This is a genomic window from Streptosporangium sp. NPDC049376 (genome assembly GCF_044466505.1).
Taxonomy (GTDB): Bacteria; Actinomycetota; Actinomycetes; order Streptosporangiales; family Streptosporangiaceae; genus Streptosporangium.
The window spans coordinates 737650-793713 of the sequence record NZ_JBITMT010000001.1 but is presented as its reverse complement, the minus strand read 5'-3'; the positions used below and the strand labels follow the sequence as shown (position 1 = coordinate 793713).

Annotated in this window: 54 protein-coding genes and 1 tRNA gene (2 of these 55 cut by a window edge); 17 read left to right on the top strand and 38 right to left on the bottom strand. The window is 70.2% G+C overall.

The genetic code is table 11. From position 1 onward, the window contains the following. The 4 genes from ACIBVQ_RS03610 to ACIBVQ_RS03595 all read right to left on the bottom strand — a co-directional run. A protein-coding gene (locus ACIBVQ_RS03610) for a branched-chain amino acid ABC transporter permease (RefSeq protein ID WP_352009073.1) crosses the window boundary here: on the bottom strand, positions 1 to 506 show its start. 640 nt of this gene lie to the left of the window's left edge; only the first 506 of its 1146 coding nucleotides appear in the window; the start codon lies at positions 504 to 506; its stop codon lies off the left edge, out of view. Then, entirely contained in the window at positions 503 to 1471 is a 969-nt protein-coding gene (locus ACIBVQ_RS03605) for a branched-chain amino acid ABC transporter permease (RefSeq protein WP_352009072.1), read from the bottom strand. The genes ACIBVQ_RS03610 and ACIBVQ_RS03605 overlap by 4 nt, the downstream gene beginning before the upstream one ends. 160 nt (positions 1472 to 1631) lie before the next feature. Further along, entirely contained in the window at positions 1632 to 2795 is a 1164-nt protein-coding gene (locus ACIBVQ_RS03600; RefSeq protein WP_362772204.1) for a branched-chain amino acid ABC transporter substrate-binding protein, read from the bottom strand. A gap of 373 nt (positions 2796 to 3168) precedes the next feature. Beyond that, entirely contained in the window at positions 3169 to 3750 is a 582-nt protein-coding gene (locus tag ACIBVQ_RS03595) for a response regulator (RefSeq protein ID WP_352009462.1), read from the bottom strand. A gap of 129 nt (positions 3751 to 3879) precedes the next feature. Between ACIBVQ_RS03595 and ACIBVQ_RS03590 the strand changes: the two genes are divergently transcribed. The 3 genes from ACIBVQ_RS03590 (at position 3880) to ACIBVQ_RS03580 (ending at position 5410) form a co-directional block, all read left to right on the top strand. Next, a tRNA-Leu gene (locus ACIBVQ_RS03590) sits at positions 3880 to 3955 on the top strand. A 75-nt stretch (positions 3956 to 4030) separates the two neighbouring features. Then, positions 4031 to 4786 (top strand): helix-turn-helix domain-containing protein, encoded by a 756-nt coding sequence (locus ACIBVQ_RS03585; protein WP_399175349.1) that lies wholly within the window; start codon positions 4031 to 4033, stop codon positions 4784 to 4786. 81 nt (positions 4787 to 4867) lie between these two features. Further along, a complete protein-coding gene (locus tag ACIBVQ_RS03580; protein WP_399175347.1) occupies positions 4868 to 5410 on the top strand; it encodes a GNAT family N-acetyltransferase in 543 nt (180 codons plus the stop codon). A gap of 70 nt (positions 5411 to 5480) precedes the next feature. Here ACIBVQ_RS03580 and pyk read toward each other — a convergent pair whose 3' ends face one another. The 4 genes from pyk to gltB all read right to left on the bottom strand — a co-directional run bounded on the left by pyk (position 5481) and on the right by gltB (position 15299). Continuing rightward, complete coding sequence (gene pyk / locus ACIBVQ_RS03575) at positions 5481 to 6911, bottom strand: pyruvate kinase (RefSeq protein WP_352009069.1); 1431 nt, start codon at positions 6909 to 6911, stop codon at positions 5481 to 5483. A gap of 619 nt (positions 6912 to 7530) precedes the next feature. Beyond that, a complete protein-coding gene (locus ACIBVQ_RS03570) occupies positions 7531 to 9183 on the bottom strand; it encodes a S8 family peptidase (RefSeq protein ID WP_399175345.1) in 1653 nt (550 codons plus the stop codon). A 117-nt stretch (positions 9184 to 9300) separates the two neighbouring features. Beyond that, positions 9301 to 10779 carry a glutamate synthase subunit beta gene (locus ACIBVQ_RS03565; RefSeq protein WP_362771577.1) on the bottom strand — a complete coding sequence of 493 codons (1479 nt, stop codon included), beginning with the start codon at positions 10777 to 10779 and terminating at the stop codon, positions 9301 to 9303. 14 nt (positions 10780 to 10793) lie between these two features. Continuing rightward, entirely contained in the window at positions 10794 to 15299 is a 4506-nt protein-coding gene (gene gltB, locus ACIBVQ_RS03560) for a glutamate synthase large subunit (RefSeq protein WP_362916471.1), read from the bottom strand. Between the two features lie 199 nt (positions 15300 to 15498). Here gltB and ACIBVQ_RS03555 point away from each other — a divergent pair, with 199 nt between their 5' ends. Then, positions 15499 to 17031, top strand: a complete 1533-nt coding sequence (locus ACIBVQ_RS03555) for a bis-aminopropyl spermidine synthase family protein (RefSeq protein WP_399175342.1) — start codon at positions 15499 to 15501, stop codon at positions 17029 to 17031. 6 nt (positions 17032 to 17037) lie between these two features. Here ACIBVQ_RS03555 and ACIBVQ_RS03550 read toward each other — a convergent pair whose 3' ends face one another. The 14 genes from ACIBVQ_RS03550 to ppk2 form a co-directional block, all read right to left on the bottom strand. Then, positions 17038 to 17673: a hypothetical protein gene (locus ACIBVQ_RS03550; protein WP_386189947.1), complete on the bottom strand. Its 636-nt coding sequence runs from the start codon at positions 17671 to 17673 to the stop codon at positions 17038 to 17040. A gap of 26 nt (positions 17674 to 17699) precedes the next feature. Continuing rightward, positions 17700 to 18542: a hypothetical protein gene (locus ACIBVQ_RS03545; RefSeq protein WP_399175340.1), complete on the bottom strand. Its 843-nt coding sequence runs from the start codon at positions 18540 to 18542 to the stop codon at positions 17700 to 17702. Beyond that, complete coding sequence (locus ACIBVQ_RS03540; RefSeq protein WP_352009062.1) at positions 18539 to 19258, bottom strand: VIT1/CCC1 transporter family protein; 720 nt, start codon at positions 19256 to 19258, stop codon at positions 18539 to 18541. Before ACIBVQ_RS03540 ends, ACIBVQ_RS03545 begins: the two co-directional genes overlap by 4 nt. Positions 19259 to 19303: 45 nt before the next feature. Continuing rightward, positions 19304 to 20416 carry a prolipoprotein diacylglyceryl transferase gene (gene lgt, locus ACIBVQ_RS03535; RefSeq protein WP_399175338.1) on the bottom strand — a complete coding sequence of 371 codons (1113 nt, stop codon included), beginning with the start codon at positions 20414 to 20416 and terminating at the stop codon, positions 19304 to 19306. A gap of 26 nt (positions 20417 to 20442) precedes the next feature. After that, positions 20443 to 21207 (bottom strand): thioredoxin domain-containing protein, encoded by a 765-nt coding sequence (locus ACIBVQ_RS03530; RefSeq protein ID WP_352009060.1) that lies wholly within the window; start codon positions 21205 to 21207, stop codon positions 20443 to 20445. Continuing rightward, complete coding sequence (locus ACIBVQ_RS03525; RefSeq protein ID WP_399175335.1) at positions 21207 to 21713, bottom strand: DoxX family protein; 507 nt, start codon at positions 21711 to 21713, stop codon at positions 21207 to 21209. The genes ACIBVQ_RS03530 and ACIBVQ_RS03525 overlap by 1 nt, the downstream gene beginning before the upstream one ends. A 664-nt stretch (positions 21714 to 22377) precedes the next feature. Continuing rightward, positions 22378 to 23172, bottom strand: coding sequence for a tryptophan synthase subunit alpha (gene trpA / locus ACIBVQ_RS03520; protein WP_352009058.1), 795 nt, complete (start codon positions 23170 to 23172; stop codon positions 22378 to 22380). Between the two features lie 66 nt (positions 23173 to 23238). Then, positions 23239 to 24462 (bottom strand): tryptophan synthase subunit beta, encoded by a 1224-nt coding sequence (gene trpB, locus ACIBVQ_RS03515; protein ID WP_352009461.1) that lies wholly within the window; start codon positions 24460 to 24462, stop codon positions 23239 to 23241. 22 nt (positions 24463 to 24484) lie between these two features. Then, entirely contained in the window at positions 24485 to 25294 is an 810-nt protein-coding gene (gene trpC, locus ACIBVQ_RS03510) for an indole-3-glycerol phosphate synthase TrpC (protein ID WP_352009057.1), read from the bottom strand. Between the two features lie 168 nt (positions 25295 to 25462). Continuing rightward, positions 25463 to 25855: a DUF2752 domain-containing protein gene (locus ACIBVQ_RS03505; RefSeq protein ID WP_362916480.1), complete on the bottom strand. Its 393-nt coding sequence runs from the start codon at positions 25853 to 25855 to the stop codon at positions 25463 to 25465. A gap of 152 nt (positions 25856 to 26007) precedes the next feature. Further along, positions 26008 to 26391, bottom strand: a complete 384-nt coding sequence (locus tag ACIBVQ_RS03500; RefSeq protein WP_352009055.1) for a DUF4190 domain-containing protein — start codon at positions 26389 to 26391, stop codon at positions 26008 to 26010. A 104-nt stretch (positions 26392 to 26495) separates the two neighbouring features. Then, positions 26496 to 27167, bottom strand: coding sequence for a Trp biosynthesis-associated membrane protein (locus tag ACIBVQ_RS03495; RefSeq protein ID WP_399175332.1), 672 nt, complete (start codon positions 27165 to 27167; stop codon positions 26496 to 26498). Continuing rightward, entirely contained in the window at positions 27164 to 27511 is a 348-nt protein-coding gene (hisI, locus tag ACIBVQ_RS03490) for a phosphoribosyl-AMP cyclohydrolase (protein WP_352009053.1), read from the bottom strand. The genes ACIBVQ_RS03495 and hisI overlap by 4 nt, the downstream gene beginning before the upstream one ends. A 44-nt stretch (positions 27512 to 27555) precedes the next feature. Continuing rightward, positions 27556 to 28515, bottom strand: a complete 960-nt coding sequence (gene ppk2 / locus ACIBVQ_RS03485; protein WP_352009052.1) for a polyphosphate kinase 2 — start codon at positions 28513 to 28515, stop codon at positions 27556 to 27558. A 497-nt stretch (positions 28516 to 29012) separates the two neighbouring features. Between ppk2 and ACIBVQ_RS03480 the strand changes: the two genes are divergently transcribed. The 4 genes from ACIBVQ_RS03480 to ACIBVQ_RS03465 are packed head-to-tail and all read left to right on the top strand — an operon-like array spanning position 29013 to position 32784. Further along, on the top strand, positions 29013 to 30077 hold the full coding sequence (locus ACIBVQ_RS03480; RefSeq protein WP_362916488.1) for an LLM class flavin-dependent oxidoreductase: 1065 nt from the start codon (positions 29013 to 29015) through the stop codon (positions 30075 to 30077). Further along, the gene (locus ACIBVQ_RS03475; RefSeq protein ID WP_399175329.1) at positions 30074 to 30967 is read left to right on the top strand and encodes an amino acid ABC transporter permease; all 894 of its coding nucleotides are present in this window, start codon (positions 30074 to 30076) and stop codon (positions 30965 to 30967) included. Before ACIBVQ_RS03480 ends, ACIBVQ_RS03475 begins: the two co-directional genes overlap by 4 nt. Continuing rightward, the gene (locus tag ACIBVQ_RS03470) at positions 30964 to 31728 is read left to right on the top strand and encodes an amino acid ABC transporter ATP-binding protein (RefSeq protein ID WP_399175327.1); all 765 of its coding nucleotides are present in this window, start codon (positions 30964 to 30966) and stop codon (positions 31726 to 31728) included. Before ACIBVQ_RS03475 ends, ACIBVQ_RS03470 begins: the two co-directional genes overlap by 4 nt. Positions 31729 to 31773: 45 nt before the next feature. Further along, on the top strand, positions 31774 to 32784 hold the full coding sequence (locus ACIBVQ_RS03465) for an ABC transporter substrate-binding protein (RefSeq protein WP_399175325.1): 1011 nt from the start codon (positions 31774 to 31776) through the stop codon (positions 32782 to 32784). 38 nt (positions 32785 to 32822) lie between these two features. On the opposite strand, the gene ACIBVQ_RS03460 is transcribed toward ACIBVQ_RS03465, so the two are convergent. Together ACIBVQ_RS03460 and ACIBVQ_RS03455 are read right to left on the bottom strand one after the other, a co-directional pair. Further along, positions 32823 to 34595, bottom strand: coding sequence for an ABC transporter ATP-binding protein (locus tag ACIBVQ_RS03460; RefSeq protein WP_399175323.1), 1773 nt, complete (start codon positions 34593 to 34595; stop codon positions 32823 to 32825). Beyond that, positions 34592 to 36382: an ABC transporter ATP-binding protein gene (locus ACIBVQ_RS03455; RefSeq protein WP_352009046.1), complete on the bottom strand. Its 1791-nt coding sequence runs from the start codon at positions 36380 to 36382 to the stop codon at positions 34592 to 34594. Before ACIBVQ_RS03455 ends, ACIBVQ_RS03460 begins: the two co-directional genes overlap by 4 nt. 244 nt (positions 36383 to 36626) lie before the next feature. On the opposite strand from ACIBVQ_RS03455, the gene ACIBVQ_RS03450 reads away from it, so the two are divergent. Further along, positions 36627 to 37259, top strand: coding sequence for a TIGR03085 family metal-binding protein (locus tag ACIBVQ_RS03450; RefSeq protein ID WP_399175321.1), 633 nt, complete (start codon positions 36627 to 36629; stop codon positions 37257 to 37259). Between the two features lie 22 nt (positions 37260 to 37281). Here ACIBVQ_RS03450 and ACIBVQ_RS03445 read toward each other — a convergent pair whose 3' ends face one another. Both ACIBVQ_RS03445 and ACIBVQ_RS03440 read right to left on the bottom strand, forming a co-directional pair. Then, on the bottom strand, positions 37282 to 38172 hold the full coding sequence (locus ACIBVQ_RS03445) for a hypothetical protein (protein WP_352009044.1): 891 nt from the start codon (positions 38170 to 38172) through the stop codon (positions 37282 to 37284). A 525-nt stretch (positions 38173 to 38697) separates the two neighbouring features. Further along, a complete protein-coding gene (locus ACIBVQ_RS03440; RefSeq protein WP_399175319.1) occupies positions 38698 to 39429 on the bottom strand; it encodes a MerR family transcriptional regulator in 732 nt (243 codons plus the stop codon). Between the two features lie 88 nt (positions 39430 to 39517). Between ACIBVQ_RS03440 and ACIBVQ_RS03435 the strand changes: the two genes are divergently transcribed. The 3 genes from ACIBVQ_RS03435 to ACIBVQ_RS03425 all read left to right on the top strand — a co-directional run bounded on the left by ACIBVQ_RS03435 (position 39518) and on the right by ACIBVQ_RS03425 (position 42523). After that, complete coding sequence (locus tag ACIBVQ_RS03435; protein WP_399175317.1) at positions 39518 to 40495, top strand: hypothetical protein; 978 nt, start codon at positions 39518 to 39520, stop codon at positions 40493 to 40495. 332 nt (positions 40496 to 40827) lie between these two features. Continuing rightward, the gene (locus ACIBVQ_RS03430) at positions 40828 to 40989 is read left to right on the top strand and encodes a hypothetical protein (RefSeq protein WP_184714415.1); all 162 of its coding nucleotides are present in this window, start codon (positions 40828 to 40830) and stop codon (positions 40987 to 40989) included. 139 nt (positions 40990 to 41128) lie between these two features. Beyond that, complete coding sequence (locus ACIBVQ_RS03425) at positions 41129 to 42523, top strand: glutamine synthetase family protein (protein WP_399175315.1); 1395 nt, start codon at positions 41129 to 41131, stop codon at positions 42521 to 42523. A 2-nt stretch (positions 42524 to 42525) separates the two neighbouring features. Here ACIBVQ_RS03425 and ACIBVQ_RS03420 read toward each other — a convergent pair whose 3' ends face one another. Together ACIBVQ_RS03420 and ACIBVQ_RS03415 are read right to left on the bottom strand one after the other, a co-directional pair. Further along, complete coding sequence (locus tag ACIBVQ_RS03420; RefSeq protein ID WP_399175313.1) at positions 42526 to 43947, bottom strand: MFS transporter; 1422 nt, start codon at positions 43945 to 43947, stop codon at positions 42526 to 42528. Between the two features lie 76 nt (positions 43948 to 44023). After that, positions 44024 to 44512: a MarR family winged helix-turn-helix transcriptional regulator gene (locus ACIBVQ_RS03415; RefSeq protein WP_352009039.1), complete on the bottom strand. Its 489-nt coding sequence runs from the start codon at positions 44510 to 44512 to the stop codon at positions 44024 to 44026. A gap of 374 nt (positions 44513 to 44886) precedes the next feature. Between ACIBVQ_RS03415 and ACIBVQ_RS03410 the strand changes: the two genes are divergently transcribed. Further along, positions 44887 to 45357 (top strand): hypothetical protein, encoded by a 471-nt coding sequence (locus ACIBVQ_RS03410; RefSeq protein WP_352009038.1) that lies wholly within the window; start codon positions 44887 to 44889, stop codon positions 45355 to 45357. A 169-nt stretch (positions 45358 to 45526) separates the two neighbouring features. Here ACIBVQ_RS03410 and hisF read toward each other — a convergent pair whose 3' ends face one another. From hisF to hisD, 8 genes are read right to left on the bottom strand one after another with little or no spacing between them, the layout of a single operon-like run. Then, entirely contained in the window at positions 45527 to 46297 is a 771-nt protein-coding gene (hisF, locus tag ACIBVQ_RS03405; RefSeq protein ID WP_352009037.1) for an imidazole glycerol phosphate synthase subunit HisF, read from the bottom strand. After that, entirely contained in the window at positions 46294 to 47013 is a 720-nt protein-coding gene (gene priA / locus ACIBVQ_RS03400) for a bifunctional 1-(5-phosphoribosyl)-5-((5-phosphoribosylamino)methylideneamino)imidazole-4-carboxamide isomerase/phosphoribosylanthranilate isomerase PriA (protein ID WP_352009036.1), read from the bottom strand. The genes hisF and priA overlap by 4 nt, the downstream gene beginning before the upstream one ends. A 4-nt stretch (positions 47014 to 47017) precedes the next feature. After that, a complete protein-coding gene (locus tag ACIBVQ_RS03395) occupies positions 47018 to 47359 on the bottom strand; it encodes a hypothetical protein (protein WP_352009035.1) in 342 nt (113 codons plus the stop codon). A gap of 22 nt (positions 47360 to 47381) precedes the next feature. After that, on the bottom strand, positions 47382 to 48017 hold the full coding sequence (gene hisH / locus ACIBVQ_RS03390; RefSeq protein ID WP_352009034.1) for an imidazole glycerol phosphate synthase subunit HisH: 636 nt from the start codon (positions 48015 to 48017) through the stop codon (positions 47382 to 47384). Further along, complete coding sequence (locus ACIBVQ_RS03385) at positions 48008 to 48163, bottom strand: hypothetical protein (RefSeq protein ID WP_352009033.1); 156 nt, start codon at positions 48161 to 48163, stop codon at positions 48008 to 48010. The genes hisH and ACIBVQ_RS03385 overlap by 10 nt, the downstream gene beginning before the upstream one ends. Beyond that, positions 48160 to 48849: an imidazoleglycerol-phosphate dehydratase HisB gene (gene hisB, locus ACIBVQ_RS03380; protein ID WP_386189956.1), complete on the bottom strand. Its 690-nt coding sequence runs from the start codon at positions 48847 to 48849 to the stop codon at positions 48160 to 48162. The genes ACIBVQ_RS03385 and hisB overlap by 4 nt, the downstream gene beginning before the upstream one ends. Then, a complete protein-coding gene (locus ACIBVQ_RS03375) occupies positions 48777 to 49847 on the bottom strand; it encodes a histidinol-phosphate transaminase (RefSeq protein ID WP_352009031.1) in 1071 nt (356 codons plus the stop codon). Before ACIBVQ_RS03375 ends, hisB begins: the two co-directional genes overlap by 73 nt. Next, the gene (hisD, locus tag ACIBVQ_RS03370; protein ID WP_399175307.1) at positions 49837 to 51150 is read right to left on the bottom strand and encodes a histidinol dehydrogenase; all 1314 of its coding nucleotides are present in this window, start codon (positions 51148 to 51150) and stop codon (positions 49837 to 49839) included. The genes ACIBVQ_RS03375 and hisD overlap by 11 nt, the downstream gene beginning before the upstream one ends. Before the next feature lie 100 nt (positions 51151 to 51250). On the opposite strand from hisD, the gene ybaK reads away from it, so the two are divergent. After that, on the top strand, positions 51251 to 51751 hold the full coding sequence (gene ybaK / locus ACIBVQ_RS03365) for a Cys-tRNA(Pro) deacylase (protein ID WP_399175305.1): 501 nt from the start codon (positions 51251 to 51253) through the stop codon (positions 51749 to 51751). After that, positions 51751 to 53142, top strand: coding sequence for an amidase (locus ACIBVQ_RS03360; protein ID WP_399175303.1), 1392 nt, complete (start codon positions 51751 to 51753; stop codon positions 53140 to 53142). Before ybaK ends, ACIBVQ_RS03360 begins: the two co-directional genes overlap by 1 nt. Positions 53143 to 53150: 8 nt before the next feature. Here the strand turns inward: ACIBVQ_RS03360 and ACIBVQ_RS03355 are convergent, their stop codons facing one another. Together ACIBVQ_RS03355 and ACIBVQ_RS03350 are read right to left on the bottom strand one after the other, a co-directional pair. Next, entirely contained in the window at positions 53151 to 53516 is a 366-nt protein-coding gene (locus ACIBVQ_RS03355; protein ID WP_386189960.1) for a hypothetical protein, read from the bottom strand. Between the two features lie 79 nt (positions 53517 to 53595). Then, positions 53596 to 54147: a hypothetical protein gene (locus ACIBVQ_RS03350; RefSeq protein ID WP_362916514.1), complete on the bottom strand. Its 552-nt coding sequence runs from the start codon at positions 54145 to 54147 to the stop codon at positions 53596 to 53598. Between the two features lie 106 nt (positions 54148 to 54253). On the opposite strand from ACIBVQ_RS03350, the gene murA reads away from it, so the two are divergent. Continuing rightward, positions 54254 to 55570 (top strand): UDP-N-acetylglucosamine 1-carboxyvinyltransferase, encoded by a 1317-nt coding sequence (gene murA / locus ACIBVQ_RS03345; RefSeq protein WP_352009025.1) that lies wholly within the window; start codon positions 54254 to 54256, stop codon positions 55568 to 55570. A gap of 52 nt (positions 55571 to 55622) precedes the next feature. After that, on the top strand, positions 55623 to 56064 hold the start of the coding sequence (locus ACIBVQ_RS03340; protein ID WP_399175299.1) for a transglycosylase domain-containing protein. It continues 1895 nt past the right edge of the window; the window shows 442 of its 2337 coding nt (coding positions 1–442); it begins with the start codon at positions 55623 to 55625; the stop codon falls past the right edge of the window.

The window sequence follows — 56064 nt, the reverse complement described above, 5'->3', positions numbered from 1 at the left end:
CCGCCGATCGCGTCGGTGTTACGCGCCGTGATCCGGATGATCTCACCGAAGCCCAGCGTGACGATCGCCAGATAGTCGCCGCGAAGCCGCAGCGTCGGAGCGCCCAGCGTGATGCCCGACAGGGCGCACAGCCCGATGCCGACGACCAGGATCAGCCAGAAGTTCCAGCCGAGCCTGGTGCCGATCAACGCCATCGCGTAGCCGCCGACCGCGTAGAACGCGACGAACCCCAGGTCGAGCAGACCCGCCTGACCGACGACCACGTTGAGCCCGATGGCCAGCACCACATAGGTGCCGATCGGGAAGAACAGGATGCTCGCCCAGTCCGTGTAGGGCGACATGAACGAGCCGATGCTCTCCGAGGGCAGCAGCAGCGCCCCGACGATCAGGAGAACGTAGACGACCCAGCGCTGCCAGCCCGGCGTGTTCAGCCAGCGCTCGTGTACGGCGTCGCCGTACTGGCTGAGCCTGTGACGGAAATCTGCCAGTGAATTCTTCTGGTTCATGCGCGCGCCTGCTGGAGTGATTCACCGAGGATTCCGGTGGGGCGGAACATCAGGACCAAGACGAGGATGCTGAAGGAGATCACGTGCTTCCAGTCGGAGCCCGCGAAGATCGCCCCGTAGTTCTCCACGAGGCCGAGCACCACACCGCCCACCAGAGCACCGCGCAGGTTGCCGATGCCGCCCAGGACCGCCGCGGTGAACGCCTTGATCCCGAAGAGGAAGCCGATGTAGTAGTACGTGTTCTCGTACGAGATCAGATACAGCGCCCCGGCCACACCGGCCATGCCGCCGCCGATCAGGAACGTCATCCGGACGATCTTGTTGATGTCGACGCCCATGAGAACCGCCGCCTCCGGATCCTGCGCGGTGGCGCGGATACCACGGCCGATCTTCGTACGGTTGACGAGGGCGTCAAGGGCGATCATCATGCCGACCGCCGCCACGATCACCAGCACCTGGTCCGCCCGGACCGAGTGGCCGAAGATCGAGAAAAGCTCGTTCCGTTCCATCAACCGGGGAAGGCCCATCTGGATGCGGCCTTGCTGCGGGCGGTTGAAGACGTTCGGAATCACCAGGAGCGCGAACAGCTCCTGCAGGAAGATCGAGGCACCGATGGCCGAGATGAGCGCCGCGAGGCGGGAGGCCCCACGCTTGCGCAACGGCCGGTACGCGATCCGCTCCAGCGCCACCGCGGTTCCCGCGGAGGCGAGCATCCCGGCCACGACCATCAGCAGGATCACCCCGGCCAGCGCGATGCCGGTCAGAGGTGAACTTATGCCGAACACGAACGGGACGAACATCGCGCCGAAGGTCCCGATCATGAACACTTCCGAGTGCGCGAAGTTGATCAGACGCAGCACGCCGTACACCATGGTGTAGCCGAGCGCTATCAGGGCGTAGATCGAACCGAAGGCCAGGCCGTCGATTGTGGCCGGCCAGAACTGATTGATGAAGTCATTGAGCACTAGGGTTTACCACTTCTAGCGGGGGTCGCCTGCACTGCCGGTAGCACACCGCTTCCAGCAGAACCTCGTGGACTCTGGTGGAAGTACACAGAAAGCGGGACCGCGCTTCGGCGATCCCGCTCCCCGTGCGCCAACTACCTTCTCTTCTCGCGGTCCGTCCCTAGCCCAGCTTGGCCTCGGTGGCCTTGCCCAGCAGCGTGATGGCGCCGCCCTTGACCTGGTAGATGTAGATGTCCTTGGCGACGACCTCACCGTTGTCGCCGAACTTCACCTGCTTGGAGACACCGGCCAGGTCAACGGTCTTGATGAACTCGTTGATCTTGTCGGTGGTGGTGTTGCCCGCCTTGACCGCCTCGACGAAGACGGACGCGGCGTCGTAACCCTCAGAGGCGTAGATCGCCGGGTCGGCGTTGAACTTCGCCTTGTAAGAGTCGGCGAAGCTCTTCACCTTCGGGTCGGTGACATCGGGGGTGGCGATGTAGCAGGGGCAGCCGACGAGGGCGCCCTCGGCGTTCTGCGCGCCGGCGCCGTCGATGAGGCCCTTGTCCAGCGAACCGTCGCCGGAGAAGAACTTCGCGTCCTTCACGCCCTTGTCACGCAGCTGCTTGAGCAGGTTGCCGCCCGCGGCGTAGTAACCACCGAAGAAGATCGCGTCAGGCTTGGCCGCCGCGACCTTGTTCACCACCGAGGAGAAGTCGCTCTCGGCCGGGTCGAGTGAGTCGTTGGTCAGCTTCACACCCTTGGTGCCGAGCTGCGTACGGACCGCGTCGGCCAGCGGCTTGCCGTACTCCGACTTGTCGTCGATGACGAAGACGTTCTTCGCACCCGCCGCACCCGCGATGAAGTCCGCGATACCGGGACCCTGAACACCGTCGTTCGGCAGCACACGGTGCCAGAACTTCCAGCCGTTCTCCGCGAGCTTGGCGTTCGTCGCCGAGGCCGTGATGCTCGGAACACCCGCTTCTTCGAGCACCGGCGCGACCTGCGCGGACTCACCGGAGAACGCCGGGCCGATCAGGCCGGCGACCTTGTCGCTCTTGATGGCCTGCTGCGCCAGCGCGACGGCCTTGGAGGCGTCACCCTGGCTGTCGTACTTGACCAGCTCGATCTTCACAGCCGGGTTCGTCTTGTTGTACTCGTCGACGACGAGGTTCGCGCCGTTCCACGGCGGAATGACGATACCCGCGTTGGCGCCGGTCAGGTCACCCATGAAACCGATTTTGACGGTCCCGGCAGCGGAGGCGGCGGAACTGGAGCCACCGTCCGACTGCGGGGTCCCAGAGCCACTGTTACCACAAGCAGCGAGACCGAGGGTGAGCGCCACACCGGCAGCGAGCACTCCACCGAGGCGAGCAGTCTTGGGCCGCAAGGTTGCCTTCCTTTCGCCCGACCCCTCATGGGGAGCGGGTTCACAGATGCCCTCCCTGACGGAGTGGCCAGGGGGTTGTGTCGGTTAGTACAGCCAGCGGATGTCACGGGTCGATACAGGACAGGCCACCGTAACTATTTCGTTATTACACCGATTCTTTTCAGCTATAACTGACAAAAGTCATGGTCACCACGCGCATCACCACCCTCACATAGATCACTTCGAAGATGCAAAAGCCCGCGTCAGACCGGGGTCACCGGAGCCGCGCGGGCTTAACAAACAGGAAACCTTCCTAAAGGAAGGGGGGCCTCCCCACCGGGCCCACCCCTCACTCCCCCGGCGCACCCCCGGCCCCGGACACCCCGTCGACCACGATCTGCGCCACCTGACGCATGCTCAACCGGCGATCCATCGACGCCTTCTGAATCCACCGGAACGCCTGCGGCTCACTCCACCCGTGCTCCGACATCAACAGGCCCTTCGCCCGCTCGACCAGCTTGCGCGTCTCCAGCCGATCAGAGAGCGACCCCACCTCCCGCTCAAGCGCCACGATCTCCTCGTGCCTGCTGACCGCCATCTCGATCGCGGGCACCAGATCCGACTTCGTGAACGGCTTCACCAAATACGCCATGGCCCCGGCGTCCCTCGCCCGCTCCACCAGATCACGCTGGGAGAACGCCGTGAGAATCAGACACGGGGCGATCCGCCGCGACACGATCTGCTCGGCGGCCGAGATTCCGTCCAGGATGGGCATCTTCACATCCAGGATCACCAGGTCGGGCCGGTGCTCGGCGGCCAGCGCGACGGCGGCCTCCCCGTCCCCGGCCTCCGCGACGACGGCGTACCCGTCCTCCTCCAGCATCTCCTTCAGGTCGAGGCGGATCAGAGCCTCGTCTTCCGCGATCACCACTCGCCGCTGCGTACTCACGAGCAAGAGAGTACCGATGTCCGCTAGATTAGAACCACGCCGGTGCCCACAGCCGATCCAGTTCTGGGTAAGCTCACCACCGGCACACAATCCGGACAAGTCCGGAAATATGCCCTGATATCCCAACGGCAGAGGAAATGGTCTCAAACACCATCTAGTGTGGGTTCGAATCCCACTCAGGGCACCAAAGGTCAGACCCCTCGGCGCACGGCGCGTTTTTGTCGCACCCTCCTGCGAAACTCTCCGCATGTATCACCTCACTGTGCGTCAGAGAGTGCTCCGGCTGCTCGATTCCGGGCAGACCATAAGCTCGGTCAGTCGCCAGACGGGTGTTTCCCGGGCGACGGTCAGGCAGTGGCGGGACCATCCCGACCGTCCGCCCTCCCGTACGGCCTCGTGTCCCCGGTGTCAGGAGATCCTGCAGCCGCCCACACCCGGTGACGTCTACGCCTACCTTCTGGGCCTTTATCTCGGTGACGGCTGTATCAGTGCCGTCGGAGACCCCGCGAAACAGGTGTGGTCACTACGGATCATGTGCGCGGACGCCTGGCCCGGGCTCCAGGAGGAGTGCGTCCAAGCCCTCACCGTCATCAGACCGGGCAACAAGGTCCGCAGGCTCCCCCGCCAGGGATGCACAGAGATCAACTGCTTCTCCAAGCACTGGCCTCACCTGTTCCCCCAGCACGGGCCGGGAAAGAAACACGAACGCCGGATCAGTCTGGAGAGCTGGCAGCGAGAGATCGTCGAGGCCAATCCCGGCAGCCTTGCACGGGGCCTTTTCCACTCCGACGGATGCAGATCGAACAACCGGGTCCGGCGAGAGTTCGGCGGCCGGTCACAGTGGTACGAATATCCGCGTTACCTCTTCGTCAACGAATCCCGTGACATTCTCACCCTCTGTGAGGAGACCCTCGACATGCTCGGGGTCGCCTGGAGTCGTCCCAAGCCGAACACCGTTTCCGTCGCCCGCAGGGAGGCCGTCGAGAGGCTGGACGAGTTCGTCGGCCCGAAGCACTGACGGTCCGCGTGGACGACTTGCCGCTGAGGGGAGGCATCGGGAAGAGTCGGCGGTTGCGGCCCTTCGATCTGAGAGGCAGACATGACTGGTGGTGTCGTCCCGGGGGAGCTCCGCCTGAGCGGGCACGGCCTGGTGTTGCGGGAGTGGGAGGACGATGACCTGGAGACGATGGTCGGCCTGTTCGACGATCCCGAGGTGGCCTACTGGACGCCTCTGGTCTCCCCGTTCGATCTGGAGGCCGCCCGGCTCTATCTGAAGCGTGCGCGGGAGCGCCGGGCGGCGGGGCAGTCCGTCCAGCTGGCCATCACAGAAGGCTCGGGGGCGGCGCTGGGTGAGGTGCTGCTGATGTGGAGCGAGCCCGGTTCGGGGGTCGCGGAGATCGGTTACAGCGTGGGTGCGGCCCATCGGGGGCGTGGGCTGGCGGTGCGGGCGGTGCGGGTCATGACAGAGTTCGCGCGGGGCACGCTGGGGATCGACCGGTTGCTACTGGAGATCGAGAAGGAGAACACGGCGAGCGCGGCGGTGGCGGGTGCGGCGGGTTACTCCCTGACGGAGGCGCCGCCGATTCCCGGTGAGGAGAAGGGCAGGAGGTTGTTCCTGCGGACGTGGGAGTACGACGGTTGACCCGCCGTTGGCCCACGATGCCGGTACGGCGGGCGTCGGGGCGCCGGCCGTACCGGTTGGGTGCGGTTGGTCAGGCGGGGTGGGAGACGGCCGCGCCGATGGTGTGGACGCGCAGGGCGTTGGTCGAGCCCGCGGTGCCGGGAGGGGACCCGGCGACGATGACGACCTTGTCGCCCTTCTCCAGGCGGGCGTTGGCGAGCAGGGAGGCCTCGACCTGGCGGACCATGTCGTCGGTGTGGTGGACGAAGGGCACCTCGAAGGTCTCCACGCCCCAGGTGAGGGCCAGCTGGTTGCGGACGTGGGGGGCGGAGGTGAAGGCGAGCAGCGGGATGGGCGAGCGGTAGCGGGCCAGGCGGCGGGCGGTCTCGCCGGACATGGTGAAGGCGACGAGGGCCTTGGCCCCGACGATGGCGCCGACTTCGGCCGCGGCGCGGGCGATGGCGCCTCCGGTGGTCTCGGGCAGCCGGTCGAGGCTGTGCGTGGCGTGCAGGGAGGTCTTCTCCGCGGCGACCGCGATGCGGCTCATGGTCTGGACGGTCTCGATGGGGTAGTTGCCGACGGAGGTCTCGCCGGAGAGCATGACGGCGTCGGCGCCCTCCATGACGGCGTAGGCGACGTCGGAGGCCTCCGCGCGGGTCGGGCGGGGGGCGGAGATCATGGAGTCGAGCATCTGGGTGGCGACGATGACCGGCCGGGCCTTCTCGTGGCAGAGCTGGATGGCGCGTTTCTGGACGATCGGCACCTCTTCGAGGGGTAGTTCGACGCCGAGGTCGCCGCGGGCGACCATGATGCCGTCGAAGGCCTCGATGATCTCGGGGAGCCGTTCGACCGCCTGGGGCTTCTCGATCTTGGCGAGCAGCGGGAGGCGGACGGCTTCCTGTTCCATGATGTTGCGGACGACGTCGGCGTCCGAGGGGCGCCGGACGAAGGACAGGGCGATGAGGTCGAAGCCGGTGCGCAGGGCCCAGCGGAGGTCGGCCTCGTCCTTGTCGGTGAGGGCGGGGGCGCTGACGTTGACGCCGGGCAGGTTGAGGCCCTTGTTGTCGGAGATCATGCCGCCGATGATCACGCGGGTGGTCACGCGGGGGCCGTCGATGCGGGTGACCTCCAGGTGGACGCGTCCGTCGTCGACGAGGATGCTGTCACCGGGGCGGACGTCCTTGTGGAGGCCGAGGTAGGTGGTCGAGACCTGTTCGCGGTCACCGGGGACGTCCTCGGTGGTGATGGTGAAGACGTCTCCGAAACCGAGGCGGACGGGGCCCTCCTCGAACTTTCCGACGCGGATCTTGGGGCCCTGCAGGTCGGCGAGCACGCCCACACCGCGGCCGAGTTCGGCGGCGGCCTCCCTCACCCTGTCGTATACCTCTTTGTGCAGTTCCTGGCTGCCGTGGCTGAGGTTGAAACGAGCCACGTCCATGCCTGCGGCGATGAGTTCGCGGAGGCGTTCCGGGGAGGAGGTGGCGGGGCCGAGGGTACAGACGATTTTTGCGCGACGAGTCACGGGTCCCACCCTAATTGGTACAGACCACTTGGTCGTTACGTTGGCCGGAGCAGGGGTGAAAAACTCGATGACATCGTGTCACCGGTGCGGACCCGGGTGTTCCCGTTGAACGCCTGCGGGTGTCGGGGGTGTTGAGGCGGCGGCCCGGAGTCGTGGCCTGTGAACGCGGGCGCGGACCATGATGGCCGAGGGGTCTCGGTCGCGGCGGTGCCGTACGGCCGGGTGTCGGGACCGGCCGGGTACGGCGATCTTCATCCGGCCGGCGGGATGAACCCGTCGGACTTCTTCGGGGCGTCCGATTCGATCGGTGCTGGTCCTGCCGTACGTGGTCGAGGGGGGTTGCGGTCGTCGTGCCGCACCGGCGGCGGTGAGCCGTGGCGGCTCCGGCCTGGTGCCCGTGTGCGGCGACGCGGGCGGTCAGGGGCCTGACCCGCCTGCCGGTGGCGGGGGTGGGACGGAGCGGGTCCCGGCGGGGCGGTGCCGTACGTCGTCGTATGGACGGTTGCAACGCCGCGGATCTGACAGCCGGCCTCACAGGGCCGGGGCGGACGCGGCTCCGCCCCGGCCCAGGCGCCCTCGCGGGGCGTCACCGGCCCGTGTGGGTGTGACGCCCGGAACGTCAGGGGGCGATGGTCGCGGCCTTGGCTGCGTCGACGATGCCGCGGCCGTAGAAACCGTTGCGGGACTTGGAGCCCTGGCAGGTGTGGGCGGCCTCGTCGCCGAAGCCCTGGTAGACGTAGCGGCGGGGCTTGGGGCAGGAGGTGCGGGTCGCGCTGGCGTAGAGCAGCCGTTCGACGTCGGCGGGGCGCATGGTGACGCCGTCCTTGGACGGTTTGCCGAAGCGGCTGATGATCACGGCGGCGACGCCGGTGGCGTGCGGGGCGGCCATGGAGCTGCCGGCGAGGTACTGGTAGTAGGCGCAGGTTCCCGCCTTGCAGTCACGTACGACGGAGCCGCTGCGCGGCTTGCCGTCGGCGTCGATGAGGTGTTCGGCGCGGAGCACGTGTTCCGGGGCTGCCGCCAGAACGGTCCTGGTGATGTCCTGGCCGCTCTCGCCGTCGGCGGCGTCGCCGCCGGGGGCCGCCAGGTCGGTCTGTTCGAGGCCGTAGTCGGAGTAGGAGGCCTTGCGCTTGGTCGGGCCGACGGCGGAGACCGAGATGACGCCCTTGGACTCGGCGGGGACGCTGAGGCAGGAGTTGCCGATCTTACGGGTGCGCTGCGCGTCGAGGGGGTAGTCGGGGCTGATGAGGTCGGTCTTCGGGTTTCCGAGGTCGGTGGCCTCGTTGCCGATGGCGCTGATCAGGGTGACGCCGTGTGCGCGGGCGTAGTCGAGGGCGCGCTGCATGCCGGTGATGACGCCGCGCTGTTCGAGTTGTTCCGCTTTGGAGTCGCGGGGGTTGGCGGTGCAGTTGAACAGCCACGGGTCGATGTAGTAGCTCATGTTGACCACGTCGATGCCGTTGTCCGCGGCGTAGGTGAGGGCGTCGATGCTGGGTTTGAGGAAGAACATCCCGGAGTCCTGGCCCGCGCGGAGGTTGACGAGGGAGACGCCGGGGGCGACGCCTGCGACGCCCAGGCCGTTGATCGGGGAGGCGATGGTGCTGGCCACGTGGGTTCCGTGGCCGTCGTCGTCCCGGTCGACGGGGTCCTTGCAGCCCTTGAACTCGCAGGGGCCGTCAAGTTCCTTGCCGTTGGGGTCCTTGGGGATGTCGGTGACGAAGTTGCGGCTGAGGTCGCGGTTGAAGTTCGGGGCGATGTCGGGGTGTTTGCCGTCGATGCCGGTGTCGATGACGCCGACCAGCACCCGCTTGTCGCCGGGGGCGGTGGCGTGCGATCCGGTGGCGGTCGCGCCGATCATCTTCATGTCCCACTGCCGTCCGGCGAGGGGTTCGCCGCCGCTGAGGGCGATGGTCCTGATGTCGGAGACGTTGACCCCGGTCGCCGTGGCGGGGACGGAGGCGGCGTGGCCGATCCTGCGGTCGCCGGAGACTCCGGCGACGGAGGGGTCACCGGCGAGGCTCTCCACGAAGCCGGCGGCGGGACCTCTGACGACGACGTAGCCGAGTTTGGGTTCGGTGGAGAGCGGGGTTCCCCCGGCCTCCTCGATGGCCTTGACCGCTCCGGTCCGTGCGCCGTCGGCGTAGAAGACGAGGTAGTCGCGCAGCGCCCCGCCGCCAGCCGTGGCCTGGTTCGCGGGGGCGGCCGCGGTGAGACCCGCAACCACGGCGACGACGGCTGCCGCCCCGGTCAGGCGTGCGCGCCAGCGGTTCATCGATCCTCCACATCCGTTGGAGCCAGGAGAATCATCCTCAAGCCATCCGACCTGCAAAGCAAACCGATGTTCCCGGTACGGCGGGCGCAGAGCCGTACCGGGAACGCCGGGTCGTGTTCAGACCAGGGGTCTGGCGGTCGGCGGGATCGCCGTCGGCAGGGCGGTCTGGCCGGTGAGGTAGCGGTCGACGGCCGCGGCGGCGGAGCGGCCCTCGGCGATCGCCCAGACGATCAGCGACTGGCCGCGTCCCATGTCTCCGGCGACGAAGACGCCCTCGGCGGAGGTCATGTAGCCCTTGTCCCTGGCGACGTTGCCCCGGGCGTCGAAGAACTCGCCGTCGGCGGAGTCCGCGAGGTCCTGGAGCAGGCCGGCCTTCTCCGGGCCGACGAAGCCCATGGAGAGGGTGACGAGGTCTGCGGGGATCTCCCGTTCGGTGCCGGGAATCGGCTTGAAGCCGTTCGCGGGGCCCTCGACCTCGACGAGACGCAGTGCCCTGACGTTGCCGTCGGCGTCGCCGACGAACTCGGTGGTCGAGACGGCGTAGACGCGGTCGCCGCCGCCGTCGGCCAGTTCCTCGTGGGCGCTCTCCATCTTGAACAGGATGGGGAAGGTGGGCCAGGGCTGGCTACCGGGGCGCTCGGCCGGGGGCTGGGGCATGATCTCCAGCTGGGTGACGGAGGCCGCCCCCTGGCGGATCGCGGTGCCGATGCAGTCGGCTCCGGTGTCGCCGCCTCCGATGACCACGACGTGCTTGTCCTTGGCGTCGATCGCCGAGACGGTGTGGTCGCCCTCCTGGACCTTGTTGGCCAGGGGGAGGTACTCCATCGCCTGGTGGACGCCCTTGAGGTCGCGTCCGGCGACCGGCAGGTCCCGCCACAGGGTGGCGCCGCCTGCCAGGACGACGGCGTCGAACTCCGCGCGGAGCTGGGCGGCCGTGACGTCGACGCCGACGTTGACGCCGGTGCGGAACTCGGTGCCCTCGGCCCGCATCTGGGCGAGCCTGCGGTCGATGTGCCGCTTCTCCATCTTGAACTCGGGGATGCCGTAGCGCAGCAGGCCGCCGACGCGGTCGGCGCGTTCGAACACCACCACGTCGTGCCCGGCCCTGGTGAGCTGCTGGGCGGCGGCCAGGCCCGCGGGCCCCGAGCCGACGACGGCGATCTTCCTGCCGGTCCTGGCCGTGGGGGTCTGGGGGGTGACCCAGCCCTCGTCGAAGGCGCGGTCGATGATCTCGACCTCGACGCGCTTGATCGCCACCGGGTCCGAGTTGATGCCGAGCACGCAGGCGGCCTCGCAGGGCGCGGGGCACAGGCGGCCGGTGAACTCGGGGAAGTTGTTGGTGGCGTGCAGGCGTTCGACGGCCTCGCGCCAGTCGTCGCGGTAGACCAGGTCGTTCCACTCGGGGATGAGGTTGCCCAGGGGGCAGCCGTTGTGGCAGAACGGGATGCCGCAGTCCATGCAGCGGGACGCCTGCTTGGTCAGGGCGGGCCTGGGGAAGTCCTGGTAGACCTCCTTCCAGTCGCGGATGCGCACGTCGACCGGGCGGCGGGCGGGCAGCTCGCGTCCGTGAGTGAGGAAACCCTTCGGGTCAGCCATCGGTGTGTACCCCCTTATCCCTGCACCGCGGCCGTCATGACCGCCTCGTCGATGTCTCTGCCCTCGCGCCTGGCGGCCTCGGCCGCACGCAGCACCCGCTTGTAGTCGGTCGGCATGATCTTGCGGAAGCGGGCCGGGTCCCAGTCGGCCAGGAGTTCCTTGGCGACGGGCGAGCCGGTCTCCGCCAGGTGGGTCTCGACGATCTCCCGCAGCGTGTCGGCGTCGGTCTCGTCCAGGTCCTCGATCTCGACCATCTCGCGGTTGATCCGCGCGGTTTCCGGGTCGAGGAGGTAGGCGACGCCGCCGGACATGCCCGCGGCGAAGTTGCGGCCGGTGGGGCCGAGGACGACGACCCTGCCGCCCGTCATGTACTCGCAGCCGTGGTCGCCGACGCCCTCGACGACGGCGGTCGCCCCGGAGTTCCGTACGCAGAAGCGTTCGCCGACGACGCCGCGGATGTGGGCCTCGCCGGAGGTCGCTCCGTACAGGCCGACGTTTCCGGCGATGATGTGGCCGTCGAGGGGGGCCTCCTCGTGCGGCCTCACGGTGATCCGGCCGCCGGACAGGCCCTTGCCGAGGTAGTCGTTGGCGTCGCCGGTCAGGCGCAGGGTGACGCCCTTGGGCACGAAGGCGCCGAAGGAGTTGCCCGCTGAGCCGGTGAAGCGGACGTCGATGGTGTCGTCGGGCAGTCCCGCGCCGCCGTACCGCTTGGTCACCTCGTGGCCGAGCATGGTGCCGACCGTACGGTTGACGTTGCGGATGGGCAGGTCGAGCGTGACCGGGTCGCCGTTGGCCAGGGCGCCTTCGGCGAGCTGGATCAGGGTGTGGTCGAGGGCTCGTTCCAGGCCGTGGTCCTGTTCGGTGACGCGGCGCAGCGCGGTTCCCTCGGGGAGTTCCGGGCGGTGCAGGATCGGCGTGAGGTCCAGGCCTGAGGCCTTCCAGTGCTGCTCGGCGGGGGCGGTGTCCAGCAGTTCCGCGTGTCCGACGGCTTCGTCGAGGGTTCGGAAGCCGAGGGCGGCGAGGTATTCGCGGATCTCCTCGGCGATGAACTCGAAGAAGTTGACGACGAACTCGGGCTTGCCGCTGAAGCGCCTGCGCAGCTCGGGGTTCTGGGTCGCGACGCCGACCGGGCAGGTGTCCAGGTGGCACACGCGCATCATCACGCAGCCGGAGACGACCAGCGGGGCGGTGGCGAAGCCGTACTCCTCGGCGCCGAGCAGCGCGGCGATGATCACGTCACGGCCGGTCTTGAGCTGGCCGTCGACCTGCACGACGATGCGGTCGCGCAGCCCGTTGAGCAGCAGCGTCTGCTGGGTCTCGGCCAGGCCGAGCTCCCAGGGGGCGCCCGCGTGCTTGAGGGAGGTGAGCGGGGAGGCGCCGGTGCCGCCGTCGTGGCCGGAGATGAGCACGACGTCGGCGTGGGCCTTGGACACGCCCGCCGCGACCGTGCCGACGCCGACCTCCGCCACGAGCTTGACGTGCACGCGGGCGGCCGGGTTGGCGTTCTTCAGGTCGTGGATGAGCTGGGCGAGGTCCTCGATGGAGTAGATGTCGTGGTGCGGCGGCGGCGAGATGAGGCCGACGCCGGGGGTGGAGTGCCTGGTCTTGGCGATCCAGGGGTAGACCTTGTGGCCGGGCAGCTGGCCGCCCTCGCCGGGCTTGGCGCCCTGGGCCATCTTGATCTGCAGGTCGTCCGCGTTGACGAGGTACTCGGAGGTGACGCCGAAGCGGCCCGAGGCGACCTGCTTGATGGCCGAACGGCGGGCGGGGTCGTGGAGCCGGTCGGGGTCCTCGCCGCCCTCCCCGGTGTTGGACTTGGCGCCGAGGCGGTTCATCGCGACGGCGAGGGTCTCGTGCGCCTCCCTGGAGATGGAGCCGTAGGACATGGCGCCGGTCGAGAAGCGCTTGACGATCTCGCTGACCGGTTCGACCTCGTCGATCGGGACCGGTTCGCGGACTCCCTCACGGAGGGTGAACAGGCCGCGCAGGGTCATCAGCCGCTCGGCCTGGGAGTCGACGAGGGAGGTGTACTCCTTGAAGATCTCGTAGCGGCGTGAGCGGGTGGCGTGCTGCAGCTTGAAGACGGTCTCGGGGTTGAACAGGTGGGGTTCGCCCTCGCGGCGCCACTGGTACTCGCCGCCGACCTCAAGCCTGCGGTGGGCGTTCTCCGCCCTGGGGTAGGCGCGGGCGTGGCGCAGCGCGGACTCCCCGGCCAGGACGTCGAAGCCGACGCCGCCGAGGCGGGAGGTGGTGCCGGTGAAGCAGGTGCCGATGACGTTCTCGTCGAGGCCGAGCGCCTCGAAGATCTGCGCGCCGGTGTAGGAGGCGACGGTGGACACGCCCATCTTGGACATGACCTTCAGGACGCCCTTGCCGTACGCCTTGATGAGGTTGCGCACGGCCTTGTCGCGCTCGACCTTCAGGACGCCGGAGGCGATCATGTCCTCGACGGTCTCGATGGCGAGGTAGGGGTTGACGGCGCCCGCGCCGTAGCCGATGAGCAGGGCCATGTGGTGGGCCTCACGTGCCTCGCCGGTCTCGATGACCAGGCCGACCCGGGTGCGGGTCTTCTCGGCGATGAGGTGGTGGTGCACCGCGCCGGTGAGCATCAGCGACGGGATGGGCGCGAGGGCGTCGGAGGAGCCCCGGTCGGACAGCACGATGATCCGTGCGCCGCCCTCGATCGCCGCGGAGACCTCGGTGCGGATCTCCTCGATGCGGTGGAGCATGGCCTCGCCGCCGCCGTGGACCTCGTAGAGGCCGGAGACGACGTGCGGGCGGAAGCCGGGCAGCGCGCCTTCGTCGTTGATGTGGATGATCTTGGCGAGCTCGTCGTTGTCGATCACCGGGTAGGGCAGCACGAGCTGGCGGCAGGAGGAGGGCTCGGGGGCGAGCAGGTTGCCCTCGGGGCCGAGCGTGCTGGCCAGGGAGGTGACGAGTTCCTCGCGGATGGCGTCCAGCGGCGGGTTGGTGACCTGCGCGAACAGCTGGCTGAAGTAGTCGAACAGCAGCCTGGGCCGGTCGCTGAGGACGGCCACGGGGGTGTCGGTTCCCATGGAGCCGATGGGCTCGGCGCCCGTGGTCGCCATGGGCGCCAGGATGATCCGCAGCTCCTCCTCGGTGTAGCCGAAGGTCTGCTGCCGCTTGATGAGCGCCTCGTGGGTGGGGATCTCCCGCGAGCGGGCGGGCAGTTCCTCGAAGCGGACCAGGCCCGCGTGCAGCCAGTCGCCGTAGGGCAGTTCGGCGGCGAGCCGGGCCTTGATCTCGTCGTCTTCGATGATCTTTCCGCGGGCGGTGTCGACCAGGAACATCCTGCCGGGCTGCAGGCGGCCCTTGCGGACCACGTCCTGCGCGGGGATGTCGAGGACGCCCGCCTCCGAGGCGAGTACGACGAGGCCGTCGGTGGTCACCCAGAACCGGCCGGGGCGCAGGCCGTTGCGGTCGAGGACCGCGCCGACGAGGGTGCCGTCGGAGAAGGTGATCGAGGCGGGGCCGTCCCAGGCCTCCATGAGGGTGGAGTGGAACTCGTAGAAGGCCCGCCGTGCGGGGTCCATCTCGGTGTTGTTCTCCCACGCCTCGGGGATCATCATCAGCACGGCGTGGGGCAGTTCGCGTCCGGCGAGGTGGAGCAGTTCGAGCGTCTCGTCGAAGGAGGCGGTGTCGGAGCCGTCCGGGTCGCAGATCGGGAACAGCCGCGACAGGTCGCCGGGCAGGGCGGCGGTGCTCAGCATGGCCTCGCGGGCGCGCATCCAGTTGCGGTTGCCCTTTACCGTGTTGATCTCGCCGTTGTGGGCGACGTAGCGGTAGGGGTGCGCCAGCGGCCAGGAGGGGAAGGTGTTGGTCGAGAAGCGCGAGTGGACCAGCGAGATGGCGGTCTCGTAGCGCTCGTCGCTCAGGTCGGGGAAGAAAGGCTCGACCTGGCCGGGGGTGAGCATGCCCTTGTAGACGATCGTCCGTGAGCTGAGCGAGGGGAAGTAGACCTTCGTCTCGTGCTCGGCCCGCTTGCGCAGGCAGAAGGCGATCCGGTCCAGCTGGAGGCCGCTCTCACCTCCGGGGGAGGAGACGAACAGCTGCGCGAAGTGCGGCATGGTCGCACGGGCGCTGGGGCCGGGCAGTGCCCGGTCGGTCGGGACGTCGCGCCAGCCGAGGACCGTGAGGCCCTCCTCGTCCGCGATCCGCTCGATCTGCCGTACCGCGTCGTGGCGGGCTTCCGCCTCGGCGGGCAGGAAGGCGGTGCCGACCGCGTACGAGCCCGCCTCGGGGAGCGGGAAGCCCGCCTCCGCGCGGAGGAAGGTGTCGGGGATCTGCGTGAGGATGCCGGCACCGTCACCGGTGTCGGGTTCGCTTCCCTGGGCTCCCCGGTGGTCGAGGTTGCACAGGGCCGTCAGCGCCTTTGTGACGATGTCGTGGCTGCGGCGGCCCGCGACGTCGGCGACCATGGCGACGCCACAGGCGTCGTGCTCGTTCGAAGGGTGGTACAGGCCCTGGGGCTCGGGGAAACCGAGGTGGGCAGCAGGCATCGAATCCCTCCCGTCGTCTCGCTGCTCTGGATCAAGCTAGGGACGACGTTGGCCCTGCTGCGTGGTGGGTAGACATTACCGTACCCTGCCGGAAAGCTACCTACCCGGTCCGCATAGCGACCATTTAGTACAGGTTTGCCCACTTCAGTCAACATGCCCGTACGGCACGGCATTCCATCGGGCGCCCTAAGGTTGGCGCATGGACGCGATTGCGGATCTCCTCGCGCGGGCGGGAGTCGACGGCAGGAGACCGAGGGCCGTGCTGGCCGCGCTGGGCGACGGCCGCTGGTGGACCCTCGCCGATCTGGTCAGGCTGACCGCGACGTCACGGCGGACGGTCGAGTCCCTGCTGCGCGAGCTCGACCTGGAGCGCTCCGGCGACCGGTTCAGGCTCAGGGCCCTGCTGCCGGAGGCACCCGTGTCCCGTGCGCCCGCCGACCCGGTGGCCCACCTGCTGCCCGAGCAGGCCGGCCTGGTCGCCACGATGGAGAAGCTGATCACCGGCGCGCCCCGGGGGCGTCACACGCTCGACCACGTGTCGGCGACCGCGGAGACCGTGGTCAGACGGGCCCTGCTGCTTGAGGCGAGGTTCTGGCTCGACGGCGCCCGCCTGCTGTGCGTCGGCGACCACGACCTGACCTCGCTGGCCGTCGCGGCGCTGTGCCCCGGCCTTGAGGTGACCGTCGCCGACATCGACGAGCGCATCCTCGGCTACATCGCCGAGCAGGCCGGACGCCTGGGCCTGCCGGTGCGCACCCGCTGGGCCGACCTGCGCCTCGGCCTGCCCGCCTCGGCTCGCGGATGGGCCGACCTGGCGATCACCGACCCGCCCTACACGCCCGAGGGAGTCGGGCTGTTCGTCGCCCGCGCCGCCGAGGGGCTGCGCGACCGCGACCAGGGCCGTGTCCTGCTGGCCTACGGCGCCAGCGAACGCACTCCCGCCCTGGCGCTGAAGGTGCAGAACGCCCTGTCCGCCCTCAACCTCGTCAACGAGGCGATCTACCCCGACTTCAACCGCTATCTCGGCGCCGAGGCCATCGGCTCGGCCGCCGACCTGTACGTCCTGCGGCCGACCACGAAGACCTGGCCCGCCGTCGCCGCCCGCGTCGAGGGCCTCAGCGCCGCCATCTACACCCAGGGCCCCCAGGCGGTCGAGTCGGCGGCCTCATCCGCGCCTCCTCCCCCGGTCACCGGGAGTCCCGAGGTGCTGGTCGGGGACTGGCCCGCCCAGGTGCTGCCCCGCACCCCCAGGGCCCGCCTGTCGACCTGGCTCGCCAAGCCGTACGCCACCGACCCCGCCGAGGTGGCGATCGCGGTGCCCGCGGGGCTTGAGGCCGCACTGCCCCGGCTGCTGCTGGCCACCCGCGCCCGCCGGGTCCAGGTCACACTGGCCGAGCCTCCCACCGCCCTGCCCGCCGAGCTGTCGGCCGTCTACGAGCTGACCGCCGAGGGCCGGACCGTGCACGCCGTACGGCTGCCGCCCCCGCAGACCGACGAGGGCCGCGTCCTGCGGCGCGTCCTGGACAACGCCCACGGCAAGGTCGCCAACACCTGGCGGGAGGCTCTCATCTCGGTCAGAGGTGAGCTGACCAAACGGCAGGCCAGGGCACTCGTCGCGCTGAGCGCGCCGTGGGCGCAGGACGTCACCGTCCTCGAACTGCCCGCGCACCGGCTGCGGGAGCTCCAGGACGCGGTCGCGCGCTCCCTGACCGCGCCCGTGCCCGCGGACTGAGCGCGCTCAGCGCACCAGACGGTGCTGGAGCAGCAGGCTGGGGCTGTCGACGGCCACCTGCGGGTAGGTCAGGTCGGCCTTACCCGCCCCCTGCCCCGTGTTCCCGGCGGGGGCGACCCAGCTGACGGTGACGTAGTGGCCGAGGGCGCGGGCCTGTGCCCAGCCCGCGGCCCCCTGGAAGCCCTCCGGGGCACCCGGGACCGGCCGTACGAAACCGTCACGGCCCAGCACGCCGACAAGCCGGTCGGCGGCGGCGGAGTCGGCCAGGTTGAAGACGACGAACTGGCCGAGGACCCGGCCGTCACGGGTCGCGTAACGGGCGCGCAACACCTGGGTGCATCCGGCCACGGCCTCCCGTGCCCCACCCCAGACCGCCGAGGCGCAGTCGGTCAGCTGTTCGGTGCCCTGGCGCGTGAGCGTGACGCCGCCCGCGCTCACCGAACCCGTGGGAAAGACCTCCGCGACGGTCAGCGGGTCGGGATCGGCGGCCCGGGTGGCGATGGGGTCGTAGTGCGCCGTGGTCCGCTCGGCCCTGAAGGTCGCCGGGCGCTGGGTGTCCGTACCCGCCCGTGACCACAGGAACACCGCGGTCCCCGCGGCGGCGAGGGCCACGACGGCGACGGCGATGATCCACTTACGCATGACCGATGAGCCTACTGTCCGTGGGGTCACGAGGAGGACGCGGCGGGCTTCACCGCGACGACACGGCGGAAAACGGCCCTCTCCACGCCCCTGACCGCCAGGGACAGGGAGACGAAGTCGTCCTTCTCGCCGGGATCGGCGCCGTCGGCGCGGCCGATCCAGACCAGGGCCGCGTAGTGGCCCATGGCGTTGCCGCTGCCCTCGCTGTAACCGGAGGAGGAGAACGGTGCCCTGCCGCCCTGCCCCAGCGGCTGTGGCCAGCCTCCCCGGTAGCCCGCGGTCAGGGACTGGACCAGTTCGTTGGCCGCGGCGGTGTCACGCAGGTTGAACAGGGTGTACTGCGCGACGTAGCGGCCGTCCGCGCTGGTGTAGGTGCCCCGCAGCGCCTGGGTGCAGCCCGACCTGGTGAGCTGGTCGGCCAGTTCCCTCCCCCAGACCGCCGCCGAGCAGGTCGCGTCGAGTTTGGTGGCGCCCAGCTTCAGGGTGATCGCACCCTCTTTGAGGGTCCTGACGGGGAAGATCTCCTTGAGGGTGAGCGGCGCCGGGTCGGCCGTGTTCCGTTCGATGGGCGCGAACAGCTTCGGCGAGTTCCATCCCTTGTAGGTGTCGGGCCTCGGCTGGGTCACGATGGCGGCGGCGGTCGCCCGCTCGGGGACGAAGTCGTTGCCGACCGCGGAGATCACAAAGGCCAGGACGACCGCGGTGACGATCACTCCGACAACGGAACCGCCGATCACCAGCAGCCGCTGCTGGAGACGACTCAGCCCCAGCTCCCGCAGTCTGCCGCCCTCCACGGGCTGCGCCGTCCTGGAGGAGCCGCGCCGGCGCCTGCGCGACGGGGTCGGGGCCTGGGGGCTGGGCGCGTTCACAGGCCGCCCCCGCCCAGCAGGTGGCCGAGGCCGAAGGTCAGGAGCGCGGCGAGCGCGCCGACGCCGAGCTGTCGCAGCCCGCTGTACCACCAGCTGCGCGCGGTGACCCTGGAGACCAGTGCCCCCGCCCCGAACAGCGCCAGGCACGAGACGATCGCGGAACCGACCAGGCTGGTGACCCCGAGAAGGTACGGCAGCAGCGGCAGGACCGCGCCGACGCTGAAGGACAGGAACGAGGAGACCGCGGCGACCTTGGGCGAGGGAAGGTCCCCCGGGGTTACGCCGAGTTCGGCGCTGGTGTGCACCTCAAGCGCCTTGTCGGGATTGAGGGAGATCTGCCTGGCCACCTCCGCCGCCAGCTCGGGCTGGACACCGCGCGACTCGTAGAGCTGGGCGAGTTCGCGCAGTTCGGCCTCGGGGTTGCGTTCCAGCTCACGCCGCTCGACGTCGATCTCGGCGACGGCGAGCTCCCGCTGGCTGGCGACCGAGACGTACTCGCCGCCCGCCATGGAGAACGCCCCCGCCGCCAGGCCCGCGATGCCCGCCAGCACGACGACCTGGGTGCTCGTCGTGCCGCCCGCGACACCGGCGATCAGCGCGAAGTTCGACACGAGCCCGTCCATCGCCCCGAAGACGGAGGGCCGCAGCCAGCCGCCGTTGACATCCCGGTGGGCGTGGTGGATCTCGGCGCGCTCCTGGGCGCCGCCCTGACTCATCGTTCCTCTTTCTTCGCCTGGTTCCTTAGCGGGGGGAGACCCGGCTCACGCCGTGCCTTTCTCCCCTGCTGCGCGCTCGCCGTCGGCCGCGGCCGTCTCGGCCTCGTCGGCCTGGTCGGACCCGTGGGCGGGGTCGGTCTCTGCGCCCGTCTGGGCGAAGGCGGACACGAACTCCGCCTTTCCATCCTGCCCGTCCTGCCCGTCGGCCTGCTCCGAGGGGGGCGCGGAATCAGCGGGCCGGTCGTCCTCGGACTCCGCCCGCGGCCCGGTCTCGTGCTCGTCCGCCTGGTCGGCGGCGTGCGCGGGGTCGGCCGGATCGCCGGCCTCCTGGTCCTGCGTCACCCCGACGACCCGCTCCTCACCGGTCTTGTTCCTGGTGCTCCAGAACCAGATGAGTGCCGCGACGAACAGCACGATGGAGGTCCACTGGTTGAGCCGCAGGCCGAGGATGTGGTGGGCGGTGTCGATGCGCAACCCCTCGATCCAGAACCGGCCCAGGGTGTAGCCCGCGATGTAGAGCAGGAACAACCGGCCGTGCCTGAGGGCGAACCTGTGGCCCGCCCAGACCAGCACGAGGGCCAGACCCAGGTCCCACACCATCTCGTACAGGAAGGCGGGGTGGTAGGTGGAGACCCCCGGCAGCGTTCCCGGCTTGTCGGGGTCGATCTCCAGGCCCCACGGCAGGGTCGTCGGGCTGCCGAACAGCTCCTGGTTGAAGTAGTTGCCCAACCGGCCGATGGCCTGGCCGACCGCGATGGCCGGGGCCACGACATCGGCGACCGCGGACACCGAGATTCCCCGGTTGCGGCAGCCGAACCAGACGCCCAGCGCGCCCAGGGTGACGGCCCCCCAGATGCCCAGCCCCCCGTTCCAGATGTAGAGCGCCTCGATGGGCGTGTGAGGGGCGTCAGGCCCGAAGTAGAGCTGCCAGTCGGTGATGACGTGGTAGAGACGCCCGCCGACCAGGCCGAACGGCACGGCCCAGACGGCGAGGTCGACGATGGTGCCCGGCGTTCCCCCACGGGCGCGCCAGCGGCGCTCGCCGATGGCGACGGCGACGATGACGCCGAGCACGATGCACAGCGCGTAGGCCCTGATGGGGATTACACCGAGGTACCAGACCCCCTGCGAGGGGCTGGGAATCGAGGCGAGGGGCATGTCAGGTGACGTTACCGTGTCGCGGGCTACTTGGCGGCATCGAGAACGGCTTTACGGAGATCCGCGGGCTTGAACGCGACGTCGTTGCCGATCTCGGTCCCGTTGATCTTCAGCGTCGGCGTGCCGCTGAGCTTGGCGGCCTGCATGGTCCTGGTGCTGTAGTCGATCTGCTCCTGGGCCTTCTGCTGGGTGGTCACGCAGGTGGCGAAGGCCGAGCCGGTGACCCCTGCGTCTCTGCCCCAGTCGACCATGTCGTCCACCTTGAAGCCCTCGACGGTCTCGGAGGGCTGCTCCTTGAACAGCTTGTCGTGGAACTTCGACCACGGGGTCCCTCCGGGGATGCACCGGGAGGCGGCCCCGGCACGCAGGGAGTTACCCCTGGTGACGCCCTGGTTCATCTCCTGCGAGAAGATCGTGATGGGGTGGTAGACCACCTTGACCTTTCCCTCGGCGGCCAGGTTCTTGATGGTGGGCCCGCTGGTCTGCTCCATCGCCCTGCACGCGGGGCACTGGAAGTCCTCGTAGACGTCCAGGACCGGCTTCTCGACGCCCGCGACGGCCATCACGACGGAACCGTCCGGGGAGGCGGTGATCGGCGCGAGCGCCTGGGTGACCTCCTCGGGCTTGCTGCCGTTGGCGGCGTACCACCATCCGGCTCCGATCGCGCCGAGGGCGACGACCACCACGGTCGTCACCGTCGCGACGCGCTTGAGCCGCTCCTTCTGCCGCTGCTCCTCCCGCTGTGCCTTGATCCGCTCACGCACCGAGTGCTCCCGTGCGGCCTTGCCCATCAGTGATCCTCCTGTTTCCGTGGTTCCTCCTCGCCGTCCACCTCGTCGTACGACTCCCGCTCAGGGGCCAGCCCGAGCGCGGAGTCCAGCGCGAGTCGTCCCGGACCGAACCGGGCGACGAGCACGCCGAGAACGAAGAGACCGGAGTCCCGCAGGATGTCGACGAGGTAGTCGGGCTCGACCCCCGGCTTGAGCTGGCCGCCGCCGCCGAAGCAGCCGCAGTCGATCCGCAGGCCGCGCACCCACACGGAGGCGATGCCGATGACGAACGCCAGCATGAGCAGCGCGGAGATGCCGCCCACGACGCGGGTGAGCAGTCCGACAACCAGCAACACCCCAATGACGATCTCCAGGATGGGCAGGCCGTAGCCGACCACCGTGGCAAGCGAGTCTGGAAGCAGTTCGTACGCCTTGACCGACTGGACGGAAAGCACAGGCGTGCCGATCTTGCCCCAACCTGCGACAATGAGCACCCCCGCCAGCACCAACCGCGAGACGGTCGTCACCCAGGGTAGCGTCGAACTAGCTCTGCGCGACCTCGGGGGGGCCTGCTTTTCAGAAGTCACGAGCATCATCGTCTCCCATTCCGGACCTGCGTCGCGGCCGTCGCCGGCGGCTACACGCGTTCCTGAGGAACCCCATCACGTGCTGGATAAGCGTCGGGTAAGTCAATCGGCCGACCGTAACGCGCTCCGTGAGGGTCCCGAAACTCCGGTCTCCCGTTCGCCGAGTGTCCGGCCGGGCGTGGCATGGCGCGAAGGCGGGGACGGCATGGCCGCCGCCTCGGCTCCTCCGCCACTGGCACACACCCTCCAGGTTCGATGACCGTCCCGGTTTCCCCCATGTCCCTGCGCCTGTGCGATCGGCGGGCCGAGCCTGTTCGAACTGGGAAATCGTAGCCGAGGCACGGTCCTCGCGGCGTTTTCAGGTCAACGGGGGGAGCGTTCGGACTGAACCGGGAGAGAGGTCTCGCACCCCCGGGGCCGATGCGCCGCTTCCAGCGTACGCATTTCCAGGGTACGCCGCAGCCTTCCGCGCAGGTCGGCGGGCATGACGACGCCCCGGCTCCATGGGGCGGCGCCGTACGAAGAACGCGGCCGTCCTGTGTGGACGGCCGCGTCGTATGAGATTTCAGGCGTGTCCCGGGCAAGCCCGGTTTTCAGCGGCGAATCAGGCGCGCACGCCCGCCGCCAGCTCGGCTCCCAGCTCCCTGACCGCGGCCAGGCCCGAGGCCTCATCCGGGGCGTCGAGCAGGCGGCGGATGAACGCCGAGCCGACGATGACGCCGTCGGCGTAGCGGGCGACCTGGGCCGCCTGCTCGCCGGTGCCGACTCCGAGGCCGACGCAGACCGGCAGTGAGGTCTGCCTGCGGGTCCGCTCGACCAGGCCTTCGGCGGCCTCACCGACCGTGGCGCGCGCCCCGGTGACGCCCATCAGGGAGGCGGCGTAGACGAAGCCCGTGCAGCACTCGGCGACGGCCTTGATGCGTGTCTCGGGAGAGCTGGGTGCGACGAGGAAGACGGTGTCGATTCCGGCCCCCGCGCTGGCCTCCCGCCACGGCCCCGACTCCTCCGGGGTCAGGTCGGGGGTGATGGTCCCCGTCCCGCCCGCTGCGGCCAGGTCACGGGCGAACCGGTCGGCGCCGTAGCGGTCGATCGGGTTCCAGTAGGTCATGACCAGCGTGGCGGCGCCCGTCTTGGCCACCCCCTCGACCGTGCGCAGCACGTCGGCGATGCGGGTGCCGTTGATCAGCGACCGGTGCACGGCGTCCTGGATGGTCGGGCCGTCCATGAGCGGATCGGAGTACGGCAGGCCGATCTCGATCACGTCGCAGCCGGCCTCGACCATGGCGGTCGCGGCCGCGATCGCGCCGTCCTTCGTGGGGAAACCCGCGGGGAGGTATCCGATGAGGGCGGCGCGATCGTCCGCCTTAGCCTTGGCGAACACCGTCTGAAGAGTCGTCATCGTTGGTTCCGTTGTCGGTCGTGGCCTCCGTCCCCTCCGCGGGGCGGAGGGGAAGCAAGTCGGTCGTCAGAGGTTGAAGTACTTCATGGCGGTGCCCATGTCCTTGTCGCCCCGGCCTGAGAGGTTGACCAGGATGAGCGCCTCGGGGCCGAGCTCGCGGCCGAGCTTGAGGGCTCCGGCGAGCGCGTGCGAGGACTCGATGGCCGGGATGATGCCCTCGGTCCTGGCGAGCAGGGCGAAGGCGTCCATGGCCTCGGCGTCGGTGATGCCGTGGTAGGCGGCGCGTCCGGTGTCCTTGAGCCAGGCGTGCTCGGGGCCGACACCGGGGTAGTCGAGGCCCGCGGAGATCGAGTGGGACTCGATCGTCTGGCCCTCCTCGTCCTGCAGGACGTAGGTGCGCGACCCGTGCAGGACCCCGATGGAGCCCTCGGTGAGGGTGAGGGCGTGCTCGCCGGTCTCCTTGCCGCGGCCGCCGGCCTCGTAGCCGTGCAGCTGGACGTCCTGGTCCTCAAGGAAGGCGTGGAAGATGCCGATGGCGTTGGAACCGCCGCCGACGGCCGCGGCCACCGCGTCGGGCAGCCTGCCCGCGAGGTCGAGGATCTGGCGGCGGGCCTCGACGCCGATGATGCGGGCGAAGTCGCGGACGATCTCGGGGAACGGGTGCGGTCCGGCGATGGTGCCGAACAGGTAGTGCGTGTGGTCGACGTTGGCCACCCAGTCGCGGAAGGCCTCGTTGATGGCGTCCTTGAGGGTCTGGCTGCCGTTGGTCACCGGAACGACACTGGCGCCGAGCAGCTTCATGCGGGCGACGTTGAGCGCCTGGCGCTCGCAGTCGACGGCCCCCATGTAGATCACGCACTCCAGGCCCATCAGGGCCGCGGCGGTCGCCGTCGCGACGCCGTGCTGACCCGCGCCCGTCTCGGCGATCAGGCGGTTCTTGCCGAGCCGCTTGGTGAGCAGGGCCTGGCCGAGCACATTGTTGATCTTGTGGGCGCCGGTGTGGGTCAGGTCCTCGCGCTTGAGCACGATCCGGGCGCCGCCCGCGTGCTCGGAGAAGCGGGGGATCTCGGTGAGGGTGGTCGGCCTGCCCGCGTAGGTGCGCAGCAGGTGGTCGAACTCCCGCAGGAAGGCGGGGTCGTTCCTGGCCTTCTCGTACTCGGCCGCCACCTCGTCCAGCGCGGGGATGAGGGCCTCGGGGACGTAGCGCCCGCCGAAGACGCCGAACTTGCCGTCGGTGTCCGGGTCGTCGCCGTGGACGCCGTTGCCCGCGAGGTCCGCGGAGGTGAGGATGCCGTCTGTCACTGTCACGTGCTCACTGTCCCTCTGGTCGGGATGCGGGGTGGGCTCCGGCGGTGACCAGGTCGACCACGGCGGCCCTGGGGTCCTTGCCGGTCACCAGGCTCTCGCCGACAAGGACGGCGTCCGCCCCCGCCCTGGCGTAGGCGAGCAGGTCGTGGGGACCGCGCACACCCGACTCGGCGATCTTGATGATACCGTCCGGGATCTTCGGGGCGATCTTGGCGAACACCTCGCGGTCGACCTCAAGGGTCTTGAGGTTGCGCGCGTTGACACCGATGATCTTCGCTCCGGCGGCGAGCGCCCGGTCGAGCTCCTCCTCGGTGTGCACCTCGACCAGCGGGGCCAGCCCGATCGACTCGGCCCGCTCGATGAGGGAGACCAGCGCGTTCTGTTCGAGCGCGGCCACGATCAGCAGCACGAGGTCCGCGCCGTAGGCACGGGCCTCCCACAGCTGGTAGGAGGTGACGACGAAGTCCTTGCGCAGCACCGGGATGTCGACCACGGCGCGGACGGCGGCCAGGTCCTCCAGGCTGCCGCCGAAGCGGCGACGCTCGGTCAGGACGCTGATGACGTGGGCGCCACCGGACTCGTAGTCACCGGCGAGCGCGGCGGGGTCGGCGATGGCGGCCAGCGCGCCCTTCGACGGGCTCGAACGCTTCACCTCCGCGATGACCGCCACCTGGTCGCCGCCGAGAGCGGCGTAGGCGTCGCGGGGGGCGGGTGCCCGCTCCGCGCGTTCCTTGAGCTGCGCCAGCGACACCGTCTGCTGCCGGTCGGCCAGGTCCGCGCGGACTCCTTCGAGGATCTCCTCCAGTACGCTCACCTGTCCTCCTCGCGAAACTCGGAGGTCATGTCGGCGAACGCTGCCGTACGCATGGTCCGCTCACTCCACTCGCTCACGAGTAAGGCCCCTCCCGATCGATTGCCCTGTCTCGCCGATGCTATCGGCCTTGCCGTGGTCGCCCCGCCACCGGGTGACGCCTATAGGTGACTATGGGGCCAAGAATTCCCCAAAGGGAACATTCCGCACTATCCAAAAAACGATCATTAAACCAAGAAATGCCCATATATAGGCAGGATTTATAACTTTTCCGGCATCTCGTCTTCCCTGCCAGGAGAACAACGCCCAGCGCCCCCACAGCAGGACCACCACGGGGATCATGATCACGACGAACGGATTGAACCCCAGTGCGGCGGCCGGGTCACCCTGGGTGAGCGCGTGCACCGCCCGCAGCCCTCCGCAACCCGGGCAGTACAGCCCGGTGAGGGTGAGGAAGGGACAGGCGGGATAGTGCCCCGGCTCGCCGGGATCGACCAGCGCGACCAGGAGGGTTGCCGCACCCGCCGCCACGGCCAGGCCGAGCGGCGCCAGCACGGCCCGCATCCGCCGTGCTCTCGGCTCTCCCACCCTCGCGGCCCCGCCGGTCACCATCTGCCCGCCCGCACCCCTTCTCCCGCGACGACTGTCACCGGCAACGATACTCAAGGCGGCGCCGGATGACCGGCGACGCCCCGGCGGGGAACGGTCGGGAGGTCCTAGTAGCCGTAGGTGGCCGAGCCCGCCAGGACGCCTATCGCGACCAGCCAGACCACCAGCACGACGAGCCAGCAGGCGACGCCGAAGTAGGACAGGACCAGGCCCGCGATGGCCATGCCCCGCCCCTCCTCGCCGGTGCGCTTGATCTGGCCCAGCGAGATGTGACCGAGCACGATGCCCACGATCGAGGTCACGCCGCAGACGAAGAGCCCGGCGATGCCCATGATGAGAGCGGCGATGGCCATGCCGTTGTTGCCTCGGGGCGGCGGCGCTCCGTAGCCATAGGGATCGTAACCACCGCCGGGCGGCGTGCCGTACCCGCCGGGTGGCCCGTAGCCGCCCTGCGGGGGCCCGTACCCACCGGGCTGATTCCCATAGCTCATGAATTACTCCCTCTACACACGTTGCGGCGAAATCCTAGCGAAATCAGATCATCGCGGCGGCGGGCCGCCTAGTCCGTGGGCAAGTTGTGACCGTACGGCGCGGCTCAGCGCCCGTCCCGTCCTGGGTCGGCAGCGGGCTCGGCCGTGGAGTCCGTGGCGGAATCAGCGGCGGGGTCCGTGGCGGAATCAGTGGCGGGGTCGGCTGTCGGGTCGGCGCCGAGGTCGATGGCGTCCCACATGGCCCGGCCGCTGCCCGAGGCTCCGGCGCGCGTGAGGGCCTCGCTCCCCCGGGCCGCGCCCCTGCGCTCGTAGCGCTCCGACATGCCGGGCCAGTTCACGCTCCACAGCGCGGCGACCGCTCCCCCGGCGAGCAGCACCAGGCCGCCCACCCCGGCGAGCACCGGCCAGAGGAGGTGGCCGGTGGCCCGCGCCGTCTCGGCGGCCGCGGCCATGGGCGCGTGCCCGGCCGCGGCGGCGAGACCGGCGTCGGCTCCGCCGCCGGCTACCACCGCGACGATCACCCCTGCCCCGCACAGCGCCATCACGACACCGATGACCCTGCGCCACACGCCTCGCGTCGCGAGCACCGCGACCACCGCGGCCAGCGCCGCCCAGGCCGCGGGCGCCAGGGCGGGGGCGAGTTCGGCGGCGGAGACGGGCACGGCGCGCGTGCCGTAGCTCACCGTGACCCAGTCGCGGCCCGCGGCCAGCAGCACCAGGCCCGCGCCCGCCGCGCACGCGGCGACCCAGGTCCACAGCGCCCGGCCCGCTCTCACGCCGGGGTCACCGCCAACCGGTCGGCGTCGAAACAGGTCCGGTCACCGGTGTGGCAGGCGGCGCCCACCTGGTCGACCTTCAGCAGGATCGTGTCGCCGTCGCAGTCGAGGGCGACGGACCTGACGTGCTGGACGTTGCCCGAGGTCTCGCCCTTGACCCAGTAGGACCGGCGGCTGCGCGACCAGTAGGTGGCACGGCCGGTGGTGAGCGTGCGGTGCAGCGCCTCGTCGTCCATCCAGGCGAGCATGAGCACCTCGCCGGTGTCGTGCTGCTGGACCACGGCGGGCACCAGTCCGTCGGCGGTGCGCTTCAGTCGGGCCGCGATGGCCGGGTCAAGGGGCATGTGGCAATTGTGCCGCACCTGGGTGGAGGTCCCGCGTCCGGCGGTCAGCGGGTGCGGTCGTCGTCGAACAGGTCGGCCGCGTGCACGACGATCCTGGGGTCGGGCCCGCCGACGATCTCGTGGTCCTTGTTGGTGTACTCGAATCGGCTCAGGAGGTAGCGCATGGCCTCGACCCTGGCCCGCTTCTTGTCGTTGCTCTTGATCACCGTCCACGGCGCCTCCTCCGTGTCGGTGTGCAGGAACATGTCTTCCTTGGCCTGGGTGTACTCGTCCCACTTGTCCAGCGACTCCAGGTCCATCGGCGACAGCTTCCACTGCCGCACCGGGTCGACCTGGCGGATGATGAAACGGGTGCGCTGCTCGGAGCGGGAGACCGAGAACCAGAACTTCACCAGGTGGATGCCGTCGCGGACGAGCATGCGCTCGAAGGCCGGCGCCTGCTCCATGAACTCCGTGTACTCCCCCGGCGTGGCGAAGCCCATCACGCGCTCGACCCCGGCGCGGTTGTACCAGGAGCGGTCGAAGAAGACCATCTCCCCCGCGGCGGGCAGATGGGAGACGTAGCGCTGGAAGTACCACTGGGTGCTCTCACGCTCGCTCGGCTTCTCCAGGGCGACCACGGTGGCCCCGCGCGGGTTGAGGTGCTCCATGAACCGCTTGATCGTGCCGCCCTTGCCCGCCGCGTCGCGCCCCTCGAACAGGATCAGCAGCCGCCCGCCGGTGTCCTTGATCCAGTACTGCAGTTTGAGGAGCTCGATCTGGAGCAGCCGCTTGGTCCTGTCGTACTCCGAACGGTCCATCCGCTCCGGGTAGGGATACCTCTCCCGCCAGGTGTCCACCGGGGTGCCGTCCAGCCGTACGAGCACGGGGTCGTCATCGTCGTCGTCGAGGACCCGCAGGTTCGGCAGTTCGTCGAGCAGGTCGCTGCGGGACGCGGCGGAGCGCGCGTCGAGCACGGGGTACCTGCTGCCCCGCGCGGGTTCCTCACCCACCAGATCGGTCATGGACGTCCTTCCCGCTTCCCCCCCGGCGGGAGCCCGGGGCGGTGGTCCCGCGGCTCCCTTACCTCCATCTCAGCACGTTAATCCCCGACATAAGGACATCAACAGCCCATTTGACGACTTGTAGGCCACTGTTCACCCCTCCTCACTTCCCCCATGACAATAAACCCACTAAACCAGTAGGTCTTGACGGGATTTGGTTCCTGTGTTGGAGTGAGGCCATGCAGGCTGAGCTCCCACCGGCGGTCCGCGGTCACCTCGCGCCGTGCCGCGCGCTGTCCCGTTCCTGTCGCCACTGACCTCGCGCCACCGGCCCCGCCCATCCGGTGCCGCGCGCCACCACGAGCCACCGCGAGCCACCGCGAGCCACTGTGCCGCCGTCCCCGCTCCGGACGCCCCCGCCCAGACGACCTGCCAGAAAGGCCTCAGTCATGCCCGTCGAGTTCCTAGGCATAGGCGCCACGAACGACGGATCGGAGACCAGACCCCGCTCCGGGCCCGTGTTCGACAGACAGTTCACGCTACGGCTGGCGCGGGCCCACCACGAACACGGCTGGGACCGGATCCTGTTCGCCTACGGCTCGGGCTCGCCGGACCCCGCGCAGGTGGCCGCCCTCGTCGCCGGGCAGGTCGAGGGGATACAGCTCCTGCTCGCCCACCGGCCGAACGTCTCCTACCCGACGTTCGCCCTGAAGACCTTCGCCACACTCGACCAGATCAGCGGCGGCAGACTGACCGTGCACTTCATCACCGGGGGCAACGACCGCGAGCAGGCCCGCGAGGGCGACCGCCTGTCCAAGGACCGGCGCTACGGGCGCACCCGGGAGTACATCCAGATCGTCAAGAAGGGCTGGACGTCCAGGACCCCCTTCTCCCACGAGGGAGAGCACTACCACTTCGACGACTTCCTGTCCGACGTCTTCCCCGTGCAGCAGCCCCGTCCGCTGGTCTCCTTCGGCGGCTCCTCCCCCGCGGCGTACGCGGCGGGCGGCGCCGAGGCCGACATCTACTGCCTGTGGGGCGAGCCGCTGGCCCAGACCGCCGAGCAGATCGCCGCGGTCAGGAGCGCGGCGCTCGCGTCGGGACGCAGGGACCTGCCCAGGTTCCAGGTGGCCTTCCGGCCCGTCATCGCGCCGACCGAGGAGAAGGCCTGGGAGAAGGCGGCCCGCACGCTTGAGGCGATCAAGTCGCGTGGTGCCTCCTCCCGGCGGCTGCCCGCGGGCCATGCCCCGGAGAACGCGGGCTCACAACGGCTCGTCGCGATCGCCGCCGGGGGCGACAGGTACGACCGCGCGCTGTGGACCCCGACCGCCGCGGCCACCGGCGGGGCGGGCAACTCCACCGCCCTGGTCGGCACCCCGGAGACCGTGGCCCAGGCGCTGCTCGACTACTACGACCTCGGCGTGGAGATCCTGTCCGCGCGCGGCTACGACCTGCTTGAGGACGCCGTCGACTTCGGCCGTCACGTCATCCCCATCGTCCGCGAGGAGGTGGCCAAGCGGGACCGCGAGCGTGAGGCCGCCGAGTCCCGGCAGTACCCGGCGACCAGTCTGGCGGGCCGGTGAGCCGCCCCGCGGTCGAGACCCGGCCGCAGGACGACACGGACGCCGGGACGGCCGGCCCGGACGCCCCGCCCGCGCTGCGGGTCGTCACCACCAGGCATCCCGGCCGGTGGGCGGCGGCGGCCGGGGTCGGCGTGCTGCTCGCCATGGCGGCGAGCGCGCTGATCACCAACCCCGCCTGGGACTGGAACGTCGTCGGGGAGTACCTGTTCGCGCCCTCGGTGCTGCACGCCGTGCTGTTCACACTCCAGCTCACCGCGCTCGGCATCGGCATCGGCTTCCTGCTCGGCACCGTGCTCGCGATCATGCGCCTGTCGAGGAACCCGCTGCTGTCCTCGGTCGCCTGGGGCTATGTAGCGCTGTTCCGGTCGATCCCGCTCATCCTGCAACTGCTGTTCTGGTACAACCTGGCGCTGCTGTACCAGCGGATCTCCTTCGGCATTCCGTTCGGCCCCTCCTTCTTCGACATCGGGACCATGGACCTGATCAGCCCGGTCACCGCCGCCGTGCTCGGGCTCGGGCTGCACCAGGCCGCCTACTGCTCCGAGATCGTCAGGGCGGGGCTGCTCTCGGTCGACCCGGGCCAGCGCGAGGCCGCCGCCGCATTGGGCATCCCCTGGAGAAGACAGCTGTTCAGGATCATCCTTCCGCAGGCCATGCGCTCGATCGTGCCCACCGCGGGCAACGAGATCATCGGCCTGGTCAAGGGCACCTCGGTGGTCTACATCATGGCCCTGCCCGAGCTCTTCTACCAGATCCAGGTGATCTACAGCCGCAACGGCAGGGTCATCGCGCTGCTGCTGGTCGCGACCGTCTGGTACCTGATCATCACCTCCGTGCTGTCCGTCGCGCAGTACTACGTCGAACGTCACTACGCCAGGGGTCGCAGATGAGCGCCGTGATGGTCGACCTGCGGGGCGTGCACAAGAGCTTCGGCCCCCTGAAGGTCCTGCGTGGCGTCGACCTGCGGGTCGCCAGGGGCGAGGTCACCGTGATCCTCGGCCCCTCGGGCTCCGGCAAGTCGACCCTGCTGCGCACCGTCAACCACCTGGAGAAGGTGGACAGCGGATCGGTGCGCGTCGACGGTGAGCTGGTCGGCTACCGGCAGTCCGGCGACAGGCTCTACGAACTGCGCGAACGCGAGATCCTGCGGCAGCGGACCCGGATCGGGTTCGTCTTCCAGCACTTCAACCTCTTCCCGCACCTGACCGCGCTGGAGAACGTCGTCGAGGCGCCGCTGTCCGCGCAGCGAAGGCCCAGAGCCGAGGTGCACCGGCTGGCCGTACGGCTGCTCGACCGGGTCGGCCTGGCCGACAGGAAGGACGCCTACCCCGGGCAGCTGTCCGGAGGGCAGCAGCAGCGGGTCGCCATCGCCCGCGCGCTCGCCCTGGAGCCGAAGGTCATCCTCTTCGACGAGCCGACCTCCGCGCTCGACCCCGAACTGGTCGGCGAGGTGCTCGACGTGGTGAAGGACCTCGCCAGGAGCGGCACCACCATGATCGTCGTCACCCACGAGATCGGGTTCGCCCGCGAGGTGGCCGACACCGTCGTCTTCATGGACGACGGGCGCGTCGTCGAACAGGGCCCGCCCGCCCAGGTTCTCGACTCCCCCCGGAACGAACGGACCCGCTCCTTCCTCAGCAAGGTCCTCTGATCCGTGACAACCCCTCCCTGCGATTCCCAGAAAAACAGGACTGAAATGTCGTTCCTCTCCAGGCTCAAGCCCGCCCTCCTCACCGCACCGCTTCTGCTCGCCGCCGCCTGCGGCTCGACCGGGACCACCTCCGCCGCCCCCCGGAGCGACGCCAAGCCCGCCGAACAGGCCTCCGCCCCCGCGGGAACCGGCGGCTCGAAGATCAACATCTCTCCGCAGCAGAACCGGATCCGGGCGGAGAAGGTCGACGCGATCGCCGCCCAGGTGCCCGAGGCGATCCGCGCGAAGGGTGAACTGGTCGTCGGCTTCAGCGGGGAAGGCGCGCCGCCACTGACCTTCCTCGCCGACGACGACCGCACCGTCATCGGCGTGGAGACCGACATCGCCCACATCGTGGCCGACGTCCTCGGCCTGAAGGCCAGGGAGGAGGTCACCTCCTGGGAGAACCTGTTCCTCTCGGTGAAGTCCGGAAAGTACGACGTGGCCTTCAACAACGTCACGGTGACCGAGGAGCGCAAGGACATCTACGACTTCGCCACCTACCGGGTCGACCAGCTCGCCTGGCAGACGGCGAAGAGCAGCCCGATCACCTCGATCAAGCAGCCCTCGGACATCGCCGGGCGCCGGGTCGCGGTCGGCTCGGGCACCAACCAGGAGAAGATCCTGGTCGACTGGGACACGCAGAACCAGAAGGCGGGCCTGAAGCCCGCGCAGATCCAGAACTACCAGAAGTACGTCGACGCCCTGCTGTCCCTGAAGTCGGGCCGCATCGAGGCCTACTTCGGCCCCAACCCCTCCCTCTCCTACCAGGACGCCGTCGGCGGCGACACCAAGATCGTCGGCACCGTCTCGGGCGCGGGCCCCGACCTGCAGGGCCTGATCGCGGCCATGACCAAGAAGGACAACGGCCTCGTCAAACCGCTCAACGCCGCGATCAACGAACTCATCGGGAACGGCAAGTACGGCGAGGTGCTCAAGCGCTGGAACCTCTCCAACGAGGCCATCCCCGAGTCGCTGGTCAACCCGCCCGGCCTGCCCAGGCAGACGGCGAAGTGACGGCCCCGGGCGGCGCGCCGCCGCCCGGGAACCCGTGGTCAGGATCTGGCGGCCGAGACCCAGGAGGCGTGCAGGCCCGCGTAGACGCCGGGCTCGCCGACCAGCTCGGCGTGCGGGCCGCGCTGGACGATGCGGCCCCCGTCGAAGACCAGCACCTCGTCGGCGGCCTCCGCGGTGGACAGGCGGTGGGCGATGGAGACCGCGGTACGGCCCCGCGTCACCCCGTCCAGCGCGCGGGCCAGGCGTACCTCGGTCGCCGGGTCGACGGCGGAGGTGGCCTCGTCGAGCAGCAGCAGGTCGGGGTCGGCCAGGTAGGCGCGGACCAGGGCGACGAGCTGGCGCTCCCCCGCGGACAGGGACTCCCCCCGCTGACCGACCGGGGTGGCCAGGCCCTCGGGCAGTCCTTCGAGCCAGTCGGCCAGCCCCAGCTCGGTCAGGGCGAGCAGGATCTCCTCGCTCGTCGCCGAGGGACGGCCGAAGCGGATGTTCTCCTCCAGGGCGCCGTCGAACAGGAAGCCGTCCTGCGGCACCATGACGATGCGCTCGCGCAGCGAGGAGAAACGGACCCCGCGCAGGTCGTGCCCGTCGACGGTGACCCGGCCCGTGACCGGGTCCATCAGGCGGGTCAGCAGCTTGGCGAAGGTCGTCTTGCCCGAACCGGTCTCCCCCACGACCGCGATCCGCGAGCGCGGCGGGATGTCCACCGTGACGCCGGTCAGCACCGGCGCGCCACCCGGGTAGGAGAAGCCGACCTCCTCGAAGGACACGGAGATGGGTCCGCGCGGCAACTCGACGCCGTCCTCGCCGGGGTCGGCGACGTCCGGCGGCGTGTCGAGCACGCCGAGGATGCGGCGCCAGCCGGCGATGGCGTTCTGCGCCTCGTTGAGCATCTCGGTCGCGGTCTGCAGCGGCGAGACGAACAGCGTGATCAGGAACAGGAAGGCGATCAGGCGCCCCGCGGTGATGTCGCCGGCGACGCCCAGCCGTACGCCGATCAGCACGACCGCGGTCGTCGCCAGCGCCGCGACGATCTCAGTCACCGGGAAGACCGTGGCGACGATGCGCTGGGTGCGGGCCTGCGCGGCCTTGTTCGCCTCGATGGTCACATCCAGCCGCTCGGCGGTGCGGGCCTCCGAGCCGTGGGCCCTGATCACCGCCGCCCCGACGACCGACTCGCCGACCGCGGCGAGCATGTCGCCCGCGCGCTCACGCACCTGCGTGTAGGCGCCGGAGAGCCACCGCTGGAAGCGCGGCAGCACGATCATGAGCGGCAGGAAGCACAGCCAGACCGTCAGGGCGAGCTGCCAGGAGTAGACGAACATCAGCACGGTCGCGACGAGGAGCTGGCCCAGGGCGATGATGATCATCAGCCCGCCCCACTGCATGAAGACGCTGATCTGGTCCACGTCCCCGGTGACCCTGGAGACCAGGGCGCCACGCCGCTCGGAGTTCTGGGTGAGCACCGACAGGTCGTGCACGTGCCGGAAGCCGCGTGTCCTGAGGGTCGCGAGGGAGGCCTCGGTCGCCTGGTACAGACGCACGTTCATCAGGTAGGCGCACAGCGCGGTGAGCACGACGGCCGCCGCGCACAGCAGCACGGCGCCGCGGATGTAGGGCAGGTCGGGGACCGCGCCCTTCAGCCCCGTGTCGATGGTCTGCTGGACGGCGATCGGGACGATGACCTTGCCGATCGTCGCCAGCACGGCGAGCGCGAGCGTCCCGGCGATCCCCTTGCGGAACTCCGGTGTCAGCGACAGGCCGTGCCGTACGGTGGCCAGCGCCGACCTTTCGACGCCGTGGAGCGAACTCACGCGCTGACCTCTTCCTCTTTCTCGGCTTCCTCGGCGTCGAGCGCCTCGCGCTCGGCCTCCTCACGTTCGTAGGCGGTGACCAGGTTGCGGTACCCCTCGCACCTCGGCAGCAGCAGCTCGTGCGGGCCCTGGTCGGTCACCCTGCCGTGTTCGAGGTAGACGACCTCGTCGGCCAGGGCGATGGTGGCCATCCGGTAGGCGACGACGACCACGGTCGATGCCTGGGCGGTGTCCCGCAGGCCCTGCAGGATCTTGGCCTCGACCTGGGGGTCGACGCTGGAGGTCGCGTCGTCCAGGACGAGCAGCCTGGGGCGGCGGACCAGCGCGCGGGCCAGGGCCAGGCGCTGGCGCTGGCCCCCGGACAGGGAGGTGCCCCGCTCGCCGACCCTGGTGTCGAGCCCTCCGGGCAGGGCGCTGACGAAGCCGTCGGCCTGGGCCAGGCGCAGCGCCGCCCAGACCTCCTCGTCTCCCACGGGCAGGCCGAGGGTGACGTTGCCCCGCACGGTGTCGTCGAACAGGAAGGTCTGCTGCGGTACCAGTGCCACCGCCTCGCTGACCCCGCCGCGGGCCACCTCGCGCAGGTCGACCCCGTCGATGAGAACGGCCCCCCGCGCCGGGTCGACCAGGCGGACGAAGGTCTGGGCGAGCGTGGACTTGCCCGAGCCGGTCGGCCCGACCAGCGCCACCGTACGGCCGGGCGGGACGTCGAGGTCGACCTCGTGCAGCACCGCGGAGTCCCCGTAGGAGTAGCCGAGGCCCTGTACCCGCAAACCCGCGGGCTTCTCCCCGGTCAGGGTCGCCGAGCCGTACTCCATGGAGCCGGTCGTGTCGAGCACGGCCCGCACCCGCTCGTAGCCGACGACGGCGCGGGGCAGCTCGGCCAGGACCCAGCCGAGGGCGCGGATGGGGAAGGCGAGCAGGGTGAACAGGTAGGCGACCTGGACCAGCACGCCGGGGGTGATCGCCCCGCTCTCCAGGCGTCCCGCGCCGACCAGCAGCACGGCGAGCACGCCCAGGATCGGCAGTGCTTCGAGGAGGGGGTCGAACAGGCCCCGCACCCGGCCGACGGCGATGTTGGCGTCGCGCAGTTCCTCGGCTCCGGCGCGGAACCTGGCGGTCTCCTCGTCCTCACGGCCGAGGGTCTTGACGACCAGGGCCCCGTCGAAGCTCTCGTGCGCGACCTCGCTCACCTCGGCGCGCAGTTGCTGGGCCCTGGTGGCCAGCGGGCTGAGCCTGCGCTGGTAGACGAAGTTGAGCACGGCGATGGCCGGGAAGATCAGGAACCCGACCAGGGCGAGGACCGGGTCGGTGGCCACCAGCGCCACGGCCGCGGTGACCAGCATGACGACCACGCCGACGGCCATCGGCAACGGGGCGAGCGGCGCCCAGGCCGCCTCGGCGTCGGCGCTGGCGTTGGACAGCAGCTGGCCGGTCGGGTGCTTGTGGTGCCAGGCCAGGGGGAGCCTGAGGTACTGGCGGGTGACCTCCCTGCGGGAGCGCGCCTGCATCCGGTACTGCATGACGCCCGCGAAGTAGCGCCGTCCCGCGACGCCCGTCGCCTTGAGCAGCGCGACACCGAGGATGAGGAGGACGGCGGTGGTGAGCGCGCCGTCCGCGACCCGGCCCTCGGCGAGGGAGGGAAGCACGAGGTTCTGGGTGGCCCACCCGAGAGCCCACGCGGAGGCGACCGTCATGACACCGTAGACGGCGCTTGACAGGACCGCGACGGCGAAGACCCCTCTCTCGGACCGGATGGCCACCCCCAGGACGCGGAACCCTTGACGCATGACGGCGGAGGTCACCTTGCTCGCCACTCGGGGGGTGTCCTTTCGTTGAGGTTGTCACTACTTATGTGACTATCACTCTCAATCAAGCACTTATTCCCCCACGCCCATGGATCAACTGCTTTCGTAGCATCAGTGACACCTCTCCGGCGTGGAGGCCACGAGGTTCACCCGCTTCCGGCCCCGGCTTCACCAAGTGTCGGGCATATCACGCTTTGTCACGACATGGCATTGTTAGGATCGCCGGATGACGCATGCCAGCGCCGAACGCGCCGCGCTCGCCGACCTGCTCGACCGGCTCGGCCAGGACGCCCCGACCCTCTGCGAGGGCTGGACGACCTTCGACCTCGCCGCCCATCTCGTGCTGCGGGAGAGGCGCCCGGACGCCGCGGGCGGCATCGCGCTCGCCCCGCTGGCCCGCCGCACCGCCTCGGTCCAGGAGTCCCTGAAGGCCAGGTACGGCTACGCGGGCCTGACCCGGCTCGTCCGCACCGGCCCCGGAGGCGTCTACCGCCTGGTTCCCCGGCTGGACGAACTGGTCAATCCCCTCGAATTCTTCGTCCACCACGAGGACGTCCGGCGCGCCCGTCCAGACTGGGAGCCACGCGAGCTTCCCCCCGGTCTCGACGAGGTCCTCTGGAGGCGGCTGCGGATCGTGGGACGCCTGCAGCTGCGCAGGTCCCCGGTCGGCGTGGTGCTGCACCGCACCGGCGGCGGCGTCGTCCTCGGCGGCGGCCGGGCAGGCCCCCGGGTCGAGGTGCGGGGCACCGCGGGTGAGCTGACGCTGTTCTGCCTCGGCCGTCAGCGGCACGCCAGGGTCGAGACGATCGGCGGCGACGAGGCCGTCTCCCGGCTGCTGGGCGCGCCGCTGGACCTGTGACCGGCACCGGCGTGAACGCCGGTCAGCCGCACAGGCGCAGCAGCGGGCGATGCGGGTCGGAGTAGTGGTCCAGGACCCCGTCGCAGAAGCCCGCGTACGTCTCCATGAACAGGTGCGCCTTGGCCTGCCAGCTCTGCTCCGTCCCCTCGTCGATTCCGGGCATCCGGGCGAACAGCGCGCGGCTGAGCGCCCCGTGACGACGGGCCGCCCCGGCCCTGGCGTGCGCTCGCATCGGTTCGACGAAGCCGGGGGTCAGCCCCACCCGGTCACAGGCGGCCAGGAAGGGACAGCGGGCGGCGGGCCCCTCGTCCTCCGCTTCGAGACGCTCCTCGATGACGCCGATCGTGGCGACGAAGAACAGCGGGTCGGTCCGCGCCCACCAGGACAGCATCTTGATCAGGGCGGCGGTCGTCGGCAGCGGACGGGCGCGCAGCAGGTCGCCGCGCGTGGCGCCGAGGGACCTGAAGGCGTGGACCGCGACGTCGTCGTGGCGCCTTCCCCTGCGGTCGAAGTCGTCGAGCGCCCCTCTGAGGTCGGCGTTCTCCGCCAGAGCCCGTACGGCTGAGCCGAGCTCGCTCTCCCTGGAGAGCAGGAACCAGTTCTCCAGTCCGAAGCCGAAGAAGACGTTGGGGTGCAGCCGCTGCGGGCGCTCCAGGATGCGCCTCCAGAACGGGCCGGTGAGGACCAGGTCCTCAAGGAGGTGGTTGAGGAGGCCCTCAAGACGGGCCAGGGCGGCCGTACCCGGGGAGAAGGCCGGCACGGCGGCGCCCTCGTCGATCAGCCCCTGTACCACGGCGGGCTCGACGACCTCGCGTACCGCCTCACCGTCGAGGCCGGTCTCGCGTTCCAGGTCCTCGATGGTCCTGCTGCCGTCGAGACGCCTGAGCAAGTCGAGAAAATCGTCCCTGCTCATGCCCTCCGGGACTTCGACCTCCAGAACCCCCGAGGGGGTATGCAATTCCGCCTCACCCTTCTCACCGATGCGAAGGGAGGCTCGCAGACAAGGCTTTACCGGGAGGAAGTTCACAGCCAATGTCAATGTCCTTTGATGTCGGAGAACGCCCGAAGCGAGATGACACACGGGAGGAAGGCCCGTATCAAGGACACCGACCCCCCTGGTCGGTCATGACCGGTCACATCATCGGTGAGCGGCAGAAACAGCGGTCACCCCGACACAACGCCTGACCCGCACGGCACACCCCCTCAACTCCCCGTTGATCACAAAAAGCTACCCCGTCGTACATACTGACCGATTTACCAAGATGCCCCGATCAGTGTCAGACATTAAAGCCGCCACATACGCCCGTCAACCCTGACATACTCAGTTGACATGAATCTGCTTTTTCAGTTGATGCCTCTATGAGACTTACTTGAAGTGATTTTTCGTACTAAGACACCACACAGCGGGCGTTGCCCAAGTCCGCCACGCCCGGGACACTCAGGCCTCCGGCCCACCGCAGATCTCCCCTTCGGGAGCAGGCCCCTCGAAGGCGCCCCCCTGCCGCCGGACGTCCTCCCAGTCCACGTTCTCCCACTGCGCGACCTTCCAGTCGTCGCCGAACAGACGGGCCGAGACGTTGGCCTGCGCGACCCGGCGCAGCGCCGCGACCAGCGCGTCCCCGAGCGAGGTCCCGACGACGACGATCTCGATCATGCGTTCCAGGTTCGGCTCCTCGGCCATGCCCGCGACGTCGGCCCTGGCGATCGTGCCCGCCGCCTCCGCGTAGTCGTCGAGCCGGTCGAGGATGCCGTCGTAGCCGAGCCCGCGCAGGGTCAGCAGCACCCCGGCCACGCTCCGCATCGGAGAACTGTCCGGGTGATGCCGCCAGCCGTGCCGGGCGATCAGATCCTCGGCCTCGCGCATCGCCGCGGCCCATTCCTCCCCCTCCCCCGGCTCGCGCTTGGGCGTGATGCTCGTCTGGGCGTGGCCGAGACGGTCGTGCAGACCGTGCGAGGGGTCGTCGAGATGACCGAGCACGTCGCGAATCTCAGCGATCGACAGACCGGCGTAGTCGGCCATGGCCCGTACCAGCTTGATCCGCCGCACGTGCTCCTGACCGTATTTCGCCTGGTTAGGACTGGTCCGCTCCCCGCTGGGGAGCAACCCCTCCCGCAGGTAGAACTTGATCATCGGGACCGAGACACCCGTCGCCCGACTCAGGTCCGCCATCCGCACCGCAACTGCCTCCTCTTGTGATCGCACCTGAGTTTAGCTATAGATAACGGATAAATCCGTTATCTATTGAAGGATCTTCTGGATGACCCGCTGGCATCGCCCGCTCCTCCTCATGTCCGCGATCATGGCCGTCCTGTCCGTGATCTCCCTCTTCGGCGTCCTCCTCGACCACCGCACCCTGGACGGCCTGCCCATCTGGCTCAAGCCCCTGAAGTTCACCCTCTCCTTCGTCGCCTACGGGCTGACCTGGGCCTGGCTGCTGTCCCTGAGGCGTACGGCGCAGCGCGCGAGCCGGCTGCTGGGCAACGTGATGGCGATCGCGTGCGTCGTCGAGATCACGGTGATCATCAGCCAGGTCATCCGGGGGCGGCGCAGCCACTTCAACTTCTCCACCGCGCTGGACTCCTCCCTGTACGCCCTGATGGGCACGACCGTCATGCTCCTCATGCTGGTCAACCTGGCCGCGGCCTTCCTGGTGCTGCGTGAGCGCCAGGCGACCCCGGCCGACACCTGGGCGATCCGCGTCGGGCTCGTCGTCTCGGCCGCCGGTCTCGGCGTGGCCGTCCTGATGCTCCCGCCGACCTCCGCCCAGCTCGCGGACGTCACCACCACGGTCCTCGGCGCGCACGGCGTCGGCGTCCCCGACGGCGGTCCCGGCCTGTCCCTGCTCGGCTGGAGCACCACCGGCGGCGACCTGCGCGTGCCGCACTTCTTCGGCATGCACGCCCTGCAGGCCCTGCCGCTGGTGGCCCTGCTCACCCGGGGAATCCGCGACCAGGCCGTCCGGCTGCGCCTGGTCCTGACCGCCGGAGCCTCCTACACCGGCCTGGTGGCGCTGGTGACCTGGCAGGCGCTGCGCGGCCAGCCCCTGGTACGGCCCGACGCCCTCACCCTGGGCGTGGCGGGCCTGCTGCTGGCCGGTACGGCGATCGCCGTACCCCTGTGCCTGCTGCCGCTGCGTGGCGGGCGTGTGAGCCCCGCCTCGACCACACCCGCCCCCGCCCTTGAACCCGCCGAGTCCGCGGACGACGCGCGGGAGGCCGCCGCGGTCGAGGCGTAGGGCTGCCAGGGGTCTTCAGGGGCCTCAACACGAGGGAGAGGTTCCACGGCCGGCGCGAAGGGCCGGTTCGCTGGTCACACCCCCTGCCCGGGTGTCAACGATCTTCACGGCGCCCTAACGCTAGCGGTATATCTGGCATTCGGGATTGGACAGAACCGCTTCGCCACCGCACCATTGCGGAGGTGACTCATGCCAATCTCACGATCTGGCCATGGATTCCCACCGCTCAACAGGTATGATCATCAAAATCCGGGAGCCACCCGGGCCGAAGATGCCAAAGATCATTAAAATCCGGGTATAACGGCTGGGACTGGAGCAGCAGGAGGCCCCCCATGCAGGTCAAGAAGGTCGCCACCTATGTAGCGGTGGCGTTCGTGGCCTTTTATCTGTTCACCAGGCCCGCCGATGCGGCGAACGCGGTGAACGGAGTCTTCGACGGGATCGTGAGGGCGGCGGACCAACTGTCGCTGTTCTTCACACGTGTGTTGAGCTGACCGACGGTGGGGGTTTGCCCCACCCCTGACCTGTTTCTCCGGCGTTTCCGCATTCCGTACGCGGGACCGCGTACCCCGTGACGCCGCGTCGCCACGCAATGTGCTTCCACCGTCCTGCGGGACGTGTTACGCAGGAAGCATGGCAGAGCGCTACAGCGTCACCGGGGTTCATCCTCTCGATCCCGAAGAGCGGCGCGTCCTCGAACGCGTCGAGACGGAGGGCATCGAGCTGGTCCGTTTCCTGTACGCCGACCACGGCGGTGTGATCCGCGGCAAGGCCGCCTCACGCTCCCGGCTGGCGGAACGGCTCGGCTCCGGCATCGGGCACACCGTGGCGATGATGGCGATGAACATGCTCGACCAGCTTCAGGAGGTCGAGGGACTCGGTCCGGTCGGTGAGGTCCGTCTCGTTCCGGATCCGTCCACCTTCGTCGCCCTTCCCCACGCTCCCGGCGCCGCGGCCATGCTCGCGGACCTGCGCGAGATCGACGGCTCCCCGTGGGCGGCGTGCCCGCGCACCTTCCTCCGCGAGGCCGTGGCCGCCCTGTCCGAGGAGAGGCTCGTCGCGGTCGCCGCCTTCGAACCCGAGTTCACCCTGGGCCGCCGTGTCCCCGGCGCGGACGGGGAACCGGACAGGCTCCTTCCCCTCGACGACAGCCTCTGCTACGCCACGTCCGGTTTCGACCAGGCCCACGACTACGCCATGCGCCTGGTCCGCGCCCTGCAGGCGCAGGGCCTGCGGGTCGAGCACTACCATCCCGAGCTCGGCCACGGTCAGCAGGAGCTGTCCGTCCGCCACGCCCCGGCCATGCGCGCCGCCGACAACCAGGTCATCTACCGGGAGACCGTGCGCGGCGTCGCCTTCGGCATGTCGCTGTGGGCCTCCCTCGCCCCCAAGCCGATCGCCGACCAGGCCGGGAACGGGGCGCACCTGCACATCTCCCTGTGGGACCCCGAGTTGCGCTCCAACGTCTTCAGCGACCCCGCCGACCGGTACGGCGTGTCGGCGACCGCCTACCGGTTCATCGGCGGCCTCATCGCGCATCTTCCCGCGCTCACCGCGCTGACCTGCGGCTCGGTGAACAGCTTCCGGCGGCTGGCACCGAGGATGTGGTCGAGCGCCTACGCCTGCTACGGCATGGACAACCGGGAGGCCGCGGTGCGGATCTGCTCCCCCATGCGAGGGGCGGCCGAGGCGTCGGCCAATCTGGAGATCAAGCCCTCCGACTCCTCCGCCAACCCCTACCTGTCCCTCGGCGCCGTCATCCACGCGGGCCTGGACGGCATCCGCAGGGGGCTCGACCCCGGCGAGGCCGTCGACGTGGACCCCGCCACCCTCCCCGAGGGGAGCGTGCCCCGCCTGCCCCGGTCGCTGGATGAGGCCCTGGACGCCCTGGAGGCCGACGATCTGCTGATGAACGCCCTCGGCCCGCTCCGCTCCTCCGCCTACCTGGCCGTCAAGCGCTCCGAGGCCCGCGCCTTCGCGGCCGAGGACGTCTCCTACGAGCTGTTCAACCACTTCCGCGTCTTCTGAGGTCACCTGGTACGGCGTGGCTCACGCAGCACGAGGAGGGCGACGACGAGGGCCGTGGCGAGGAGTCCCGTGCCGACGGTGAAGGCCAGGCGGTAGCCGCCGGTCAGCGCCTCGGCCTGGCTTGCGCCGCCGGCGAGCAGGTCCCCGGTGCGGGAGGCCGCCAGGGTCGACAGCACCGCGACGCCCAGGGCCATGCCGATCTGCTGCGTGGTGTTGAACACCCCGGATGCCAGTCCGGCGTCCTCCTCCCCGGCGCCCGACATGCCGAGCGTGGTCAGCGCGGGGAGCGCGAGACCGAAGCCCGCCGCCAGCAGCATCACCGGAAGCAGGTCGGTGACGTAGTCGGCGCGCACCGGAAGCCGGGTGAGCAGCCCGAGGAGCGCGACCAGGAGCACCAGCCCCGCCAGCAGCACCCTGCGCTCCCCGAAGCGGACGTTGAGCCTGGCGGAGACCCCCAGGGAGACCACGCCGATGACCACGGCCGCGGGGAGCATCGCGAAACCGGTCTGGGCGGCGCCGTACCCGAGGACCCGCTGGAGATACAGGGCCAGGAGGAACTGGAAGGCGAACAGCGCGGCGACCATCAGGATCTGGACCAGGTTGGCCCCGGAGACGCCGCGTGACCTGAAGATCCGCAGCGGCATGAGCGGGGCCTTAGCGGTGGCCTGGCGGATGACGAACCCGGCGAGCAGAGCGAGGGTGAGGGCGCCGAGGCCGAGGGTGCGCGCCGAGAGCCAGCCGTGCTCCTCGACCCCGACCACGGTGTAGATGCCGAGCATCAGGCCGCCGGTGACCAGAAGGGCGCCGGGCACGTCGGCTCCCGCGGAGAGGCCGGGTCCCCGGTCCGCGGGCAGTACGGACGCCGCGACCGCGAGCGCCGCGATCCCGATCGGCAGGTTGATGAAGAAGATCCAGTGCCAGGTGAGGGCGTCGGTGAGGAGGCCGCCGAGCACCGATCCCAGGGTGGCGCCTCCCGCGCCGGTGAAGCTGAAGACGGCGATCGCCCTGGCGCGCTCCCCGGGGTCGGGGAACAGCGTCACCAGGATGCCCAGGCCGACCGCCGAGGCCGCGGCGCTGCCGACCCCCTGCAGAAAGCGGGCCAGGATCAGCAGTTCGGCGCCGGTGGACACCCCCGCCAGCAGCGAGGAGGCGACGAACACCACGGTGCCCGCGAGGAAGACGCGTTTGCGGCCGATCAGGTCACCGAGTCGTCCGGCCAGCAGAAGCAGGCTGCCGAACGCGATCAGGTAGGCGTTGACCACCCAGCTCAGTCCGGCCGGGGAGAAGCCCAGGTCGTTCTGGATGGCCGGCATCGCCACGGTCACGATGCTGCCGTCGAGGACGGTCATCAGCAGGCTTGTGGCGATCGCTCCGAGGGCGATCCAGCGTGACCCGGTTGCCGGAGGGGCGGAGGTGACGGACATGGGTTCTCTCCTGTCGAATGAGGACGACAGGAGAGACCGTAGCAGATTGTTTTGTAATAGACGATTTTCTTCGGATCTAAGTTGTCCGCTGCCGGGCGCGCCGTACCGGCTGGGGGTTCTCCACGGGGGTGGCCAGATGGCCGGTCACCAGACGGCCGAGGGCCCGCAGGAGAATCTCCCGTTCCTCGTCGGGGATCGTGGCGAGGGCCTCCCGGTGCACACGGTCGACGATCTGCTGGCTCCGCTCGGCGATCCGCGCGCCCTCCTCGGTGACCGCGATGATCCGGGCCCGCCGGTCGGTGCCGGACGGGCGGCGCTCGGCGAGACCGGCCCGTTCCAGGGCGTCGACCGTCACCACCATCGTGGTCTTGTCCATGTCACCGATCTCGGCGAGCTGGATCTGGGTGCGCTCCTCCTCAAGGGCGTGCACCAGCACACAGTGCATGCGGGCCGTGAGCCCGATCTCGGCGAGCGCGGCCGACATCCGGGTCCGCAGGACATGGCCGGTGTGGTCCAGCAGGAACGACAGGTCGGGCGCTGTGCTGGTCGGTGCCATGGCGGTCATGCCCACCAGCATAGTCACCGGTTCCGTAGTGGATCGTCCGGTGAGAATCCATCACGGCGGTAGGAGCCCACCGGTTCTCCGACGGCCTCCTCACGCCGAACTGCGGCCCGGTGAACGGCTTCCGGCGCCGAGGAGGTGGTCGAGGCCCACACCTGCCACGGCCGTCACGTGCTCCGGGATCCGCGCCCCCGCGGACCGTCGGTCGTGTCCGCCGGAAGTGGAGCCGTCCGCCTGGATCCCCGGCCGCCCCAGCGGGTGACCCGGGTTCGGACGGCCACCTCAACCGATCCTCAACGCGTTCTCAACATCTTCCGTCCTATGTTCCGACCCAGGAAGACGACGTTCCCCCTGGGACAACGATTGGAAAGGGCGACATGATGAGAAATCTTTCCGCCACCATCGCCGCCGGCGTACTCGCCGCGGGTCTCCTCGTTCCGGGGGCGGCCCACGCGGCCGCCCCCGGAACCGCGCTCGCGCCGGCCGCGGCCTCTCTCCCCTCGGCCGGTGAGGCGGTCCACGCTTCGGCGCAGGCGCGCTGGTCCACCCTCTGGAGCGGCAGAGCGAACACCAAGAAGCTGCAGAGCCCCTCCCGGAACACCCGCGCCAAGGTGCTGCAGATCGTCGTCCAGTGCTGGAACGGCGGCGACGGCACGCGTGCCAAGGCCTACATCCAGCGCAGGTACGCGGGCCTCTGGATAACGGCAGGCGGATCAAGCAGCGGTTACTGCGTCGGGGGGAAGATGTACCACCGCATCCGCAACGTACCGGCCGGCACCTACCGTGCCGTCATCACGCTCAGCCCCAAGGCCCACACGGTCAACGCGTGGTTCCAGCAGTACGGCTGATGCCGTGACCCGGATGCGGTTCCCGCCGGTCTCCGCCGCCGGGACCTGATCCGGGGTGGTCCGCGGACCTTCACGCGGGATCACGGCTCGCCCGTGGTCCCGCGTTCTCCCGGTCTCCCGCCCGCCGGAACCCGCCCTGGCGCCCCTCCCTCCGCCTTCGGCGGTGAGGTCAGCGAACCGGATGCCCCGCCCGCCGGAGCGTGTCTTTGACCTCGCCGATCTTCAACTGCCCGAAGTGGAACACCGAGGCCGCCAGGACCGCGTCCGCCCCCGCCTCGACGGCCGGGGGGAAGTCCTCAAGCGCCCCGGCCCCGCCGCTGGCGATCACCGGCACCGAGACCACCGCCCGCACCGCGCGGATCATCTCCAGGTCGTAGCCCTTCTTGGTGCCGTCGCCGTCCATGGAGTTGAGCAGGATCTCCCCGGCGCCGAGTTCCTCGGCCCTGCGGGCCCACTCGACCGCGTCGATCCCGGTGCCCCGGCGTCCTCCGTGGGTGGTGACCTCGAACCCGGAGGGAGTCGGCGGGCCGTCCACGACCCGGCGGGCGTCGACGGACAGCACGATGCACTGCGCGCCGTACCGCTGGGACGCCTCGGTCAGCAGTTCGGGCCTGGCGATGGCGGCCGTGTTCAGTCCCACCTTGTCCGCGCCCGCCCGCAGCAGCCTGTCCACGTCCTCGACCGAGCGCACTCCCCCGCCGACGGTCAGCGGGATGAAGACCTGTTCGGCGGTCCTGCGCACCACGTCGTAGGTCGTGGAACGGTCGGAGCTCGACGCCGTGATGTCCAGGAAGGTCAGCTCGTCGGCCCCTTCCGCGTCGTAACGGCGGGCCAGCTCGACCGGGTCCCCCGCGTCACGGAGGTTCTCGAAGTTGACCCCCTTGACCACCCGTCCGGCGTCCACGTCCAGGCAGGGGATCACACGTACCGCGACAGTCATCTGACCGCCGCCAGGGCGTCCTCAAGGGTGAAGGCCTGGGCGTAGAGCGCCTTGCCGACGATCGCGCCCTCGACGCCGAGCGGGACCAGCTCCGCCAGGGCGCGCAGGTCGTCCAGGGAGGAGACGCCGCCGCTGGCGACCACCGGCCGGTCGGTGCGGGAGCAGACCTCGCGGAGCAGGTCGAGGTTGGGGCCGCGCAGCGTGCCGTCCTTGGTGACGTCGGTGACGACGTAGCGGGGGCAGCCGTCGCGTTCGAGCCGCTCCAGCACCTCCCACAGGTCGCCGCCCTCCTCGGTCCAGCCTCGCGCGGCCAGGGTGGTGCCGCGCACGTCCAGGCCGATCGCGATGCGGTCGCCGTACTCAGCGATGATCTTTGAGCACCAGACGGGGTTCTCCAGCGCCGCGGTGCCGATGTTGACGCGGCGGCAGCCGGTGGCCAGCGCCGACTCCAGGGAGGCGTCGTCGCGGATGCCGCCGGACATCTCGACCTTCACGTCGAGCGCGCCGACCACCGAGGCCAGCAGCTCACGGTTGGAGCCCCGGCCGAAGGCCGCGTCGAGGTCGACCAGATGGATCCACTCGGCGCCCGCCTCCTGCCAGGCGAGCGCGGCGGACAGCGGGTCGCCGTAGGAGGTCTCGGTGCCTGCCGCCCCCTGGACCAGGCGGACCGCCTGGCCGTCCGCGACGTCCACGGCGGGCAGCAACTCTAGCGACATCTGATCAGGACCTCCGGTCGAAGACGAGAGTGACAAAAAGCGGTACGAGAAGAACAGAAATAACAAAGACCCCGAACCGTGCGGTCCACGAGGACCACAACAGCCAGGCGATGACCTGCGCGATGAGGAACAGGACCGCCACGACGCCGTTCTGGGCCCTGCGGCGGCGAGCCTTGATGCCGCGCTGGGCTGCGATTCTGACGGGCCTGCCGGGCAGGAACGCGGTGACCCGCCCGGCCAGCTCACGCCGCCGGGCGAGCCTGGCCTCCCGCACGGCGCGCAGGGCGGCCTGCCTGGCCTGCTCGGCCTCGCGTTCCGCCCTGCGCCTGGCCCGTTCCCTGCTCACGACGACCTCTGCGAGAAAGGAGTCACCCGAGGGTGCCGAGCCAGTTGGTGAGCAGTTGCGCCCCCGCGTCGCCCGACTTCTCCGGATGGAACTGGGTGGCCGTCAGCGGGCCGTTCTCCACCGCGGCGACGAACGGCACGCCGTGCTCCGACCAGGTGACCAGGGGGTCGGTGAACCCCGGGCCCGCCTTGAGCTCCCAGTCGCGCACGCCGTAGGAGTGGACGAAGTAGAAGCGCGTCTGCGGGTCGAGCCCGTCGAACAGCACACTGCCCTCGGGCGCGCTGACGGTGTTCCACCCCATGTGGGGCAGGACCGGCGCGTCGAGCCGTTCCACGGTGCCCGGCCACTCGCCACAGCCCTCGGTCGTGACCCCGTGCTCGATGCCCGTCTCGAAGAGGATCTGCATGCCGACGCAGATGCCGAGGACCGGCCTGCCCGCGGACAGGCGACGGTCGATGATCCGCTCTCCCCGTACGGCCCGCAGTCCCGCCATGCAGGCCGCGAAGGCGCCGACGCCCGGGACGACCAGGCCGTCGGCCTCCAGCGCCTGCGTGTAGTCGGAGCTGACCGTGACGGTCGCGCCGACCCTGGCCAGTGCCCGCTCGGCGGAGCGGAGATTGCCCGACCCGTAGTCGAGAACCGTGACCCTCACCACCACAACACCGCCGCGGTGGTCGCCAGGGCCGCGAGCGCGCCCAGGAGCAGCGCGCCCTTCTTGAGGCCCTGCTTGAGGAAGGACACGATCCCGCCCACCATGAACAGGGCGACGAAGGCCATGGCGACGGCCGTCCAGTTGCCGGTCACAGGACGCCCTTGGTGCTCGGCACGCCGCTGGCGCGGGGGTCGGGCTCGCTGGCCTCCCGCAGCGCCCTGGCCAGCGCCTTGAACTGCGCCTCCACGATGTGGTGCGCGTTGCGACCGTAGGGCACGTGGACGTGCAGGCAGATCGCGGCCTGCGCGACGAACGACTCCAGGATGTGCCTGGTCATCGTCGTGTCGTAGGTGGAGCCGATCATCGGCGCCATTCCCTCGGGCTCGCTGTGCACGAGGTACGGCCTGCCCGACAGGTCGACCGTGACCTGCGCCAGGGCCTCGTCCAGCGGGCACGACGCGTTTCCGTAACGCCTGATGCCCGACTTGTCGCCCAGTGCCTCCCGGAACGCGGCGCCCAGCGCGAGCGCGGTGTCCTCGATCGTGTGGTGCGAGTCGATGTGCAGGTCGCCCTCGGTCTTCACGGTCAGGTCGAACAGACCGTGCTTGCCGAGCTGGTTCAGCATGTGGTCGTAGAAGCCGACCCCGGTGGACACCTCGACGTATCCGGTGCCGTCGAGGTTGACCTCGACCAGCACGGACGTCTCCTTGGTCGCGCGCTCGACGCGGCCGAGGCGCCGGGTGGGCTCGGCTCCGGCAGAACTGCTCACAGGGTTCCTTCCAGGGCGGCGCGGAAGGCCGCCATCTCCTCGGTCGTTCCGATGGACACGCGCAGCCATCCGGGCGGCCCGACCTCGCGGATCAGCACCCCGCGGTCGAGCATGTCCCGCCAGACGGTGCGCCTGTCGGTGAAACGGCCGAACAACACGAAGTTGGCGTCGGAGTCGGCCACCTCAAGGCCCTTGGCCCGCAGCCATCCGACCGTCGCGTCGCGCTCGGCGCGCAGCGTGTCGACGGTGCCGAGCAGCTCCCCGCGGTGGGCGAGCGCGACGCGCGCGGCCGCCTGGGTGAGCGACGACAGGTGGTACGGCAACCGCACCAGCAGCAACGCCTCGATCACCGCCGGGTGGGCGGCGAGATAGCCCAGCCGGGTCCCGGCCATGGCGAACGCCTTGGACATGGTCCGCGTCACGATGAGCCGGGGGTTGCCCGGCAGCAGCGTCAGCGCGGACGGCGTTCCCTCACGGGCGAACTCGAAGTAGGCCTCGTCCACGACGACCATGCCGGGCGCCGCCTCCACGATCCTGGCGATGACCTCGGGGTCGAGCGCGGTACCGGTCGGGTTGTTCGGCGAGGTCAGGAAGACGACCGCGGGCCGGTGCTCCTCGATCGCGGCGATGGCCTTGTCCGGGTCGATCCCGAAGTCGTCCTCACGGGACCCGGCGATCCACTCGGTCGAGGCGCCGGTGGTGATGATCGGGTGCATCGAGTAGGACGGCTCGAAGCCGAGCGCCGAGCGCCCCGGCCCGCCGAAGGCCTGCAGGATCTGCTGGATGACCTCGTTGGAGCCGTTGGCGGCCCAGACCCGCTCGTGGGTCAGGCCGTGCCCGAGGTAGGCGGCCAGGTCCTCACGCAGGGCGACCGCGTCCCGGTCGGGATAGCGGTTGAGCTCGCCCGCCTGGGACCGTACCGCCTCGGCCAGGTCGGCGACCAGGGACTCGGAGGGGCCGTAGGGGTTCTCGTTGGTGTTGAGCCGCACCGGGACGTCGATCTGGGGCGCGCCGTACGGCGTGCGTCCCCGCAGGTCGTCACGGATGGGCAGGTCCTCAAGCCTCATCGGGGATCTCCCATCCGAAACGGGCTCGTACGGCGGCGCCGTGCGCGGGCAGGTCCTCGGCGTCGGCGAGCACGCACACGTGCGCGGCCGAGCGCGCCAGCGCCTCGCGGCTGTAGTCGACGACGTGGATGCCGCGCAGGAAGGTCTGCACGGACAGACCGGAGGAGTGACAGGCGCAGCCGCCGGTCGGCAGCACGTGGTTGGAGCCCGCGAGGTAGTCGCCGAGCGAGACCGGCGCGTGGGCGCCGACGAAGATCGCACCCGCGTTGCGCACCCGGGCGGCGAGCGCGGCGGCGTCCGCGGTCTGGATCTCCAGGTGCTCGGCGGCGTAGGCGTCGACCACCCGCAGCCCCGCCTCCATGTCGTCGACGAGCAGGATGCCCGACTGACGGCCGGACAGGGCCTCGGTGACGCGTTCGCCGTGCTTGGTCGCCGCCACCTGGCCGGGCAGCTCACGCTCGACGGCCTCGGCCAGCTCGACCGAGTCGGTGACCAGCACCGAGGCGGCGATCACGTCGTGCTCGGCCTGGCTGATCAGGTCGGCGGCCACGTGCACCGGGTCGGCCGTGGCGTCGGCGAGGATCGCGATCTCGGTGGGGCCCGCCTCGGAGTCGATGCCGATGACGCCCTTGAGCAGCCGCTTGGCCGCGGCGACCCAGATGTTGCCGGGGCCGGTGACCATGGTGACCGGCTCGCACTCCTCGGTGCCGTAGGCGAACATCGCGACCGCCTGGGCCCCGCCGACGGCGTAGACCTCCTCGACCCCGAGCAGCGCGCACGCGGCCAGGATCGTCGGGTGCGGCAGGCCGCCGAACTCCTTCTGGGCGGGCGAGGTGACGGCCAGCGAGGGCACGCCCGCCTCCTGGGCCGGCACGACGTTCATCACGACGCTCGACGGGTAGACCGCCCTGCCGCCCGGCACGTACAGGCCGACCCGTTCGACGGGGACCCAGCGCTCGGTGACGGTGCCGCCCGGCACGACCTGGGTCGTGACGTCGATACGGCGCTGGTCGCGGTGGACCAGGCGGGCCCTGCGGATCGACTCCTCAAGGGCGGCCCTGACCCTGGGGTCGAGGTCCTCCAGCGCGCGGGCGATCGCCTCCGCGGGCACCCGGGTGGAGTCCAGCTCGACACCGTCGAACCTGGCGGTGAACTCCCGTACGGCCGCGACCCCACGATGATGCACGTCCTCGCAAATCGGCCGGACCGCTTCCAGGGCGGTTTCGACGTCGAGCTCGGCACGGGGCAGCACGGCGCGGAGGTCCCTCGGCAGGGACCCGCGCAGGTCGGTACGAGAAATCACCCGCCCAGTCTACGGACGTCCGGCACCCGGTCTTGTTCCGTACCATCATACGGACACGTCCTTTACGTTGTAGATTTTTCGTGGTGGTTAGACTCCCCCCGTGAGCAAGAGCAGGAACAAGGGCGGCCAGGGCACCCCGGCGACGGTCGCGCTGGCCCAGGCCGGGATCGGCTTCACCCTCCACCCCTACGAGCACGACGCGGCTTCCCAGGCCTACGGCGAGGAGGCGGCCGACGCGCTCGGCGTGCCGTACGAGCGGATCTTCAAGACACTGGTCGCCGAGGTCGAGGGCGCTCTGGCCGTCGCGGTCGTACCGGTCGCGGGCAAACTCGACCTGAAGGCGTTCGCCGCGGCGCTGGGCGGCAAGCGGGCGGCCATGGCCGAGGCGGCCAAGGTCGAGCGGGTCACCGGCTACGTGGTCGGCGGGATCAGCCCGCTCGGCCAGCGCAGGCGGCTGCCGACCGTGGTCGACGACTCCGCCCTGGGGTTCGACACGATCTACTTCTCCGCCGGGCGCAGGGGCCTGCAGATCGAGACGGCCCCCGCCGGGCTGGTACGGCTGACGCATGCCGTCACGGCCCCCATCGGCAAGACGGGCTGATGTTCTACCTGACCGCCCTGGAGATGCTGGAGCTGCTGCGGACCCGGCAGGTGGGGGCCGTGGAGCTGCTGCGGGCGCACCTGCGCAGGATCGAGGAGGTCAACCCGCGCGTCAACGCGATCGTCACGCTGGCGGCCGAGCGCGCGCTCGCCGAGGCCGAGCAGGCCGACCGCGACCTGGCGCGGGGTCACCCGCGCGGCCCGCTGCACGGCCTGCCGGTCGCGCACAAGGACCTGACGGAGACCGCGGGCATCCGCACCACCTACGGCTCGCCGCTGTTCGCCGACCACGTCCCGCCCCGTGACTCCATCCTGGTACGGCGGATGCGCGAGGCCGGGGCGATCACGGTCGGCAAGACGAACACCCCCGAGTTCGGCACCGGCTCCCACACGGTCAACGAACTGTTCGGCGTGACCCGCAACCCCTACGACCTGTCGCGTTCGGCGGGCGGCAGCAGCGGCGGTGCCGCGGCGGCGCTCGCGGCCGGGATGATCCCGCTGGCCGACGGCTCCGACATGGGCGGCTCGCTGCGCAATCCGGCCTCATTCTGCAACGTGGTCGGGCTGCGGCCGACACCGGGACGCGTGCCCGCCCCCTCCCCCACCGCCGCGTGGTTCACCCTCGGCGTGCCGGGGCCGATGGCCCGCACCGTCACGGACCTGGCACTGCTGATGAGCGTGATCTCCGGTTTCGACGCCGTTTCCCCTCTCTCGATCGCCGAGAGCGGGCAGGCGTTCGCCGGGTCGCTGGAGATCGACCCGGCGCGGCTGCGGATCGCGTGGAGCCCCGACCTCGGCGACCTGCCGGTCGACCCGGAGACCGCCCGGGTCACCGCGTCGGCCCCCGAGGTCCTCCAAGGGCTCGGCGCCCGGGTCGAGCAGGTCAGGCTCAACCTGTCGGACGCCGAGGAGGCCTTCCGCGTCTACCGGGCCTGGTACTACGCGCTGTCCTACGGCGGCATGCCCGCCGAGCGGCTCGGGGCCAACGTGCGCTGGAACGTCGAACAGGGCCTGAAGGTCACCGGGGCCGACCTGGCCAGGGCGGAACGGCTGCGCAGCGGCCTGTACCGGCGGATGGGCCGTTTCTTCGGCGACCACGACTTCCTGCTGACGCCGGTCAGCCAGGTGCCTCCGTTCCCGGTCGGCGAGCCGTACGTCTCGGAGATCGACGGCGAACCGATGCCCGACTATCTGGCGTGGATGCGCTCGGCCTACTGGATCAGCGTGCTGCACGCCCCGGCGATCTCCGTGCCCTGCGGTTTCACCCGGGACGGCCTGCCGGTCGGCGTGCAGATCGTCGGACGGCCGTTCGACGACCTGGGCGTGCTGCGCCTGGCCCGCCTCTTCGAACAGGCGACCGGCCACGGCGCGCGCAGGCCGGACCTGCGCTGAACGACCCCTCAGGCCCCCCGGGGCCTCGGAGCACGCGTGCGCACGAGGAACAGGATGAGGCATCCGGCCAGGCTCGCGGAGGCCCCGGCGCCCAGGAGCGCGGCGGAGGTGAACTGGGAGCGGTGCTCCTCGTCGTCGGTCCCGGCGAAGCCGAGGTAGCGCTCCGCCTCCGCCGTCAGCTCGTCGTATCGCCTCTGGTCCTTCTCCTTGACGGTCTCCGCCTCGGCGAGCAGGTCGGACACCTTCTGCCGATGCCCGTCGAGCCGCTCCCCCGTCTCGCCCGCCCGCAGGAACGCCAGGGTGCTCAGTCCCGCCAGGACCAGGGCCACGGCCACCAGGGCCGCTCCGAACCACATACGTCTCGCCGTCGTCATGGCAGAGGAACGTAGTGCGGCGCCCAGGACGGCCGAACCCGCCGCGAGGGTGATCCCGCCTCCCCCGCCCGGATGATCGTCAGTGCCCGCTGATGTCGTAGCCGGACAGCGGGCCGTAGGGGTCCCGGCCGCCGAACGGCGTGCGCAGCGGCGAGTCACGGTAGCCCGCGATGCCCTCAAGCACGAAGAACAGGCCGACCGCCAGTGTGGGCCAGGCGAACATGACTCCGGTGGCGGTCAGGGCGAGCGGGCCGGGGAACAGGGAGACGGAGGTGCCGGAGGCCACGACGTCGGCCGCCGGGGCCAGGTTGACGGCCCCTCCGGTGAGGCTCGCGAGGTAGGACCCCAGCAGGCCCCCCGCCGCCAGGCCGAGGACGATCGCCAGCGGCCTGCCCCGGCGCGACAGGCTGTAGCCGACGGCGCCGCAGGCCAGCCCGATCACGCCGGTGACGGCCGCGAACAGGCCGTCGTCGGCGATCAGCGCCTGGGTGGAGGGATCCGCCAGCAGCGGGCCCTGCCCGGTCATCACGTACGGCGGGCGCGGCGCGAGCGTCGACCACAGGACACCTGCCACCACCCCGAGGATCCCCAGGGCCAGTACGGTGACGGCGAAGTCGCGCGCATGCCGCAAAGTCTCCCCCTACCCGCTGTACTGATGTCTGTGCTGATGTGCCCGATGTTACCGATCCCGGGTCGTGTTCCCGGAGAGTCAGGGCGAATCCCGTTACGCTGTCCGGGTGAACGAAGAGGTGTGGCTGATCGAGCCTTCCGGACCGCTCCGCGGCGACGTCGAGGTCCGCGGCTCCAAGAACGCCGTGTCCAAGCACATGGTCGCCGCGATGCTCGGCGCCGGGGAGAGCACGATTCACAACGCCCCCGACGTGGGTGAGGTCGGCATCACCGCGCAGATGCTACGGGCGCTCGGCATCGACGTCGAGATCACGCCCAGGGAGATCAGGGTCGCCCGGGGAGAGCGGATCAACCCGCACGTCCCCGCGGCGTTCACCGGCCTCAACCGCATCCCCATCCTGATGCTCGGCCCATTGCTGCACCTGGCCGGCGAGGCGTTCGTACCGCTGGTCGGCGGCGACCCGATCGGGCGCAGGCCCGTGGACTTCCACGTCGAGGCGCTGCGCGCGATGGGCGCCGAGGTCGAGGTGAGCGACACCGGGGTCTACGCCAAGGCCAGGAGGCTGCGCGGCACCCGGATCGAGCTTCCCTATCCCAGTGTGGGCGCCACCGAGACGATCCTGATGTCGGCGGTGCTCGCCGAGGGCAAGACCGTCCTCAAGGGCGCCGCCATGGAGCCCGAGGTGGTGGAGCTCGCCCTGTTCCTGCAGCGGATGGGCGCGCGCATCGAGCTCAGCCCGGACCGGCGCATCGTCATCGAGGGCGTCAAGCGGCTGCGCGGCGCCTCGACCTGGCTGAACGGCGACCGGATCGAGGCCTTCTCCTACCTCGCCGCGGGCCTGATCACCGGTGGCGAGGTCAGGGTGCACGGCTGCCCGCAGGACCGCCTGGTGACGGCCATCACCACCCTCGCCAGGATGGGCGCGGAGATGGACATCACCGACGACTACGTCTCGGCCTCGGCCCCCGAGGGGCTGCGGGCCGCCGCGGTGCAGACCGACACGCACCCGGGGTTCATGACCGACTGGCAGACGCCGCTGATGGTGCTGTTCACCCAGGCCCAGGGCATGTCCGTGCTGCACGAGACGGTCTTCGAGAACCGGCTGGTCTACGTGCCCGCGCTGCAGCGGATGGGCTGCGAGATCGAGGTCTTCGACGTGTGCCTCGGCGGCCCCGCCTGCCGTTACCACGACACCAACGCCAAGCACTCCGCGGTCGTGCGGGGCGTGTCGAAGCTGCGCGGCGCCGACGTGACGCTGCCCGACATCAGGGCCGGCTTCTCCGCCGTGCTGGCCGCCGCGGCGGCCGAGGGCACCTCGACGCTACGCGGCGTGCACCACATCGAGCGGGGCTACCACCGCCCGTTCGAGCAGTTCGCCTCCCTGGGTCTGCAGGTCAGCAGGGAAGCGGTCGGGGAAGGGTAAAGATTCACGGCCGGGCGTTTGCCCCAGCCCGTCCGGCCGCACGTTACTGTCTGTGACATTTCGATCATCCGAGGTGAGACGCGGGCTCGCCGGGTGCCTGTGGGGTCTGACGGCCTGCGGCGTGCTCGGCGGGCTCCTGGTCGCGGCCATCGCCCTGCCGGCGGTCGGCGGCGCGGGCATCACCACCAACACGGTCACACACCTGTTCATCGACCTGCCCCCCAGCCCGAGGGAGGACCCGCTCCCCGAGCGGACGATCCTCCTGGACAGGAACGGCAAGCAGTTCGCCCAGTTCTACACGGAGAACCGGAAGATCGTTAAGCTCGACCAGGTCGCCCCGGCCATGCGCCAGGCGATCGTGGCGATCGAGGACTCCCGCTTCTACGAGCACGCGGGCCTGGACATCAAGGGGACCCTGCGGGCCCTGGTGACCAACACCCAGGCGGGCGGCGTACGGCAGGGCGGCTCCTCCCTCACCCAGCAGCTGGTCAAGA

Coding starts and splice junctions, on each gene's coding strand:
- ACIBVQ_RS03375 (WP_352009031.1), bottom strand. CDS start 49,847: ATGAGGCTTGAGGACCTGCCCATCCGTGACGACCTGCGGGGACGCACG.
- ACIBVQ_RS03565 (WP_362771577.1), bottom strand. CDS start 10,779: ATGGCTGACCCGAAGGGTTTCCTCACTCACGGACGCGAGCTGCCCGCC.
- ACIBVQ_RS03355 (WP_386189960.1), bottom strand. CDS start 53,516: ATGACGACGGCGAGACGTATGTGGTTCGGAGCGGCCCTGGTGGCCGTG.
- ACIBVQ_RS03465 (WP_399175325.1), top strand. CDS start 31,774: ATGTCGTTCCTCTCCAGGCTCAAGCCCGCCCTCCTCACCGCACCGCTT.
- ACIBVQ_RS03440 (WP_399175319.1), bottom strand. CDS start 39,429: ATGGCGGACCTGAGTCGGGCGACGGGTGTCTCGGTCCCGATGATCAAG.
- ACIBVQ_RS03570 (WP_399175345.1), bottom strand. CDS start 9,183: ATGAACCGCTGGCGCGCACGCCTGACCGGGGCGGCAGCCGTCGTCGCC.
- ACIBVQ_RS03555 (WP_399175342.1), top strand. CDS start 15,499: ATGGACGCGATTGCGGATCTCCTCGCGCGGGCGGGAGTCGACGGCAGG.
- ACIBVQ_RS03500 (WP_352009055.1), bottom strand. CDS start 26,391: ATGAGCTATGGGAATCAGCCCGGTGGGTACGGGCCCCCGCAGGGCGGC.
- trpA (WP_352009058.1), bottom strand. CDS start 23,172: ATGACGACTCTTCAGACGGTGTTCGCCAAGGCTAAGGCGGACGATCGC.
- hisF (WP_352009037.1), bottom strand. CDS start 46,297: ATGACTGTCGCGGTACGTGTGATCCCCTGCCTGGACGTGGACGCCGGA.
- ACIBVQ_RS03540 (WP_352009062.1), bottom strand. CDS start 19,258: ATGAGTCAGGGCGGCGCCCAGGAGCGCGCCGAGATCCACCACGCCCAC.
- ACIBVQ_RS03420 (WP_399175313.1), bottom strand. CDS start 43,947: ATGTCCGTCACCTCCGCCCCTCCGGCAACCGGGTCACGCTGGATCGCC.
- hisI (WP_352009053.1), bottom strand. CDS start 27,511: ATGCCCCTTGACCCGGCCATCGCGGCCCGACTGAAGCGCACCGCCGAC.
- ACIBVQ_RS03415 (WP_352009039.1), bottom strand. CDS start 44,512: ATGACCGCCATGGCACCGACCAGCACAGCGCCCGACCTGTCGTTCCTG.
- ACIBVQ_RS03505 (WP_362916480.1), bottom strand. CDS start 25,855: ATGCGGGCCGTGCTGGCGCCGCTCGGCCTGGCCGTGGCGGCGGGTGCG.
- ACIBVQ_RS03580 (WP_399175347.1), top strand. CDS start 4,868: ATGACTGGTGGTGTCGTCCCGGGGGAGCTCCGCCTGAGCGGGCACGGC.
- ACIBVQ_RS03410 (WP_352009038.1), top strand. CDS start 44,887: ATGATGAGAAATCTTTCCGCCACCATCGCCGCCGGCGTACTCGCCGCG.
- ACIBVQ_RS03450 (WP_399175321.1), top strand. CDS start 36,627: ATGACGCATGCCAGCGCCGAACGCGCCGCGCTCGCCGACCTGCTCGAC.
- ACIBVQ_RS03425 (WP_399175315.1), top strand. CDS start 41,129: ATGGCAGAGCGCTACAGCGTCACCGGGGTTCATCCTCTCGATCCCGAA.
- ACIBVQ_RS03470 (WP_399175327.1), top strand. CDS start 30,964: ATGAGCGCCGTGATGGTCGACCTGCGGGGCGTGCACAAGAGCTTCGGC.
- ppk2 (WP_352009052.1), bottom strand. CDS start 28,515: ATGACCGATCTGGTGGGTGAGGAACCCGCGCGGGGCAGCAGGTACCCC.
- ACIBVQ_RS03455 (WP_352009046.1), bottom strand. CDS start 36,382: ATGCGTCAAGGGTTCCGCGTCCTGGGGGTGGCCATCCGGTCCGAGAGA.
- ACIBVQ_RS03530 (WP_352009060.1), bottom strand. CDS start 21,207: ATGGGCAAGGCCGCACGGGAGCACTCGGTGCGTGAGCGGATCAAGGCA.
- hisB (WP_386189956.1), bottom strand. CDS start 48,849: ATGGCTGCGCGTGTCCATCGGAACGACCGAGGAGATGGCGGCCTTCCG.
- priA (WP_352009036.1), bottom strand. CDS start 47,013: ATGTCGCTAGAGTTGCTGCCCGCCGTGGACGTCGCGGACGGCCAGGCG.
- ACIBVQ_RS03435 (WP_399175317.1), top strand. CDS start 39,518: ATGACCCGCTGGCATCGCCCGCTCCTCCTCATGTCCGCGATCATGGCC.
- gltB (WP_362916471.1), bottom strand. CDS start 15,299: ATGCCTGCTGCCCACCTCGGTTTCCCCGAGCCCCAGGGCCTGTACCAC.
- ACIBVQ_RS03430 (WP_184714415.1), top strand. CDS start 40,828: ATGCAGGTCAAGAAGGTCGCCACCTATGTAGCGGTGGCGTTCGTGGCC.
- ACIBVQ_RS03550 (WP_386189947.1), bottom strand. CDS start 17,673: ATGCGTAAGTGGATCATCGCCGTCGCCGTCGTGGCCCTCGCCGCCGCG.
- lgt (WP_399175338.1), bottom strand. CDS start 20,416: ATGCCCCTCGCCTCGATTCCCAGCCCCTCGCAGGGGGTCTGGTACCTC.
- ACIBVQ_RS03445 (WP_352009044.1), bottom strand. CDS start 38,172: ATGAGCAGGGACGATTTTCTCGACTTGCTCAGGCGTCTCGACGGCAGC.
- ACIBVQ_RS03360 (WP_399175303.1), top strand. CDS start 51,751: ATGTTCTACCTGACCGCCCTGGAGATGCTGGAGCTGCTGCGGACCCGG.